The following is a 57671-nucleotide window of genomic DNA, read 5'->3' as shown; positions in this document are numbered from 1 at the left end:
CATTGTAGAAAACTGCGTACGCCGTCTGGCTCATGCGCAAGCGCATCATCAACGCACATTGACTCGCGCGGAACGTTTTCATGAGGTATTTGCTGCGGCAAAAGAGGCACGTCGCCCATTGTTGTTCGGTCAGCTCATCATCATGATCGTCTATATTCCTATCTTCGCCCTGACCGGTGTGGAAGGAAAAATGTTCCATCCAATGGCATTTACCGTTGTCGCGGCACTTGTCGGCGCGATGATTCTGTCGCTCACTTTCATCCCGGCCGCTATCGCACTGTTTATCGGCAAGAATGTTGCTGAAAAAGAAAATCGCGTAATGGAGTTCGCCAAGCGCTTATACACGCCTTTGCTGGCCAAGGCGTTGCTCAATAAAGCTATCGTGGTAACCTCTGCAGTCGTGCTTATCGTACTGTCGGGTGCTGTCGCAAGTCGGATGGGGAGCGAGTTCATTCCCAATCTGAACGAAGGCGATTTTGCGATTCAGTCGTTGCGCATCCCCGGGACTAGCCTGACCCAGTCGATCGAAATGCAGAAACAGCTCGAAGCTGGTCTGAAGGCCAAGTTTCCGGAAATTGAGCGGGTCTTCGCGCGTACAGGTACTGCGGAAATTGCTTCTGACCCGATGCCGCCGAATATTTCAGACGGCTATGTGATGCTTAAGCCTGAAAAAGACTGGCCGAGTCCGAAAAAAACCCGCGCGCAAGTACTAGCGGCCGTACAAGCGGAGGCAGCCACTTACGCCGGCAACAGTTATGAGTTCTCACAGCCCATTCAGTTGCGCTTCAATGAACTCATTTCTGGGGTGCGTAGCGATGTCGCCGTCAAGATATTTGGCGACGATATGGACGTTCTGAATGCGACAGCGGCGCAGATCGCTGGTGTACTTTCTCGCATCCCCGGCGCGGCGGAGGTCAAGACCGAACAGACTTCAGGCCTGCCAATGCTCACTGTCAATATCGATCGGGAGAAGACTGCTCGCTATGGCCTCAATGTCGGCGCGGTTCAAGAAGCGTTGGCGATTGCTACAGGCGGAAGAAATGCCGGCACCGTGTTTGAGGGTGACCGCCGTTTCGACATCATCGTGCGGCTTCCGGAAGATCTGAGAACTGACTTGGAGGCACTCAAGCGCCTGCCTATTCCTTTGGCACGTTCTTCGGGAACGAACGGTGCGGCCGGGGAAGTTAGTTTCATACCTCTCTCCGAAGTAGCCACCCTCGATTTTGCACCAGGTCCTAATCAGATCAGCCGGGAGGATGGCAAGCGACGCATCGTGGTGAGCGCGAATGTGCGTGGGCGCGATATTGGTACCTTCGTTCCCGAAGCGGAAAAACTGATTCAGAAGGAAGTCAAAATACCACCTGGTTACTGGATGATCTGGGGCGGGACTTTTGAACAACTGCAGTCAGCAACCCAGCGACTGCAACTGGTCGTGCCACTCGCATTATTCCTCGTGTTTACCTTGCTATTCGTGATGTTCAATAACGCCAAGGACGGCTTGATTGTGTTCACAGGCATTCCGTTTGCGCTGACAGGCGGCATTCTGGCGCTTTGGCTGCGCGATATTCCGCTCTCGATTTCCGCTGCAGTCGGTTTTATCGCCTTGTCTGGTGTGGCCGTGCTGAACGGTTTAGTGATGATCTCCTTTATCCGGACACTTCGCGATGAGGGCATGTCCTTAGATCAGGCAATCACGACGGGTGCGCTGACTCGTTTGCGACCAGTCTTGATGACTGCATTAGTGGCATCGCTGGGATTTATTCCGATGGCGATTGCGACCGGCACAGGTGCGGAAGTACAACAGCCACTTGCGACAGTCGTTATCGGGGGAATTATTTCATCGACGCTGCTAACGCTACTGGTCCTTCCGCTGCTTTATCGCTTAGCACATGGCAAGGATGAGGATGCTGAATCCGGTACTGCCCAGGAAAAAGATCAACTTCCTGCTTGATCCTCATATTGATTAACGACAACTGATAACAAACCGCCCAAGCATGGCATCGCTTGGGCGGAAAAAGAGCGACATAGACGTGGTCAGAAATCACAACACCGCCATAGGCACAGTAGAAAAGTATGATTTCGATAATACTTAATGTAATTATTATTTATTTTATTAAAAATGAAAATTTTTAATTAACATTTTTAGAATTTCTTCTTGGTTCGCGCGATCAGAAGGTTGTCAGTAATTGAATTTTTTCAAAAAATATTACGATTTAATTATGCATTGATATGATGTATAGGGAAAGAGTTGGTGTACCAATGGAAAATGAAAGAGAATTTATAAAATATATCGGTGAAAAATTGTTGATATTGGCACTCGTTTTATTGTTGATTTTTGTTTTTTTTGATTCTGTGTCCTATTGGTTGCCGGATTTAAATTGGTTAATCACAAATATTTTATAGAAATAAAATATTTCACAATCAAATAAAATAATTTTTTGGTAAAGATGGGGGGAGTCATGCGTATATTATTGCTGGGAAGTGATATCTCATTTGCCGACAAGGTATTTGATAGCGCCTTGAAAAATGGCTGGAATATCAATCATGTAAAAGACCTTATCGCAGCAAGATTGGCCTTGCTTGAGACGAGTTACTCTATTGTCCTAATCGATAATGATCTATCTTCGAAATTCGGGTTGAACCTCCTTCGAAATATGCGTGCACAATATGATGTGACACCAGTACTCATAACAGCCGAATCCTGTAAGGTGAGTGAGCGTATAACCTGGATTGATGCTGGTGCAGACGATTATTTGCTGAAACCATTTGAATTTGATGAGCTGTGGGCGCGTGTACGCGCAGTAACCCGAAGAAGTGAGGGCCGTATGGTGCCTTTAATAACTTGGGGCGATATTGAAATTGACGTCGTAAAGCGTAGTGTAACGCGTGCTGGTAAGCCAGTCCGGCTTAGCGATCACGAATACCGGATCCTGCTGACCCTTATGCAGGGAAAGGGACATGTTGTTGGACATGAGCATCTGGAAGCAATGATGTATGACGGAGCGGCTACGATTGAAAGCAATACGCTAGCCGTGCATATTTGTCAGGTCCGACGCAAACTGGGTGCGGGCATTATTACTACCGCCTATGGCCAAGGATATTTAATGGCTAATCCGTGCTGAAAATTCATTTGGCGTTGACTGCGTTCTAAATACAAAATATAAAAATTAAAAAGCCATATTAATTTTAATATACATCTCACATATTAATTGAGATTTGAAATGAATGATGCGATTAAAAATTCTCCGATAGTAGAAAACAAACCACTTGAAAGCGTGGGAGCCCGCAATCTGACAGAGATGCCTGATTTTCATCTGGACGTCACTTGGACAGTTTTGGGTACATCCGTTCTGACATTCTTGCTGCTCATGGGATTCGTGTTATGGATGCGGCTGTCGAGTCGTAGAAGAAAGTTGGTAAAGAAAGAAATTCTTCTACCGATTCGACATCCACGCAAGCGAAAACGGCGACGCCATTAAAACCATTGTGAATTCCCAAATTTTAATAAATTAGAGGAAGGTTATATTTTGATGCTTCGCTTTCAAGCAATGAGCTGGATTGAAGTCGCTTCTCACATTATTGATATGTTGATCGCCTATGCTTTGGCATTGCCAATTGGCTGGGACAGAGAGTCAGCAACAAATGGTGGCGCAGGTTTGCGGACATTTCCTATAGTTGCAATGGCCAGCTGCGGTTTTATTTTAATTGGAATCGGTGCGTTCGGTGAAAATTCACCACAGTTAGCGCAGGTTCTATACGGTTTGATCGTGGGGATCGGATTTATTGGTACCGGTACTATCTTCAAGAGTAGCAGCGAGATGCGCGGAAATACCACGGCATCGACAGTGTGGGTGACTGGCGCAATTGGCGCTGCAGTGGGATTTGCTTTGTACGATATCGCCGTGGTATTGAGTTTTGTAACTTTTTTGACACTACGTCTCAGAAAATTAAATACATGAATGATCATGAATGCCCATCATTACGAATATTTCTTTTGAAGTTTTATGTATAATTATTTGTTAAAATTAATGAAATTTAAAATTATTATCAATAGGAAGATATTTTAAAATATATTTCGGAGTAAACTATGTTGGAACACATCAAAGCAAGTTTGACCGATGCTAAGCAGGCCCTCGATACATTTCTAGCCGACGAAGCTGGGCTGCAGCGGGTAGAGCGTGCAGCAAATGTCTTGCTGGCTGCCTTTAATGGTGAAGGAAGGATATTCACATGTGGTAACGGAGGGTCCATGTGCGACGCGATGCATTTTGCAGAAGAGTTTACTGGGCGTTTCCGTAATGATCGATCTGGTCTGCCAGCAACAGCGATCAGTGACCCAAGCCATATGTCGTGTGTTGCAAACGATTTCGGATATGACCAGGTATTTTCTCGCTATCTGGAAGCGCATGGTCGTAAAGGCGATGTGTTGTTAGCCATTAGTACGAGCGGGAAAAGTCCGTCGATCATTATGGCTGTTACCAGCGCGCGCAATCTCGGAATGAAGGTAATTGGATTGACAGGCAAGGCGGGTTCGGAATTTGAGCCACTATGCGATGTTTGTATTTGTGCACCAGCTGGCCAATATGCAGACCGCGTGCAAGAGATGCATATTAAAATTATTCACATACTGATCGAATTGGTAGAGCGTTCGCGCTTTCCTGAAAACTACTAGTACATTTATGTGAAAATCCGGTCTCACTGGAATGCAGAGAATTTTTACCTGATGAGATAAAACTTGTCTTTGGTTTGTACTGTTTTTTTACTTCCCATCGTTAGGGATGGTTCTTAAAGACACTGTTCCAATAGCTGCGCGAAAGATGCGGTATCGGAAAATGTTAAGTACGACCGACGTTCCACAGCGCAAGCTCCATTATTCCTTTGACATGAAAGAATTAATCCATGAATGCAACTAAACATCCCGTTGAAGGCGGACCGGAAGATAAACAGCCTGACAAGGCTGCGCAAGCCCACGACCATCCTGGGCAGGTGGCATCTGATCACCGCCCTAAGGATGAACATGCTGGCCACGACCATGCGCATGGTGGTGCTTTGGGTGAAAATGCGGAACTCATTTTTGCCGGTTTATCTGGCGTCTTGCTGCTGGCAGGATGGGGGATCGAAAAATTCTCGTTCGGCCCAAGCTGGTTGCCTACTGCATCATTTGTTGCAGCGTATTTTTTCGGCGGATTTTTTACCGCCAAGGAAGCGATCGAGAATATCCGTGCGCGTCGTTTCGAAATTGACACTCTGATGCTGGTCGCTGCCGTGGGTGCTGCGGCATTGGGAAAATGGGCGGAAGGGGCTCTATTACTGTTTTTGTTTAGCCTTGGGCATTCGCTGGAGCATTATGCAATGGGGCGTGCCCGTCGTGCGATCGAGGCATTGGCCAAGCTTGCTCCCGAAACGGCCAACGTACGCAGGAATGGGACCATGATTGAGCTTCCAGTGTCACAACTGCAGCTCGGCGATATCGTGATTGTCCGACCGAACGAACGCCTTCCTGCTGACGGTGTGGTGACCCTGGGTACCAGCAGTGTGAACCAGGCGCCAGTAACCGGCGAAAGCGTTCCCGTCGACAAGCAACCCGCTTCTAATCCTGCAGAGGCGGTGAAGGCTTTCGACAAGGTCGCAGCTGTAAACCGCGTGTTCGCAGGCACCATCAATGGTAGTGGCGTCATCGAGGTCATGGTGGCCCGGCGTGCGGATCAGTCGACGATGGCGCGCGTAGTCAAGATGGTTGCCGATGCAGAAACGCAGCGCTCACCGACGCAGAATTTTACCGAAAAGTTTGAGCGTATTTTCGTGCCGGCGGTTCTTGTTCTAGTAACCATTCTGCTGTTTGCCGGAGTTGTGGTGGATGAACCTTTCTCGGACAGCTTTTACCGCGCCATGGCTGTCCTGGTTGCCGCAAGCCCATGTGCGTTGGCCATCTCCGTACCAAGTGCTGTATTGAGCGGTGTTGCAAGGGCGGCGCGGGGTGGTGTGCTGGTAAAAGGAGGAGCGCCGCTGGAAAATCTCGGCACGCTTACTTCAATTGCTTTTGATAAAACCGGCACTCTCACTGAAGGCAAGCCTAAGCTGACTGATGCTGTTGCGGCTAACGGGGCGAGCGAACAGGAACTGTTATCAGTAGCTATGGCAATCGAGGAGCATAGTGACCATCCGCTGGCGTCTGCCGTGGTGGTCGGTGCAAAGGAACGACTAGGGAACTCCGTGATACCAGTGCAGGCGTCCGATATCAAGAGCATTACGGGTCGCGGAGTACAGGCGCTGGTTGGTGAAGAACTCGTGTACATTGCCAAGCCGGTCTTTTTTTCGGAAACAGCCGGCAATGTCCTGCCGGTAGACGTGCTCAACGCTGATCTGAAACTAGTGGAAGCTGGGCGTACGACCATGATTGTTCTTAAAGGGAAACGCTTTCTGGGAGTACTGGGCGTCATGGATACGCCTCGTCCTGTGGCAGGAGAGGTCATGGCGGCGCTGCGTGGTTTGGGTATCGATCGCCTGATCATGATTTCAGGCGATAATCAGCAAGTTGCCAATGCGGTTGCCAAAAGCGTAGGCTTAACTGAGGCGCGTGGCGACCTGATGCCAGAGCAAAAGGTCGAAGCGATCAAGGAACTTCGTGATAAGCACGGCAAAGTCGCCATGGTTGGCGATGGCGTCAACGATGCACCAGCTATGGCAAATGCAACAGTGGGAATCGCCATGGGCGCTGCGGGTTCGGACGTTGCGCTAGAAACGGCAGATGTTGCACTGATGGCAGACGACCTTGCACAATTACCCTTCGCCGTAGGACTGTCCAGGAGCACCAGTCGTATCATCAAGCAAAACTTGTGGGTCAGTTTGGGCGTCGTCGCGGTATTGATACCAGCCACCATAATGGGTTTGAACATTGGGACCGCGGTCATATTCCATGAAGGATCGACGTTGCTGGTTGTCATCAATGCATTACGTTTGCTGGTTTATGGTGATGTTAAATCTGCAAAAACCATCGCGTAAAAAGAAAGGGCGCGCTCCAGAGCTGAACGGTAGCGCGCCGAAATTTATTTTCTTAAATCCTCCCTCGTTGGCTCTATGCAGAGCCAAAATAAAGAGCAAGGATTAGCGCCGCGGCGAACCAGATCGACCATAACGTATGGCTCAGAAAATGGGCCCCGCGTAATTGCTGTGATATACCCATGGTTAACCCCACCGCAAGACCTGCTACGCCCGCAAGAATAGCCTTTTTTGGCTCGGCCGGTAGCCAAAAAACACATAACGAAATCAGCCATAAGCCGCCTGAAGCGTGTCCGGCAGGAAAACAATTTCCGGCTATAACGAAATCCGGCATAAATTCCAGAAGACGGTAATAAGGCACGGTGCCGCCAAATTGATCAATATCCCAAGGGCAGTGCGACCGGCTACGCCTCTTCAATAGACTGATAGTCGCAGGAACCAGTATCTACGATAGAATGACTAGTCGGATGCGGCGGTCGAATTTGGGTTTCCAAAACTTTCCCGGATACTTCCAGCCGATCATGGTTAGAATAGCAAAGCCAATAGCCAGTAAAATCAGTGAATTTTTAAGATATTTGTGTAACAGGCGTTCGGTCACCCATGGATTTCGCAACGGAAAAACCTGCTGTTGGGCGTCAAAGCTCAGTCCTGCTAGCCACATGTCGATATTAGCGGCCTGCCCCATCCATAATAGCAAGCCGGCGCTAACAGCTAAGAGGAGCAATGCCTTGGAGTATGCCTTACTCTGCATTGGTGCATCCGTTTAAGATATCAAGCTCTGGCTTGTAAACTGAGGTGCTTACGCCGAGCAATCCCAGTATCGAATGGAATACATTATCGTGCGAGTAAGGCAAGGCGCGTCGCGCGTCCAGACAAGAACGTTTGAGTCGCAGTCTGTCTTGAAAGCGATCTGACATCCATATAAGCATCGGTACGTGGCGCTGTTCTATGGGGGATATAACAAAAGGCGTTCCAAAAAAACAACTTAAATGATATGTAAGAGAATGAATCAGTGGATAATAGTTAATTCGATGGCGGATGCCTGTATTCGATCAACCTTTTCTCAGCATCGCATAGAAAAATATCCGCGAAGTATACATCGTATATTCTTATCTCGAATTTTAGATAGGAGGGGCACAAATTTCTGGATATTGCAGAAAAAATGAATTGGCTGTGCAAAGCCATTGCTTCTGGAATAGCAAGTAATGTATAAGTCTGGCACGTAGATGTATGCTGCAAACTACGGTTCGCGTAGCGGTTTGGCAGGCTGTTTGGCAGGCTTTAGCTACGCGAGTAACAAGCTACACTGTCGGGCTACATGCCACGTGCAAGGAAATGACATGTGCCGGTTAAACAGTTATCAGCTAGTTGGCATAAAGAGGATTTGATCCCACATATACGCGAACACCATGCGTTTTCATTTCGGCTGGGGCAATGGAGGATAGGTCAAAATCATCTGTAGGGCGAAGAGTATCGAATAGCCAGGTAAACTGTTTTCCATCAGAGGTGAATGTAACGACATCTCCCTGCCTGACATTTACATATTTTGTAGATGGCAAAATTGTGACGCTACGTGTTACTGCTTGGGTTTGGACCGTGCTGCCAAGGTTGGTTTTAGCCATGACTTTACTCTGAGACTGAGCAGTGGCAATTAGCGGGCTGAGGGATGCAATCACAAACGCGGTGATGATTTTGGTTTTGATTAAGTTCATTTGATCTCCTGCCTCATGGTTGTGGTGAAAGAATCTTCGAATTCGGTGAGTTCATTTTATAGAAGTGATCGCACACCGGAATGGCCGAATCATTACATTTGCATTACAACAGTAAGCGTCAGCTACCCAATCTTTACCGCTCTCTCCGCGTCGAGTAATGAGGTACCCTGACTTTTTCGGACACTCTAGTTTGGTAAACTTCACCAACTGGAGAACTTATGACACGCTCACAAACCTACACACCGGAGCTTCGGGAAGAAGCGGTAAAACTGGTCCTGACACAAGGCCTGACGCTGGAAGATGCTGCGTTGCGCCTGACCATTCCAAAGGGCACGCTGGCAACTGGGTGAGTGCGGCAAGGCGCGGCACGTCGCCCAAAGTGGCCCCCGGCAGCCGCTCCGTACCGGAGCTTGAGGCCGAGGTAACCAAGCTGCGCAAAGAGCTCGCGGAGGCCCGCATGGAGCGCGATATCGTAAAAAAAGCGGCAGCGTACTTCGCACGGGAGTCGCTTCCAAGTACGCGGTCATGAAGACATTGCGACTCGAATTTCCCGTCACCGTCATGTGCCGCGTCTTTGATGTGTCGTGCAGTGGTTTTTATGCCTGGGCGAACGGCAAGCCGTCGCAGCGGGCACAGGACGACGCGCGCCTGAAGGTCGCCATCGAGGCCGTGCACGCGCAGAGTCGGCAGACCTACGGCCCGCTGCGCATGCAGCCGGAATTGACGGCGCAGGGCTTTCCGGCGGGGCGTGACCGCATCGTCCGCCTGCGTCGAGAACTCGCCTTACGCTGCAAGCAGAAGCGCAAGTTCAAGGCCACCACGAACTCGAATCATGACCTGCCGGTGGCCGACAACCTGCTCAATCAGACCTTTGCACCGACCCGTCCGAACGAAGCCTGAGTGACCGACATCACTTATGTGGCCACCGGCGAGGGGTGGCTTTACCTGGACGGCATCAAGGACGTGTTCACCTGCTAGCTGGTGGGCTACGCGATGGACGAGCGCATGACGCAAACGCTGACGGCAACGGCGCTGTGGAAGGCCGTGCGCAACAAACGCCCGGCGCCGGGTCTGATTCACCACTCCGACCTTTGCAGCCAGTACTGCGCCCATGACTATCAAAAACTGGTGACGCAGTTCGGCATGAAGCCGTCCATGTCGCGCCGGGGAACTGCTATGACAACGCGCCCATGGAAAGCTTCTGGGGCAGCTTGAAAAACGAACTGATCCACCATCAACGTTACGCCACCCGGGCCGACGCGAAAGCCGCAATACAGGAATATATCGAAAGCTTTTACAACCGCCAGCGACGCCATTCGCGCGTTGGCAATGTTCCACCCGCGTTGTTCGCTGAAAAATTCAGCAAACAGCCATGGGCGGCTTGAAACAAGAGTGTCCGCTATTGACGGTACACCTCATAAAGCCGAGGGAAAGGCAACAGCGCGTTGATTTGGCTGTTGTGGCACATCGGGAGGCGTTCAAGGACATTCGCCAGCCAGCATACGGATAAAGCCAATTGAGTTGGCAGTAGCTGTAATGACCTGCATTTGAAACGGCCCCGACCAGCATTCCAGCCTGTTCTCGGCCAGGAATAACTGCAACTGACAGTCCCTTCAAACCAGCATTAGCTGCAAGTGAACCTGCATTTATCCGCGCCGACCTGCATTCCATCCCCGCAAACCAACATTATCTGCATCTGACACGACGCTGCGAACGGTGGCGGCATCGGGAAAGCTGGTCTGTATTCGGGGCCGATTGTGTAGCGCGCCAACCCACGCGTATAGCCTTTGGCTACATCGTGTCGGTACTGCGAGGTTTTCCTTGCAGCGAAGCTATCAGCGGACAGGAAACGTTCCCTTGCCGATGGCAGGCGCATACCAGGTCAGACAGGACGGTTTCCATGCGCACTAAATCAGCAATCTTCTCGCGCACGTCCTGAAGCTTGTGCTCAGCCAAGCTGCTGGCTTCCTCGCAGTGAGTCCCGTCATCCAGCCGCAGAAGCTCTGCAATCTCGCCCAGGCTGAAACCAAGCCGCTGGGCCGATTTCACGAACTGAACCCGCGTCACATCTGCCGCACCATAGCGGCGAATGCTGCCATACGGCTTGTCTGGCTCAGGCAGCAATCCCTTGCGCTGATAGAACCGGATCGTCTCCACATTGACCCCAGCCGCCTTGGCGAAAACGCCGATGGTCACGTTGTCCAACATATTTTCCATTTCGCTTGACTCCGTACATAACTACGGAAGTAAGGTTACTCTATCCAGTATGAATTCGAAAGGAAAAGCACATGTCTGAACCGCAAAACGGGCGCGGCGCGCTCTTTGCCGGCGGCTTGGCAGCCATCCTTGCCTCGACGTGCTGCCTGGGGCCGCTGGTTTTAGTCGCCTTGGGCTTCAGCGGGGCGTGGATCGGAAACTTGACTGCGCTCGAACCGTTTCGGCCGATCTTCATCGCCGCAGCGCTCGTGGCAATGTTCTTTGCGTGGCGTCGTATATACCGGCAGGCGCCTGCCTGCAAGCCCGGTGAAGTCTGCGCAATTCCGCAGGTGCGGACCACATACAAGCTCATTTTCTGGTTTGTAGCCGTGCTTGTTTTGGTTGCGCTCGGTTTCCCCTACGTCATGCCATTTTTTTATTAATTACAGGAGTACATCATGAAGAAATTTTTTGCCTCACTCATCCTCGCTGCAATTGTCGCCCCAGTATTGGCCGCCACCCAAACCGTCATCCTGGGGGTACCGGGCATGACCTGCTCTACTTGCCCGATCACCGTCAAAAAGGCGATATCCAAAGTCGAAGGCGTCAGTAAAGTGGACGTGACCTTCGAAAAACGCGAAGCGGTCGTCACCTTTGACGACGCCAAGACCAGCGTGCAAAAGCTGACAAAAGCGACCGAAGACGTCGGCTACCCGTCCAGCGTCAAATAGTAATTCGTTGAATCAGAATCTATGACCACGCTCAAAATCACCGGAATGACCTGCGACTCGTGCGCAGTACACGTCAAGGAAGCCCTGGAAAAAGTGTCTGGCGTACAGTCGGCGGATGTCTCCTATGCCAAGGGCAGCGCCAAGCTAAACGTCGAGGCAGGCACGTCGCCCGCCGCGTTGACCGCTGCCGTGGCCAGGCTCGGTTATCGCGCGGCGCTTATCGACGCCTCGACCACGCAGGGGGAAAGCGGTGACGGCGACAAGGCCAGCTCCCACATCGGTGGGCTGCATATCGCCGTCATTGGCAGCGGCGCGGCCGCGATGGCGGCGGCGCTGAAAGGGGTCGAGCAAGGCGCACACGTCACCCTGATTGAGCGCGGCACCATTGGCGGCACCTGCGTCAATGTCGGCTGCGTACCATCCAAAATTATGATTCGCGCCGCCCACATCGCCCATCTTCGCCGCGAAAGCCCGTTCGATGGCGGCATGCCGCCTGCATCGCCGACGATCTTGCGTGATCGACTGCTGGCCCAGCAACAAGCTCGCGTCGATGAACTACGGCACGCCAAATACGAAGGCATCCTGAACGACAATCCCGCCATCACCGTCCTGCAAGGCGAAGCTCGCTTTAATGACGGCCGCACTCTGAACGTGCAACTTAATGCCGGCGGTGAGCGTGTGGTGACGTTCGACCGCTGCCTGATCGCCACCGGCGCAAGCCCAGCCGTTCCGCCAATCCCGGGCTTGAAGGACACCCCCTACTGGACGTCCACCGAAGCCCTGGCCAGCGACAAGATTCCCGAGCGGCTGGCGGTGATCGGTTCATCGGTGGTGGCACTGGAACTAGCGCAAGCCTTCGCTCGGCTGGGCAGCAAGGTGACCATTCTGGCGCGCAGCACGCTGTTCTTTCGTGAGGACCCGGCCATCGGCGAGGCGGTGACGGCCGCGTTCCGAGCTGAAGGTATCGAGGTGTACGAACATACGCAGGCCAGCCTGGTCGTCCATACGGACGGCAAATTCGTGCTCACCACGGCGCACGGCGAACTGCGTGCGGACCAGCTGCTGATTGCTACCGGGCGCACGCCTAACACGCGCGGCCTAGCGCTCGACGCAGCAGGTATCACGGTCACTCCGCAGGGCGCCATCGTCATTGACTCAGGCATGCGTACCAGTGCGCCATATATCTATGCGGCCGGCGATTGCACTGACCAGCCGCAGTTTGTGTATGTGGCTGCAGCGGCGGGGACCCGTGCGGCGATCAATATGACAGGCGGTGACGCGGCGTTGGATTTGACCGCGATGCCGGCCGTGGTGTTCACCGACCCGCAAGTGGCCACCGTAGGTTATAGCGAAGCGGAAGCGCACCACGACGGCATTGAGACCGACAGCCGCACGCTGACGCTGGACAACGTGCCGAGGGCACTTGCTAACTTCGACACACGCGGCTTTATCAAGCTAGTGGCCGATGCCGGCAGTGGGCGGTTGATTGGCGTGCAGGCGGTCACTCCGGAAGCAGGCGAGCTGATCCAGACGGCAGCGCTGGCGATCCACCACCAGATGACTGTACAGGAACTGGCAAACCAGCTATTCCCGTACTTGACGATGGTCGAGGGTCTGAAGCTCGCTGCACAGACCTTCAACAAAGATGTTAAACAGCTTTCTTGCTGCGCTGGCTGAGAAAAGGGTCCACATTCCTTAAAATTCCGCAGGAACGCCTTATCTTGCTTGTGAGTGAGTCGTATGTGCGGTGCAGTGTCTCAGCGCCCTGGCCGGCCATCATTCTGGCACCAGATGGGCGAACAGAATCTTGGCGTCGGCTGCGGCTTCTGCGGGGGCGGTCACGGTCAACTCCATGGCGGTGCCCGAACGGCGCAGATCAAAATGCAGGAAGCTGCAGCACGCTTGTTCCTGACGCACCATTTTCTCAACATCGTCGGCTGCATCGAGTCGGTACGACAAGTGCACGCTGAGGCCAGCGAACCGATGGCTGAGCAGGGAGCGTGCCTTCAACTCGTTCAACCAGAGTGCGCGCTCCTTGAAATCGTTGGTCGACAGTGTGCAGGCGATCGGGGCTGGGATGCTCGGGGCGACGATGGCTTCTTCCACCACCTTCTGCGGCGCCGTGCAGCCTGCCTGGCACGCCGATGTCGCGCCTGATTTGACGCCCTGGCACTGCGAACGCCGACGCCGGCGCATCAGCATCACGCTCACGATGGCGGCTGCAGCGAGCGCTGCCGCCAGTAGGCCATATGGCCCCATGAGCGCCAGTCCCGCAACACCCAGCCAGGCCAGCACAGGTGCCATAAGCGGAAGGCAGCATGCCATGCAGGCGATCAACAAAGCCCCAGCGACCCCGGTGGCGCCACTCCAGAATTTGACGCGCTTTCTTGACAGTTCCATCTGATCCCTCTCCAAGTGATTTTCTGATAAAGTCCACTCTAATACCTAAAGTAACTTTAGGTACAAGGACTTTAAGGAATCTCATGGCTGCACTGAAACTGACGATTGGCGCTTTGTCGACAAAGACGCACTGCACAGTACCGACGATCCGTTATTACGAGCAAATCGGCCTGTTGCCGCGTCCGGAGCGCGCTTCCAATGGCCATCGCTACTATCGCGACGATGACCTCAAGCGGCTGACCTTCATCAAGCGCTGCCGCGACTTTGGATTTCCGATAGAACAGGTGCGCGATCTCGCCGGGCTGTTTGAGGATGGCGACCGCGCATGCGTGGAAGTGCGCGACCTGGCTCAAGTGCACCTGGACCAGGTACGCGCCAAACTGGAAGAGATGCGCCAACTGGAGGCAAGCCTGGAAGCATTCGTCTGCAACTGTAATGCTGCTTGCAACGGCGGGCTGACCAGGGATTGCATAATTATCGAGGACATGGCGTCGCCTGACGTCGGCGCATCAAGCTGTGCCGCGACAGCGTCCTACGGCACGAAATCCCTGCGAGTGGCCGCAGCCGCGCCGTTTGTCGCCACTGAATTGAAACGGAAATGAGCTTGGACGGAATGCTTATCCGCACCTTAGGCCTGTTCGCCGCAACCGCAGTGGCCGAACTGCTGGGCTGCTATCTGGGGCGAATAGGGAAAACGGAAAAAATCGGGCGCTAGGCAAATCAGACCGGTTTGAGCCGCGTGCGCAACAGACTGCCGGCCGCGTTCTCCTCGAAGCGGCTTGCCTCCTCGATGTAGCCTTGCACCGTCCCATCATGGCGCCAGCCGCCTTGCTTCTTGATGTCGCGGAAGTCGGCGCCGGCGCGGTGCGCGCTGGTGGCCATGCCGCGCCGCAGGCTGTGACTCGACAGGTCTAGCACATAGTCGAGTTTGACCAGTGTCGCGCAATCCTCCAGGATCGTATTCACGCTGCCCACGCCTAGCGCGGCGCTGGCCACCGTCCCCCACTTGCTGATAGACCGAAACACCGGTCCGGCCACGATGTCGGCGGCGTCGAGCCAGGCGCGCAACGCCGTCGCCGGGCAGCAAGGGCCGTCGCTGTACGGGATCGCCTTGATGATCCCTTCGCCCAGTTGGTCAGTCTTCGAGCGCGGCAGCATGATCTCGATGCCCTCGGGTGTCCAGCCAACATGTCCGACCTCGATGGCGACTAGCTCGCTGCGCCGCAATCCGCCGAAAAAACCGATCTGCAAAAGCGCGTTGTCGCGCGTCGCCTTCAACGTGCGGGCGCTGACCAGCTGCGCCACGATGCGTTCCAGGTCCTCGATCGGCAGCGCCTTGGCCCTCTTCTTCGGGCGGCCGTGCGTGCGCGCGATCCCCGTCAGTGTCTTGCGCACGGTCGGCGTCGACGCCGGATCGGGGAAGCCCTGGTGGACGTGCCACTGCGACAGTGCCGTCAGGCGCAACGCCAAGGTGCGGGGATTGAGGGTCGGCGCGTAGGTGAGCAGGTAGCGGATGATCGCCGCCTCGTCGGCCGGCAACACGCCGCCCCACGCTAGGTGGTGGTTCACGGCGGACCGGTAGGCCCGGCGCGTGTTGTCGGCCGTGGCGGCGGCCAGGACGGCGCGGTGCTGGGCCGCGAGCGCGGCGTCCACAGCTGTAACGGCAGAATGCAGCGCCGACGTTGGGTGCGCATCGTGGATTTCGGCGCCGTTGTCGGCGGGTTCGGGGGTGGCCATGGCTGTGTCGCTCGCGGTCGGGCTTGTAACGGGGGTTACGGCAAGATAGCACGCTGCGGCCGGGCATGGCTGGCGATAAGCTCGATTATCGGCACTAAATGTGCATCCTTCATTGATCAGCTTTAACTGTAATTTAAGATACTATTACGTATTACATAGCACGTTATCTTATTTAAGGATCGATCATGGCCAGAGCCGGTGTCCTGTACTCTCATGTCGCGAAGGCGGCCGCCCAGCTGGCAGCCGCGGGCAAGAACCCCACCGTCGACACCGTGCGTGAGGCCATAGGCGGCACCGGCAGCAAAAGCACCATCGCGCCCATGCTCAAGCAATGGAAGGCGCAACATGGGGGCGAGGTCGCAGCTGCCGGCGCCGGCCTGCCGGCCGATCTGCTGGAGGCCGTCCAGGGGGTGTACGAGCGCGTGCAGGAGGGTGCGAAAGCCCAGGTCGAGCAACTGCGCGCCGAGCATCAGCAGGCGGCGCAAGAGGCCGCGCGCGTGTTAGAGGCGCTGTACGCCGAAGGGCGGAAACTTGGCGCCGAGCGCGAAGCGCTTGCGGACGAACTGGCAAACGTGAAGGCAATGCTCGCGCGCGAGCAGGTGGCACGGCAAAAAGACGCCGTGGCAATCGTCGCCCTCGAATCCGAAAAAGACGGGCAGGCCCAACGCTTGGCCGATCGCGCGGCGGAGATCAGATCGCTGGCGGACCAGCTGGCTCAGGCCCGGCGGCAGTTCGAGCACTTCCAGGATGCGAGCGCGACCCAGCGCCAGGAAGACAAGAGCGCGTATGAGGCGCGCATTGCCCGTACCGAGCAGGAGGCGGGCACGCTGCGCACCTACCTCCAGGACAGCCGCGAGGCGCTGGCCGTGCTGCGCAGCGAGAAGGTCCATCTTGAGCATACCTTGGCCGAACAGCTAGATGCAGCCAGAGAGCAGGCCCGGAAGCTGTACGAAGGGACGGAGGCAGTGAATGCCGCGCGCGAAATGGCAAGTAGCAGGCAGTTCGAGATGGAAATGGCCGAGGAGCGCCTGGACCACTCCCAGCAAGCAAATGCGCGGCTGGAGGCGCGCCTGGCTGAGCTGGAGGGCGAGAATGTGCTGTTGAAAGCGAAGGCGATGGTATCTGTACCCAAGGCCCGCGGGCGTAAAACGTAAGGCTACTTACCGATAAAAACAGCAATCTGGATGCAGCGAAATAGCATCAACTATTCCACTCAACAACGCCCTCTCGCATCTGTAGCGCGTCGATGCCTTGGTCGCGGAGCAGCCTGACTGCATCGGACGACATCAAGCAGAACGGACCGCGACAATATGCGATCACGGGCCTGTCCTTTGGCAATTCGGCCAGACGGTTCTTCAACTCGGCCAGTGGCATCGAACGTGCAAACGGCACGTGGCCAACCGCGTATTCCTCTCCCGGACGTACGTCGATCACGATCACTTCCCCGGATTTCGCCTTGTTCAGCAGTTCTTCGCGACTATTGCCGACCCACTCATGGGTGGCAGCAGAGAGCTGGCGCAGAGCGTCCTGCAATTCGAACAGCCGGTCCTCGGCCAGAACCCGGAGTGTCACCCATAGCTGGCCCACCTCTGCGCTGGCCAGCCGGTAAATGATGTACTTCCCCTGGCGTTCAGCCTCGACAAGGCGCGCGGACTTCAATTCTTTCAAGTGCGCGCTGACCAGCTTCGCACTAATGCCCGCTTCCAGCGCCAAGGCCTCAACGGTCTTGGGGGACTGCCCCAGCAATTCAATCAGCTCCAGCCGCTTCGGGCTGGCCGATGCCTTGGCGATACGTGCTACTTGCTCGTACAGGGCGTCCTTGATGGTTCTATTCGTTGTCATAGGAGGAGTGTCAGCATTTCGTAGTCTCAGGTCAAGGCCACCGGCAATTTAGTCTTGCAGGAAAAACAAAGATCCATTATATTCCAATGATCGTTAGATTGTTGGTTCTTTTACTTTAAGAGGCAAATTCCCATGCAGGCACTGTTCATTCTGAACGCCGCGCCATACGGCAGCGAGCTGACCCACAACGGCTTACGGCTGGCCGCAGCACTGGCCAAGCGTGAACACAATACGGTGCGCATCTATCTGATGGGCGACGCGGTTGGCACCGCAAAAAGCGGTCAGAAGGTGACGGAAGGGCAGCCCAATCTGCAAACAATACTGGGGCGGATTAGCGCCACCAACCAAGACAACATCGGCGTATGCGGTGGCTGCATGGATTCACGCGCGCTACAGGACAGTGACCTGATCGAAGGGACATATCGCGGCACGCTTGAGCAACTGGCGGACTGGTCCGAATGGGCGGACAAGGTTTTCGTATTTTAGGAGGCTGCAATGTTTTTCAAGCAAAGAACAAATGACGATGCATCGATCTCGTACTTCTTCGGTTGCGGCGGGCAAGGCAAGGGAATCGCACTCGACGTGCTGGCCGGCGACGAAGCCTGGTATATGGACCAGGCACGCATGCTGGGTGTTGAGATTTCCTATGTGTTTGATTCACATATCCATGCCGACCACCTGTCCGGCGGCCGAACGCTTGCCGAACTTAGCGGCGCGGCTTACTCGCTACACGAAAGCAATATCGGCAAGGCCGCCTTCCCGTTCACCCCGGTGACCGACAAGCAGACCATAGATGCCGGCAATACTCGCATTCAGGTCATACATACGCCGGGTCACACAGAAGATAGCATTTGCCTGCTGGTCTCGGACCGCCGGCGCGCAGAAGCGCCATGGTTCATTCTGACTGGTGACACATTGTTCGTCGGTTCGGTCGGCCGACCGGACCTCGCGGGACGCGAACAAGAAATGGCGGCCCAGCTGTGGGACAGCCTGCAAGGCCGGCTGCTGAACTTGCCGGATGAGCTGGAAGTTTTTCCAGGGCACCAAGCTGGAAGCGCATGCGGCGCGGATATCTCTGGAAAGCCGTCGTCGACGATCGGTTTCGAAAAGCGCTGGAATTCTTTGCTATCCCTGGAGAAGGCGGCATTTATAACGGCCCTCACGACCACGATCCTACCGCGCCCCGCTGAGATGGAAAGGCTTGTCGCCGCCAATCTCGGCCAAGTTGAGGTTGCATGAGCAAGGAACGGGCTATGCCACCGGCGGCACATTCCCCGGCCACCCCCACTGGCCTACAACTTGGACTGCGCGCGAACTGGCGCCAATTTAGCTTGCTTGTTGTCGTCAATGCATTTGTTGGCGCCATGGTCGGGATGGAGCGCAGCATCTTGCCCGCCATTGCCGAACAGGAATTCAAGCTGGTCGCCCACACGGCGATTCTGGCTTTCATTGTTGTCTTCGGTGTTGCCAAGGCCATCACTAATTATTTTGCCGGCCGCTTTTCCGACGCCTACGGACGCAAGGTAGTGCTAGTGATTGGCTGGCTGATCGCCACGCCGGTCCCCTTTTTGCTGATGTGGGCGCCGTCATGGAACTGGATTTTGCTGGCCAACGTTTTTCTGGGCGTGAGCCAAGGGCTGACCTGGTCGACCACGGTAATCATGAAGATCGATCTTGCCGGTCCCAAAAATCGGGGCACGGCGATGGGCATCAATGAATTCGCGGGCTATTTCGCCGTCGGCGCAGCGGCGCTGGCGACCGGCTGGATTGCAACCAATTATGGCTTGCGACCGCAGCCGTTCTACCTTGGCGTGGCGTTTGCAGTGATCGGCTTGCTGCTATCGGTTTTGGTTGTGCGCGAGACGCGCGGCCACGCGCAAATGGAAGCCGCAATGACCGCCACGCGCGGCGCGGCCATCGTGCCGCCGCAGCGCGCGATTTTCTGGCAGACCAGCGTACGTGACCCCAACTTGTCGTCGATTAGTCAGGCCGGACTTGTGAATAATCTCAACGATGGCATGGCATGGGGGTTGTTCCCCTTTGTGTTCGCCGGCGCCGGCATGACCCTCACCCAAATCGGCACGCTTGCCGCGATCTACCCGACCGTATGGGGAGTATGCCAACTCTTCACCGGCGCGCTGTCGGATCGTATTGGTCGTAAGGGATTGATCGTGGCGGGGATGTGGGTTCAGGCAGCCGGCATTGCCATAATCGCCTTCCGGTCCTCGTTCGGATGGTATGCGACAGGCGCGATTCTCCTGGGAATCGGGACTGCCATGGTCTATCCGACGCTACTGGCGGCCATCGGCGACGTAGTCAACCCGGCCTGGCGCGCTTCGACCGTCGGCGTCTACCGTTTCTGGCGCGATCTAGGCTATGCCATCGGGGCCTTGCTGGCGGGCGTTGTGGCCGACCTGTACGGCGTGGTCAGCGCGGTATGGTTAGTCGCAGCAATCACGTTCCTCTCGGGTATGGTCGTTATAGTCCGTATGCGATATTAACGCTTCAGTCGCAGAAAAAAGCCGAACAACGAGCAATAAATGACTTGGCAAGCGGGACACTGAATCGAATGCCACGCCTCTAATTACCTTCTGGAACCCAACGTGCCGGTTTGCTGCTACCGCGCCAAACTCAGGAGAATCTGATTATCAACGGCTGGAGCAATTTCTGGACGAACGATTTGATGACGGGCGTCTCCTTCACAACAGTAATTTCCTCCATGCGAGCGAAGCCGAAATCAGGATCAAACCCGGCCCATTGACATCAAAATTTCATCAAGTTGTCACGCCTGAGTAACAAACCCTAGCTACGATGGCCTCATATTTGATTTGCGAATCAATATTCCATATTGATTACCTTATTGATCGGAGAGGCCATGATCCAACTTCACAAAGTATCGGTACAGTACGGCAGCTTCACAGCCTTGCATTCGACAACACTGGCGTTCGTACCTGGGCAATTCACGGTATTGCTTGGCGCTTCTGGTGCCGGCAAATCCACCCTGTTGCGCAGCCTGAACTTGCTCGCACGTCCCAGCGCAGGCCACATTACGGTTGATGGCGTGGGAGAGTTGGACCATGCCGGGCGTGTCCATGAACATCGCAAGCGCACAGGCATGATCTTTCAGCAGCACCAATTGATCGCACGCCAGAGCGTGCTGGCCAACGTACTGCTGGGCCGCATCGGTTACCACCCGGCCTGGCGCACAATGTTTCCGTTGCCGTACGGGGAACGCCGTATTGCGCTCGAATGTCTAGAGCGCGTCGGTCTATTGCACAAGGCGCTCGAACGCGTCGATTGCCTAAGCGGCGGCCAGCAGCAGCGCGTCGGAATCGCCCGGGCGCTCGCGCAACAACCCCGTCTGATGTTGGCGGACGAACCGGTAGCGAGCCTCGACCCGGCTTCGTCGCGTCAGGTGCTGGCCCAACTCAAACGTTTTTGCCACGAGGATGGAATCACCATCGTCGTCAGTCTGCACCAGGTAGATCTGGCCTGCGAATACGCTGACCGCATCATCGGCCTGTCGCATGGACATGTCGTCTTCGATTCCACACCGGATGCCTTGACGCCAGTCCAGGCTGCCGCGCTGTACGAGCAAAAGACAGCGCCGTCCGAAGCACCGGACCATCAAGCTAAGCCCATTGAACCCAAAGCCACTTTCGTACAACTTGCCACTGCAAAGGAACCAGCATGAAAAAACTGTTCGCCGTCATAGGCATCGCCGCCTTGACCCTGTTTGGCAATGTCGCCCTCGCTGCCGATCCGGATCCTGACACCCTTAAGGTCGCACTGCTGCCCGACGAGAATGCCTCCGAACTCATCAAGCGCAACAAGCCGCTCAAGGAGTACCTCGAAAAAGCGCTCGGCAAGAAGATCGAGCTGGTCGTGACCACAGACTATTCGTCGATGATTGAAGCGATGCGATTCGGTCGCCTGGACATGGCGTATTTCGGTCCGCTGTCCTACGTTCTAGCCAAGAGCAAGAGCGACATTGAGCCGTTCGCAGCAATGGTCAAAGGTGGCAAAGCGACGTATCGTTCAGTTTTGATCGCCAATGTCAATTCCGGCGTCAATTCGTACAAGGACATCAAGGGCAAGAAAGTGGCCTTCGGTGATCGCGTTTCCACGTCGAGCCATCTGATCCCGAAGACAGTGCTGGCCGACGCGGGTGCGAGGGTTGACCGCGACTATTCCGCCCACTTCGTCGGCACCCATGACGCGGTCGCCATAAACGTCGCCAACGGCAACGCCGATGTCGGGGGCCTGTCGGAAGACATCTGGGGCTACATGAATGACCGGAAGCTGATCGACGCGTCCAAGGTCAAGGTGCTGGGTTACAGCAAGGGCTACCCGCAATTTCCGTGGACCATGCGCTCCAATCTCAAGCCCGAGCTCAAGCAAAAGATCCGGCAAGCTTTCGTCGACCTGAAGGATCCGGAAGTGCTGAAGAATTTCAAGGCTGAAGGCTTCACTTCCGTGACCGACAAGGATTACGACGTCATTCGCGACATGGGTAAAATCTTGAAGCTAGACTTTTCAAAGATGTGATCGATTGCGCGACAGGGAATCATGATGACGACATCGAATGTGATGAATGGTGCCACCGGTGCCGAATACGACAAGATGCTTGAAGCTGACCGGCGCCAATGGTGGCGGGGCGCCTTGCAGTTGACCGCTGTCCTTGCCATTGCTCTGATTGCCGCAAGCTACGTAGGGCTGCTTGACTATCGCAAGCTGGCTGACGGCTTGCCGGCGATTGCGACGCTCATGGGTGAAACAATGCCGCCGAACTTCACTGAATGGCGAAACTGGATCAAGCCATTGGTGGACACACTGGCCATGAGCATTGCCGGGACTGCGCTAGCCGTCGCGTTTTCGCTGCCCTTGGCGATCCTGGCCGCACGCAATACCAGCCCTCACCCATTGGTGTACCAAGCGGCCCGCATCGTACTCAATGCATTGCGTTCGGTGCCGGAACTGATCATGGGCATTCTATTCGTTGCCGCCGTCGGTTTCGGCGCCTTGCCTGGGGTGCTGGCACTCGGCTTGCACTCGATCGGCATGGTCGGCAAGTTCTTCGCCGAAGCGATTGAACATGCCGACGAAGGGCCGATTGAAGCCGCGCGCGCGGCCGGCGGTAGCCGACTGCAAGTCATTCTGCACGGCGTGCTTCCACAGGTGTTGCCGCAGATGGCTGATACCGCGATCTACCGGTGGGAGTATAACTTCCGTGCTTCGACCGTGATGGGTATGGTGGGCGCTGGCGGAATTGGCTTCGAGCTGATGGGCTCGCTGCGCATCATGCTATACCAGGAAGTGTCGGCAATCCTGCTGGTGATTCTCGCGATGGTGACATTGGTTGATGCACTCAGCTCGCGCTTGCGTCACAAATTCAAATAAGGAAGGACCTGCAACAATCATGAAACCACAAGTAGTCGTCACCCACTGGGTACATCCGGAAATCCTCGAATTACTGGAAAGCGTTGCGGAAGTCATTCCCAACAATACGCGCGACACCTTGTCGCGCGAGGAAGTGCTGAGCCGAGCAAAAAACGCCGCCGCCATCATGGTGTTCATGCCAGATAGCATCGATGAGGATTTTTTGAATGCTTGCCCGAAGCTAAGGATGGTTGGGGCAGCCCTGAAGGGTTACGACAACTTCGATGTGGAAGCCTGCACGAGGCGCGGCATCTGGTTTTCCATCGTGCCGGATCTGTTGACGATTCCAACGGCTGAATTGACCATCGGATTGCTGCTGGGTCTAACGCGCCACATGCTTGAAGGCGATCGCCGCATTCGCACTGGGCAATTTCAAGGCTGGCGCCCGGAATTGTACGGCGCAGGATTGACTGGCCAAACGCTTGGCATTATTGGAATGGGCGCGGTCGGAACAGCAATCGCCAAGCGCTTGGCTGGTTTTGATATGCGACTGGTGTATTGCGACAGCGTTGCGCTCGATTCTGCACGGGAGCAAGCCTGGGGATTGGAGCGAGTCAGTCTGGATGCGCTTCTGCAGGAAAGCGATTTCGTGGTTCCCATGCTGCCGATGACGCCGGAGACCTTTCATTTGATCAATGACGATTCGATCGCCAGGATGAAACGCGGCGCTTACCTGATCAATGCATGCCGCGGCTCCGTGGTCGATGAACAAGCCGTGAGTACCGCATTAAAAGCCGGCCATTTATCAGGCTACGCCGCCGATGTATATGAAATGGAAGAATGGCGCCGCGCCGACCGGCCAGCAGGCATCCCGCAATCGCTGCTCGTTAATCAAGCGCAGACTTTATTTACACCCCATTTAGGCTCGGCGGTAAAGGAAGTACGCCTGGAGATCGAGCGACAAGCGGCGCTGAATATTGTTCAGGCACTCTCCGGGCAGAGACCTGTTGGCGCCATCAACAATCCGGTTGAGCCTACTTTGGTGACTGCAGGATGCTAGACCTGGGATGTGTCGCGACGTTTCTTGCGGTTGCATCGTGTAGTGGATTTCGGGAAGCCGCTAAGAAAACCGGGCTTTCCCAACCGGCTGTAACGCAACATATCAAGCGCTTGGAACAGTCGCTGAACGCCAGCCTGATTGAGCGAAAGAATGACGGTTGCATTCTGACCTTACAAGGAAGGGAGTTTCTGCCTTTTGCAGAACATTTGATTCAACTTAGCGAGCGTGCCCAGGCCTTGTTCCGCAAGAACGCCATTGTGATCGGCGCAAGTTCCAATGCCGGGATCTATCTGCTTCAACCGCATTTAAAGATGTATCAGGAATCAAGCTCTCGCGAGATGAAAATCGTAATCGGCAAGAACCCTGACATCGCCGACAAGCTGGAGCGTCTTGAAATAGACGTGGCGGTCATGGAGTGGTGGGACAACCGCCCTGGCTATGTCGCGCAATTTTGGCGCCATGAGGAGCTGGTATTAATCGTGCCGAACGATCACCGCTGGGCCGACAGGCAGAGTATTCCACGCGAATGGTTGATCGGCGAACGACTGTTGGGCGGGGAATCAGGCACCGGTACCAACAGAGTTCTGCAACAGTATTTTGGCAACAATGCTCAGTCCATTGGCGTGTCGATTCAATTAGGTAGCACCGAAGCGGTTAAGCGTGCCGTACAAGCAGGGCTAGGCATTTCTCTGGTCATGGCGTCGGCTGTGGAACTGGAAAGTCGCGAGGGCAGATTGAAAGCAATCGCGCTCGAAAATGATCCGCCGAAGAAAGAAATTTTCATTATTCGAAGGCAGACCGAGCCACATCACGTCCCGCCCGCTGCGGAATTCGCCAGTTTTCTGCTTAAACAGGAATGCCAAATCTGACAGCAAGCTCCAGTCAAAACGACACCGTCAGTTTGACCCACTTCCAGGAGGGCGAAAGCGACGGCGCACAAGGGCCAAAAAATAATCTGCCATTCCACTGAATTGAATGCCACGCCGCTCACTACTTTCTGAAACCGAACGCGCCAGTTTACTGATTCTGCCTCGAAGTCAGGATGACCTGATTCAGCAATACAGTTTTACGGACGCCGACTTGGCGTTGATCCGGCAACGCCGTGGTGCTGCCAACCGCCTCGGCTTCGCGGTGCAGATGTGTTTGCTGCGCTACCCTGGCTATGCGCTGGCAAGCGACACCGCGCTGCCCGACCCGGTGCTCCACTGGATCGCCAAGCAGGTGCGCAGCGACGCCGAGGCCTGGCCTGAATACGCAGAGCGGGAAAAGACGCGCAATGAACACCTGCACGAGCTGCGCGCCTACCTGGGCCTGTCGGTGTTCGGGCTGCCGGACTACCGCAAGCTAGTGCACAGCCTGGCCGACCTCGCGGTGCAGACGGACAAGGCAATGGTGCTCGGCGCTCACTCCCTTGAAACGCTGCGCCAAAAGCGGATTATCCGTAAGCGGCCAACCATCCCATCTATGAATTCCTGATTGGCCTCGCCAAACTATCCTCTCGATCACTACGGGAGGTAAAGATGTCAAACGAGGACCGGCAGAAGGTGTGGGAGGAGCGGGTGGCGCAGTGGCGGGCCAGCGGACTGTCGCAGAGGGCATACGCCATCGAGCATGGCTTTCCGATTCGCCAAGTTGGCTATTGGGTACGGCGGTTGGCCAAGGTGTCGTCCGTGCCCAGCTTGTTGCCGGTGCGGGTGGCGCCGGCGGCACCTTTGGTGGCTACGATCAGCCTGCGCAACGAGCGCGGCTGGACGTTGAGCTTGCCGAGCGAGGTGCCGGCCAGCTGGCTGGCCGAACTGATGCGCGCGCTGTGATGGAACTATCGGCCGATGCAATCTGGCTGGCGACAGCGGCGGTGGACATGCGCACCGGCATCGACGGCTTGTCATTGCATGTGCAGCAGGCGCTGGGGCGCCCGCCGTGCGACGGCACGGCCTACGTGTTCGCCAACCGCCGTCGCAGCCGCCTCAAGCTGGTGTGCTGGGACGGCACCGGCGTGTGGATGTGCGTGCGCCGGCTGCATCGTGGCCAGTTCACCTGGCCGCAGGCCGACGAAGCGAGCTGGCAGATCAGCGCCGAGCAGTGGCAATGGCTGGTGGCCGGAGTGGACTGGCAGCGTCTGTCGGCGCCCGCGCCGACCCAGTGGCGCCTGTGACGACGTCAACTGTTTTACTTGTAAACGTCACGCCCGCCCGGTAAACTACCGTGCATGGACCTGCTCAACGAACTTGCCCGCACCGACATCGATCCGGCTCTGCTGGCGCAGGTGCAGGCGCTGTTCGCGCAGCAGCAGGCCAAGCTGGCCGAGAAGGACTTCAAGATCACCGCGCTGACGCACGAGCTGGCCTACTACCGGCGCATACGCTTCGGCAAGGCCAGTGAAGCACTCGCCGGCGAGCAACGCCTGCTGTTCGAGGAAACGGTCGACATGGACCTGGCCGCGATCGAAGAGGAACTCGAAGGCCAGGCGCCGGCCAAGCCGCGTCGCAAGCGCGCCGGCCGCCAGCCGCTGCCGCCAGAATTGCCGCGCATCGAGCACCGCCATGAACCCGAGTCGTGCCAATGCGGCCAGTGCGGCGCCGACCTGGTCAAGATCGGCGAGGACGTCAGCGAGCAGCTGGACGTGGAGCCGGCGCGCTTCTTCGTGCACCGCCATATCCGTCCGCAATACGCGTGCCGTCCTTGCCAGTCGGTGACGGCCGCGACTATCCCGCCGGCCGTCATTGATGGCGGCATGGCCGCCGTCGGCCTGCTGGCGTGGATCGCGGCCTGCAAATATCTGGACCACCTGCCGCTGTACCGGATCGAGCAGATCGCCGCCCGCCAGGGCGTGCCGCTGGCCCGCTCGACGCTGGCCGAGTGGATCGGCCGCATCGGCGTGGCGCTGCAACCGCTGGCCGACCGGCTGGCCGAACTGCTGCGGCAACATGATTGCCTGCACGCCGACGAAACCCCGGTGCGCCAACTCGACCCGGGCAGCGGCAAGGCCCGCCACGCCTACCTGTGGGCCTACCGCTCCGGCGCGCATGACGACGGCCCGCCCATCGTCGTGTTCGACTACCAGACCAGCCGCGCCGGCGCCCATGCGCGTGCCTTCCTGCAGGGCTGGCGCGGCCACCTGATGGTGGATGACTATGTGGGCTACAAGGCTCTGTTTACGGACGGCCCCACCGAACTGGCTTGTCTGGCCCATATCCGGCGCAAATTCTTCGACGTGCACGCCGCCAGCGGCAGCCCCGTCGCCGAGGAGGCCCTACGCCGCATCGCGGCGCTGTACGCGATCGAGCAGCAAGGCGCCGGACTCGATCCGCCGCTGCGGCTGGCGTTGCGCCAGAAACTGGCCATGCCGGCGCTGGCCGAGCTGCACGCCTGGCTGCTGGCGACCCAACGGACCGTCGCCGTCGGCAGCGGCACGGCCAAGGCCGTCGACCACGCGCTCAAGCGCTGGCCGGCGCTGGAACGCTATGCGGCCTCGGGCACACTGCCGATCGACAACAATCCGGTCGAGAACGCCATTCGTCCTATCGCCATCGGCAAGAAGAACTGGCTGTTCACCGGCTCGGAACGGGCCGGCCGCCGTGCCGCAGCGATCCAGAGCCTGTTCGCCACCGCCAAGCTCAACGGGCTTGATCCGGCGCGCTGGCTGGCCACCGTATTGGAACGTCTCCCGACGTGCCCCAACAGCCAGATCGACTCGCTGTTGCCATTCCCGGACTTTACCCAACGCTGAACACGCTGTACAGGTGGGGCGGCTGGCAGCTTACGATTATCCTACCTGCGTTGACCGTCATCGAGCGGGCCTGTGCCGAGGCCGTGACGCGGGCCAACCGGCGTATCTATCGCGCGTTGCTCGACCCCCTGGAGCGGCACCACAAGCGCTCCCTGGACAACCTGCTCAACGTCGCGCCCGACATGAGCATTACTTGGCTGGTATGGTTGCGCCAGTCGCCGCTCAAGCCGAATTCCCGCTACATGCGCGAACATATCGAACGGCTCAAGGTATTTCAGTCGCTGGCACTACCTGAGGGGCTTGGCCGCGAGATCCACCAGAATCGGCTACTGAAAATGGCGCGCGAGGGTGCGCAGATGACGCCGCGTGACCTGGCGAAATTCGAGGATGAGCGCCGCTATGCGACATTGGCTGCACTGGCTATCGAGGGCATGGCCACCGTGACGGACGAACTGGTCGACCTCCACGACCGAATTATGATCAGGCTGTTCAGCGCGGCCAAGAACAAGCATCAGCAGGACTTCCAGAAGCAGGGCAAGGCCATCAACGACAAGGTTCGCCTGTACAGTCGAATCGGCCGCGCGCTTGTCGAGGCAAAGGAATCCGGGATGGACCCGTATGCCGCGATCGAGGCCGTGCTGCCGTGGACCGACTTCACCCAAAGCGTGACCGAGGCCGCGGAGCTGGCCCAGCCCGAGACCTTTGACCACCTGCATTTGGTGGGAGAGCAGTACAGCACCCTGAGGCGTTATACGCCCGAGTTTCTGGACGTGATCAGGCTGAAAGCCGCGCCGGCCGCGCAAGCGGTGCTCGATGCGATCGACGTCCTGCGCGAGATGAACATGACCGGGGCGAGCAAGGTACCGGACGACGCGCCAATCGCGTTCGTGAAGGCACGCTGGAAACCGCTTGTCATCACCGACGACGGGCTTGACCGTCGCTTCTACGAGATTTGCGTCTTGTCGGAACTGAAGAATTCGCTTCGATCAGGCGACATCTGGGTGCAGGGCTCGCGCCAGTTCCGCGACTTTGAGGAATACCTGCTGCCTACGGAAAGATTCGGAGCCATGAAATCGGCTCGCGAGTTGCCGATCGCCGTCAACCAGGACTGCGACCAGTACTTACAAGACCGCTTGCTGCTGCTCGAACAGCAGTTGGCCACCGTCAACCGGCTTGCACTGACGAACGAACTGCCCGATGCGATTATTACTGAGACTGGACTGAGGATCAGCCCGCAGGATGCCGTGGTGCCGGACGAGGCCCAAGCGTTGATCGACTTCGCCAGCGGCATGCTTCCCCGGATCAAGATCACCGAACTGCTGATGGACGTGGACGATTGGACCGGATTCACGCGCCACTTCGTTCACCTCAAGAGCGGGGAGCAGGCCAACGACAGGACGTTCCTCATGTCCGCGATTCTGGCCGACGCCATCAACCTCGGCCTGACCAAAATGGCGGAATCGAGTCCTGGCGCCACTTATGCGAAACTCTCCTGGTTGCAGGCTTGGCACATCCGGGACGAAACTTATTCGGCCGGCCTGGCTGAACTGGTCAACGCCCAGTTCAAGCACGCCTTCGCCGTGCACTGGGGGGATGGCACAACGTCGTCGTCGGACGGCCAACGCTTCCGCGCGGGCGGCCGGGCCGAGAGCACGGGCCACATCAACCCCAAGTACGGCGCCGAACCCGGCAAGCTGTTCTACACCCACATTTCCGACCAGTACGCGCCGTTCAGCACCAGGGTTGTCAACGTCGGCGTGCGCGACTCGACCTATGTGCTCGACGGTCTGCTGTACCATGAATCAGACCTGCGCATTGAGGAGCACTATACGGATACCGCCGGTTTCACCGACCATGTGTTCGCACTGATGCACCTCCTGGGCTTCCGCTTCGCGCCGCGAATCCGCGATCTAGGTGACACCAAGCTGTACGTGCCGGGCAAGGTGGGCGATCACCCGGCCTTGCGCTCAATGATTGGCGGTAGTCTAAACATCAAGCATCTACGCGCACACTGGGACGACGTGCTCCGCCTGGCCGCCTCGATCAAGCACGGCACAGTCACCGCATCGCTCATGCTGCGCAAGCTGGGCAGCTACCCTCGCCAGAACGGCCTGGCGATCGCGCTACGCGAGCTGGGGCGGATCGAGCGCACGCTGTTCATCTTGGACTGGCTCCAGAACGTCGAGCTACGCCGGCGCGTGCATGCAGGCCTGAACAAGGGAGAGGCGCGCAACGCACTGGCCAGGGCGGTCTTCATTCATCGGTTGGGTGAGATCCGCGACCGGACATTCGAGCAGCAGCGGTACCGCGCCAGCGGCCTGAATCTCGTGACCGCCGCAATCGTGCTGTGGAATACGGTGTACCTGGAGCGGGCAACCGAAGCGCTGCGCGAGTCCGGCAAACTGGCCGATGACGGCATGCTGCAATTCCTCTCGCCGTTAGGCTGGGAGCACATCAATCTGACAGGAGATTACGTCTGGCGCCAGAGCAGGAAGGTCGACGAGGGAAAATATCGGCCGCTGCGGGACTTCAAGAATCGGTAACAGGGCTTAGCGCCCGATTTTTTCCGTTTTCCCTATTCGCCCCGAGTAGCATGGAGCGATGTAGTTGCTTGATCCAGCGAAAAAGCGCCGACGGCGCATAGGCGGTCGCCGCGCCGCTCGCCGGATCGACGCGGACCACGCTGGCGCCGGCGACCGTGCTGTAGTAAACGATCAATGTTCCGGAAGGCGTGCGCTGGATCTGTTCGACGCCTGGGTATTGGCGTACGACGCGACTGGCCATCTCGGCCACGCTGACGCCGCTCGGCACGGTGGTGCCAAGCCGGTCCAGCGCCGGATAGAGCGACAACAGTGCGCCGGTCAACCCCAGCAATATAGCCAGAACACCGCAGAACAGGCCAAGCATGGAGTGTAGCCGACGCAACATGCAGTGCCTTACATGTCGTAACTGAAGGCTTTGATATAGCCGCGCCCCTGGACAGGTTTGCCAGCACCTGCCTTGGTCAGCGGCGCGCGCACATCGGCAGAATGATCGCGGCCGTCTTCCACCGCGCTGTCAACGCGGATTTCATAGCCCGCATCAATCAGCGCATCGGCCAGTTCAACCGTGACCTTCAGCGATTTACCGTTACCGACGCTCGCGCCGCTAATGCCATCGTATGTACGCGCGTCAAGCCCGCTGCCCCGCGCCCAGGCACTCAAGTGCTTATAATATTTCGACTTCTTACCGGCAACCCATAAGGTTTTTTTGTAAATGCCTGCGGCGTCTGTGATATAGAATGCCAAATAGGCACCGCTGCCGTTGTAATTTTGCAGTTGGGTGGTTAGCACGACTGGACGCGCCTGTGCCATTGAGGGGAGCGCCAATGTGCCAGCCAGCCAGGCCCCGGTAAGAATTTTTTTCATTGCTTATTTCCTTGAGTATGCGGGCTGGGCTCCCTGATTTGTTCAGCGGATGGTCGCGCCGGGGACAGGTAGTCGGAGGCATCGCCGTGTTCGCCGAATTCGATCTCAAGGCTGCGGATGCGCAACGTCGCTGGTCCATACTTCGCCTTCACTTTATTGCCTAGCCGATCGGTACCTCGCACCTCATAACAACCGTCGTCAACCTTGATGCGTTGAACAGTCCAACCGCGCAACTCGACCTGATGGCGCAACACTTCACGTGGTTTCCAATCTGCGATGGGATCGGTGCAATCGTTATCCGCCAGCGCCGTGCAACTGGCGCCAAGGGCAGCAAGCGCAGCGAGCATGTGAAACATTGTCATCGCTGGCTCCTTGGTTGAGATCGGCCTTATATCATCAGGACAGGCTTTGATGTAAGTGAACTAGGTCGATTGTAGAACCGCGATTCGCAAAAAAATTTGATACATATCAAATTTCCCCAAGTGCTTTGTTGCTATATGAGCGGCAAATAAGTGGCGAGGCCGTACGCCTACCTGCGCAAGCGCTATTCGTCCCGCTTTGCTAACACAGGAAAGCTGACGGTAACGCCAAGCCCACTATGATCTATTCCTGTGCCGAGTCGTATCTCGGCCCCGTGCATGTCGATGATCCTGCGCACAATGGACAGGCCCAGCCCGCTGCCCGGCACTTTCGCCCCGGCGAGGCGGAAGAACCGTTCGAAGACCCGGCCTTGCATCTGTGGAGCTATGCCTGGCCCCGAGTCCGCCACCCGCAGGTAACTGCGTCCTTCCGATTGACCGCAACTGACCACAATGCGGCCAGGCACGGGGGTGTAGCGTACAGCGTTGTCCACCAGGTTGCGCAACAACATACGCAGGCTTTCACGTTCGATCCGGCATGGGGCATGCGCAATGTCCACACGCAAGTGATGGCCGACCGCCAGGCTCTGCCAATATGATTGCTCCTCGGTCAACAACGTTGCCAGGTCGGCTTCCTCCAACGCCACTCCATGGCAGCCTTGCGGATCGAGCTGTGCCAGCGTCAGCAATTGATCGACCAGCCGGCCGGCGCGGTCGACGCTGGCGTTCAGGCCAGCGATGAACTCTTCTCGTTCTTCAACGCTGCGCGCCCGCTGCATGACCTGCAGGTTGGTCTTGATGGCGGCCAGCGGCGTACGTAGTTCGTGTGCGGCGTCCCCTGTGAAGCGCTGTTCGTATTCCATGCTTTGCCTGACTCGGCCAAAGAGTCGATTAATCGCCAGCAGCAGTGGAAACACCTCGCTCGGCGCCCCCCGCAACGGGACGTCCGCCAGGTCATTGGGGGTGCGCGCGCCGACTTCGTTGGCTGACACCTGCAACACCCGAAACACCCGGTCGATGCACCACCAGATCGCCAACCCGGCCAGCATCGCCAGCACAACGCCAAATCCAGTGACCTTGTAGAAGAATCTGCTGCTGATCTCCTCGCGATGGCTGCTCGGCTCGGCGACCTGGATTTGTAGCGTGCGGTCGGCGTTCCAGCTGGAATAAAGGCGGCTGCGATGCTCTTCGATTTGCACCCAGGAAAACCCATCCGGGGCGCGCTGCGAAAACGCTCTGGAGGGCGCGCCGCCGTTTTTGTACAGCAGGCGTTGCTGTGCATCGCGGATCTGAAACAGCAGGTAACGATGATAGTCCGGGCGCTCCGTTATCCTGAGGTTGGTCGCCAGCGCGGTGCCATGCTCCGTCGCCTCGTTTTCGGCCAGAGACAACAGCAGGTGAGCCGTTTCTGCCAGCGACTGGTCGAATAGTTCCTGGCTCTCCCGCTGCGCCTCGATGTAGACAATGAACGCGCTGCCGCCCCACAATGCCAGTGTCAACGCCAGCAGCACACCGAGCAGCAATCGCCGTAACGACCAGCGCGGTACGGTTTCAGTACTCATATGTCCACCCCATGTGTCGGCTTGTCGATGCAGTAGCCAACCGCGTGGACCGTGCGTATCAGCCCGCGACCCAGCTTCTTGCGCAGGTGGTGGATATGGACCTGTACCGCATTGCTTTCCACCTCCTCGCCCCAGCTATAGAGGTTATGCTCCAGCTGTTCACGGCTCAGTACCCTGCCGCAGTTCTCCAGCATCATCTGCAGGATGCGGAATTCCCGGCTGGTCAACGCGACATTCTTTCCCGCTTGGGTCGCCTGGCGTGCGGCGATGTCGAGCACCAGATCGCCGTGGACCAGCTCTTCACGCAGCCGACCGGCGGCCCGCCGCGACGCGCTGCGGATCCGGGCTGCCAGCTCATCCAGGTCAAACGGCTTGACGACGAAATCATCCGCGCCGCCATCCAGGCCGGCAATGCGCTCGGGAATCTTGTCGCGGGCGGTCACGATCAGGATGGCACCGCCATAACCGGCGTTGCGCAAGGCGCTCAACGCTTGCATGCCGTCCTGTCCCGGCAAACCCAGGTCCAGCAGGATGCAGCCATAGTCATGCAGCCGCACTGCCGTGTGCGCATGTTCGGCCGACTGGACCCAGTCGACGGCGTAGCCTGCCTGTTCCAACCCGATCTGGGTGGCACGCCCCAGTTGAGGGTCATCTTCAGTGAGCAATATGCGCATGGGTCGGATTCGTCGTTTATCTGCGCCTCATGGTAGGCGGCAGTTGTTAAGAACTTCTTAATATCTGATCACCACCATCATACCCACCGATCCCCTCCGAGGAAATTATTTCATGATGTTCCAGCCACACACCACCCTGGTGCCCCTGCTCCGCACTCTGCTCTTGCCTTTCCTGCTCATCGGACCAGCGAGCACTTTCGGCGCCGACGGCATTGAACAGTTGCCCATGAATGCAAAGCAGATCAGCCGGGCCGGCATAGTGACAGCGCCGGCCGTAGCCGCGCCGGCCACCGCCGCCACGGCCGTGGGCAATGCCGTCGTCCTATCGGGAACGGTGGTCACGCCAGCCGATTCGCTCATCCTCGCCGCCGCTGCCGCCAACGGGGTGGTGCAGCAGGTGCATACTAGTTCGCTGCAGCGTGTGCAGACAGGAACGGCACTGGTCACATTGTTCAGTCCCGCATGGATGGAGACGCAACGCGAATACGTTCAGCTGTCGACGCAGTCCCACTTGGCGGCCGATAAGTTGTTGCGTGATGAAAGCCTGTTTGCGGATGGGATCATCTCCCGTGCGCGGGTGGAGGAAAGCCGTGCCGCAGCGCATCTGGTCAGACTCGCGTGCGATCAGCGCGCCCAGACGCTGCATGCAGGCGGTTTGAATGCGTCAGCCATCAAGGCCTTATCAACTGGCGGTCAACCGACCCCGCTGCTCATCGTGCGCGCGCATAGCGCGGGGACATTGCTTGAGCTGCCGGTCACCATCGGGCAGCAGCTGGAGGCTGGCATGGCGGTGGCAAAGATAAGCCGCGATGGCCCGCTGTGGGTGGAATTGCAGGCGTCAGCCAAGCAGCTGCCGATGCTGGCGGTGGGGGCGTTGCTCGACGTCGCCCAGTGCGGGCAGCTACGGGTGATTGCGATCTCGCCGCAAATAAACGGCGCCAATCAGACAGCGCAGGTACGCGCACGCCAGGTCGAACCGAAGGCCTGTCTTAAGACAAATGCATTCGTGGAGGCGCGGTTGCTAACGCCACCGCGAGGAAGCGACGCTCTGCTCGTGCCAGCCGTAGCGATGGTGCGTCGCGGATCGGCCAACTATGTGTTTGTACGTAACGCCAGCGGCTTCCAGGCCGTTCCGGTGATCAGTGGAGCGGTTGCCGGTGATCAGCTTTGGGTAAGCGGAGCGATCGCCTCAGGAGCGCAAGTGGCCGTGCGCGGATTGGTGGCACTCAAGGGCGCATGGGCAGGGTTCGGTGAGCCCACCGGCGCACCTGCGGCTAAAGGGAGTCAGTGATGCTGGGCCGATTAATCGCGCTATCCCTGGCACAGCGCCTTCTGGTGCTGGTGTTGGCGGTGTTGATGATAGCGGCCGGCATCAAGGCCGCGGGCGAGCTATCCATCGACGCCTTCCCGGATGTCTCCAGCACGCAGGTCAAGTTGATACTCAAGGCGCCGGGCATGACGCCGGAAGAAGTCGAAGCCCGCATCGTCGCGCCGATTGAGCAGGAATTGTTAGGCATACCGCGCCAGGCCATTCTTCGCTCGCAATCCAAATATGCGATCGCCGACATTACGTTGGACTTCGACGATGGCACCGACGTCTATTGGGCGCGACAGCAGGTTAGCGAACGCCTCGCCTCGGCACTCAAGGACTTGCCGCCGTCGGTAAGCGGTGGGCTGGCGCCGATCACCACCCCTTTAGGGGAAATCTTCATGTTCACCATCGAAGGGCCGTTGTCGTTGATGGAAAAGCGCACGTTGCTGGAATGGACGATCCGTCCCCAGTTGCGCAACATCGCCGGCGTCGCCGATGTGAATTCGCTAGGTGGTCAGGTCAAGAGCTTTGAAGTAGTGCCCGATCTGGCTGCGCTGGCGGCACGGCGCATTTCGCTGGCGCAGTTACAGCAAGCGCTAGAGGCCAATAACCGGAGTGATGGCGCAGGTCGGCTCGGCAGCAACGAAGAATCTCTGCTCATCCGCAGCGACTCGAGTATCCGAACGCTTGCCGATGTCGGCGCCATCGCGATCGTCAAGCGCGGCGACGTCGCCATTACGGTGGGCCAGGTCGCAACCGTGCGAATCGGCCAACTGACAAGCTATGGCGCCGTCACGCAGAACGGAAAAGGCGAAGCGGTCGAAGCGCTGGTGCTAGCGGTACGCGGCGCCAACGCCCAAACCGTCGTTGATCAGGTAAGGGCCAGACTCGTCGAGATTGGCCGCTCGCTTCCGGCCGGCACCACTATCAGCACCTTTTACGATCGGGGCAATCTGGTCGAGCGGGCAGTCAAGACAGTCACCAAAGCTTTGCTGGAAGCGACCTTGCTGGTGGTGCTGTTGCTGTATATCTTTCTCGGCAACCTACGCGCGGCCCTCGTGGTGGCCTGCATTTTGCCGTTGTCGGCACTTGGCACCTTCCTGCTGATGCGCCAGTACGGACTCAGCGCAAACCTGATGTCGCTCGGCGGCTTGGCCATCGCCATCGGCATGCTGGTCGACGCAGCGGTGGTGGTGGTGGAAAACATTGAGGCTCACAGCAGCAAAGCCCAGCCAGGCATGTCGCGTCTGCATGTGATCTACCGCGCGGTGCGGGAAGTTGCGGTGCCAGTGACGGCGGGTATGGTGGTGATCATGATCGTCTTCCTGCCCCTTCTGACGCTGCAAGGGCTGGAGGGAAAATTATTCGCGCCAGTCGCGCTGACCATCATCTTCGCTTTGGCGGCATCGCTGCTGCTGTCGTTGACGGTGATTCCGGTGCTGTCCTCGCTGGTGCTCAAGGCACACCATGGTCCACCACCGCGTTTGGTGCAGCGCATGGAGGCGGGCTACCAGGCCTTGCTGAGTCGAGCGCTGCGGCACGAGCGCCTGGTGACCGGCGGCGCCGTCGCTGCCTTGCTCATCGCAATCGGCCTATTCACGGTTGTCGGGAAATCGTTCATGCCGGTGCTCGACGAGGGCGACATTATTATGCAAATCGAAAAGCTGCCATCCGTGAATCTGATCGAATCCGCACGTCTCGACATGGCGATACAACGCAGCATCCTTGCGCAAGTACCGGAGGTGCGACGCATCGTTGCGAGGCTCGGATCGGATGAGCTCGGCCTGGACCCAATGGGCTTGAACGAGACCGACACGTTCCTGGTGCTCAAGCCGCGCCCGGAGTGGCGAAGTCAGTACAAGGAAGACTTGATCAACGCCTTGCGCAAGGCGACGGCAGACTTCCCTGGTGTCAACATCAGCTTCACTCAGCCCATTGAAATGCGCACCTCGGAAATGCTTTCGGGCGTACGCGGCGATCTCGCGATCAAAGTGTATGGACCCGATGCCAAGGCGCTTGGCACGCTGGCTGCGCAAATTGTCAACGTGGTGCAGGCGATACCAGGCAGTGAGGATGTACTGACCGTGAAGAATGAAGGCGTGCAGTATCTACAGGTCGACATCGACCGGGTTGCCGCCGGCCGGCTGGCTCTGAGTTCCGAGCAGGTGCAGGCGGATCTGCGCACGCTCATCGAAGGACGCGTGGCCGGCGTCGTGATCGAGGGCGGCAAGCGCCTGCCCTTGCTGATACGCGGAAGTGAGCAACTTCAACTGTCATCCGAATTATTCGGGCAATTGCGCCTGCCGCTCGCAGACGGCGAGTCGGTACCGCTGAGCCAGCTGGCGACGCTGCGCCACGTGGACGGTCCCGTCAAAGTCGAGCGTGAGAATAGCAGTCGCCTGGCCGTCGTGCGCGCAAATGTCCGAGGCCGAGATCTGGTGGGATTTGTCGACGAAGCGAAGCGCGCCGTCGCCAGCAAAATCAAACTTCCCGGCGGATATCGCCTGAGCTGGGGCGGGCAGTTTGAAAATCAGCAGCGCGCCGCAGCAAGATTGGCGTTGGTCGTGCCGGTGGCGCTGGCGTTGATTTTCCTGCTGCTGTTTAGCACGCTGCACAGCATACGGCAGGCGCTGCTGGTATTCGTCAATATTCCGTTTGCATTGATAGGCGGCGTGGTAGCGCTCGCGATCACTGGCGAGTATCTGTCGGTGCCCGCGTCGGTCGGCTTTATCGCCTTGATGGGCATCGCTGTCCTCAATGGTCTGGTGATGATTACCTGCTTCAACCAACTGGTGGCGCGCGGCATGGCTCTGCCGGAGGTGGTAAGCCAGGGCGCGCTGCGGCGCTTCCGACCGGTGATGATGACCGCCTGCATTACCGGCCTGGGCCTCGTCCCTCTGCTGCTGGCCACCGGCCCCGGCTCCGAAATTCAGAAGCCGTTGGCGATCGTGGTGATCGGGGGGCTGCTCAGCGCGACCCTGTTGACATTAATACTTTTGCCCATGCTCTTCCGGCGCTTCGGTGTCAAGCGGGTGGCAATTTTTCAAGCAGACCAATCATGCTAAAAAATATCTCCAACGACAGCTTGCTCACGCTGGCCATTCCAGTCGGTCTGGAAGAGGATGTACTCGACTTTCTATTGTTGCACCCGCTCTGGGCTACGGGATTTTCCGTGCTCGCGGCGCAGGGAATGGGGCAAGGCGCCGTGCTGCAGTCGCCGATGGAATTGGTGCAGGGGCGCAGCGGCCGAAAGCTGGTTCTGGTCGCAGGTGTTGGCGATCATCTTTTGCTGTTGCTCGAGGCCTTGGCTTGCGAGATTCCGAGCCCCGAGGTGACGTATTGGCTCGGTCCATTAACCGCATGTGGGAGGCTCGCATGAAATTCCACCTTGCCAGACTGGCACTGGCCTTGGCGGCGCTAGTAAGTGCCGATGCCTGGGCTAGCGGCCCGGCCTTGCCGCTCGCCAGCGAGCAGTTATTTGGATTGCCTCCGGAGCAAACCGTCAGGCGCTTGCTGTCCCAATTACCGCAACTGCGTATCGGCGCCCTCAACAATGAGCTGGCTGGCGCCGAGCAAACAAAACTGGCCGCCGGTCCAGGGGAGTGGACGGTACGGGGTGGCATAAGCCAGCGCAGCGTGCTCGAAGGGGACCGCTATCGTGAGCAGGAACTGATGCTCGAAAGGAGCATACGCTGGTTTGGCAAAGCCGGGCAGGATCGAGCGCTAGGCGAAAAAGGGCTGGCGCTGGCACTGGCACAGCGGGCCGACGCCTGGCATGAAGCCGGCCGGTCGCTGATGCAGGAATGGTTCGATGCGCTGAAGGTGCAGGCCACGCTCGACCAACTAAAGGAACAGCACACGTTGATCAAGCAGCTCAGATCGATCGCCGAACTACGCGTGAAGGCCGGGGACGGAGCTCGTCTTGAATTGATGCAAGCCGATACCGAATTAAGACGGGCCGCTGCGTTGATTGAGCAGGCAGAGCAACAGGTCTACCAAGCGCTCACCTCGTTGTCCACCACCTATCCCGGTATTCCGACTCCGCAATTGGCCCAGGTCCCCGATCCGCGCCCCATGCAGTTACGGCGGCCAGATCAGCTCACTCGAATCCTGGATGACAACCATGAGCTTGAATTGGCACAGGTGGAGGCCCAATGGTACGGATTGAAAGCAAAACGTGCCGCTAGCGAGCGTATGCCAGACCCGACGATTGCGCTGCGTGCTGGCCGCGAACGCGCAGGTCAAGAACGCACCATCGGCATCAGCGTGTCAATTGCCTTGCCGGGCGGCGCACGCAACGCCGAGAGCTCTGCTGCGTACATTAGGGCACAGATGGCGAACGAAAGGGTGGCCCAAGTCAAGACCAAGGTAGCGCTTGCCGCGCAACGGGCAGTGACCGAACAAGAATACAACTATCAGGTCTGGACCAGCCTGCGCGCAGTCGAGCAGCAGAGCGCCAATCAGGCGCACTTGATGGAACTGGGCTATAGGGCGAACGAATATACTTTGGCCGAAGCCTTGCTTAGCCGCCGCTTGGCTCTTGAGGCATCATTGGCTTCCCAGTTGGCACGGATCGCGGCCGTCGCCGCCAGCGCAAGGGTGCAGCTTGACGCGCATGCTATGTGGGCGATCGATTGAGGCGCATAGTGATAATGGCCGTCAATGGTTCCCGCACGACTACCACGCAATTTCAAAATAGTGCGAATAAGCTCTCTCGGTGCTGTACCCTTGCATGGACGATGTTTTGCTGAAAAATAAACTGTAGGCTCGCAAAAAAGGATGTGCATTATGTCGGAACCTCCGGGTGCCGCAGTCTTAAACGAAAACCCGATTAGACAGAACTCAGTACACCCGTAACCGTCCAAAAAATGGAATTGTGAGCTCCGGATCCTCGTTCAAAGCGATCGCCCAAATCACTCAGGCGGTCGTATCAATTATTGTTCCAACGGGACCTGACGAAGCTTTTGGCTTTTCAATTTCAGCAACTTTACTTCCATCGTTGTCACCGTCACTGTCCTTGCCGCGAACTATCGCCGGTTGCGCACTAGCCTGGACCGGGGGGGGTGTAGGCTGCCTTTGTCGAACTACCAATTGCTGAGGTCATTTTGCTCTCCGATGAGAATTAGCTTTCAAGAACTGCTTCTCCTTTAACGGCAATCTTCAAAAAAACTTGACTTGCAATTGCATGCTGGTTCCGCGATACGCTATATGGAGTAAGGAGAAGCTACCGCATGTTCTCAATCGCTTGGTTCCCGGAAACGCGAATCATTGCGACTATGATTCGGAGCACCCACGCTCGCTTAGTATCACGTTGTCACTTAAGATAGTGATATTCGCTAGCTAATGCGCTCCCCCTTTGCCTGCCCATATGAATCCACTTGAATTCCAAGACGAGAACGAAATTTCCTCACATTCGTCAGTTGAACGAGCCGCCGCCGCATCGCGCAGCACCTGGGTCAGCGTAAGCGTGAACATTTGCTTGAGTGTCGCCCAAATCGGTATCGGTCTGTTGGCTAAATCACAGGGCTTGGTGGCAGACGGCATACACTCCTTATCCGATCTAGTTGCTGATTTCGTAGTACTTTTTGCCAGTCACCACAGCAAGAAGGACGCGGATGACGATCATCCATATGGACATCAACGATTCGAAAATGCGGCGTCGTTGGTCCTGGGGTTATTGCTGCTTGTGGTTGGTATTGGCATGGTCTGGACCGCAGTTCTGAAACTTGAGGCACCGGAGACCATTGCGAAGGTACAAAGTATTGCGTTGTGGATGGCGGTGATTGCGCTTTGCGCCAAAGAGCTGCTTTTTCGTTACATGCTTGGGATCGCCAAGCGCATCAAATCAAGCATGCTCATTGCCAATGCATGGCACGCGCGTTCAGATGCTGCGTCTTCGTTTGTCGTCGGCGTCGGCATCATCGGCAACTTGGCAGGATTTCCAATACTTGACCCCATTGCGGCGCTAATCGTTGGCATCATGATACTGAGGATGGGCTGGGGATTTGCTTGGGATGCCCTTCACGACTTGATGGATCGCGCGATTGACGAGATGGAGATTAGCGCAATTCGAGCAACATTACTGGAGACGCCTGGAGTCAGTGGCGTGCATGATTTGCGCACCCGGAAGATGGGCGACATGATCATCGCTGACGCGCATCTGGAAGTCGAGGCGACGCTGACGGTGGAAGCCGGCCACGATATTGCCGTCGATGCCAGGCGCCGCGTGCTGGAGCGCCACCGTGTACTCAATCTAATGACGCACGTTGATCCGTGGAAGCGGCCGGACTTGGACCATGAAAATCTAGTGCGACAAACCGCGCTTGGATAGGATGGATACCATGTCGACGCCAGAAAAGAGTGAGGGTCTGACAGCAGCCGAAGCTACAGAAAAACTGCGTACAAATGGTCCCAATGAGCTTTCCACTTCTCGTCCTTTGAGTGCAGGGCGTTTGCTGCTGGATGTGATTTCAGAGCCGATGTTCCTGCTGCTCGTAGCGTGCGGCGCCATCTATCTGGTACTCGGCGACCGGAACGAAGCGCTCATGCTCCTTGGTTTTGTTTGCATCGTCATCGGCATCACTTTTTTTCAGCAACGACGCACGGAGCGCTCACTGAACGCTTTGCGTGACCTATCGTGCCCACGTGCATTGATTATCCGGGACGGTCAGCAGAAGCGCGTCCCCGGTAGGGAACTGGTGGTTGGCGATCTGGTTCTGCTCGCCGAGGGCGATCGCGTACCCGCCGATATTGACCTGCTCAACGCATCGAATTTGACCGTGGATGAATCCATGCTCACTGGAGAGTCTGTTCCGGTAATGAAGCATGGCAAAGCCGATATTACTGTTGAAAAAGACAACCAGGTATATTCAGGGACTCTTATTACGCAAGGAACAGCGAGCGGCTTAGTGATCGCCACAGGGCCGAACAGCGCGCTGGGTCGCATTGGTGCCTCGCTTGCTGCTTTAGGTGGAGAGCTGACGCCGATTCAACTGGAGACGCGGGGTGTGGTCAAGACGGTAGCCATAGGGGGATTGGGCCTCGCTGCTGGCCTTGGTCTGATCTATTGGTGGCTGCGCGGAGATTGGTTGCATGGGTTACTTGCCGGAATCACGCTGGCTATGGCTATCTTGCCTGAAGAGTTGCCTGTTATTCTAACGTTGTTCTTAGCGCTGGGCGCATGGCGCCTGGGACGAGAAAAAATTCTGGCGCGCAGCATACCCGCTATTGAATTGCTCGGGGCAACCACCGTGCTGTGTGTTGACAAGACCGGCACCCTCACCGCCAATTGCATGGAAGTTGTCCAGCTTTGGTCGGAGAAGTCTTTCTACGACGGCAAAGCCCCGGCCGCTCCCGCTTTACAAGACGAACTGCACAGTTTGCTCGAATATGCGGTACTGGCAAGTCATCGACAAGCGTTCGATCCGATGGAGTCGGCTATAGGGAAGGCAGGCGTCCATCTGCTTGCCAGCACTGAACATCTACATTCCGATTGGGTTTTGATTGATGACTATCCGCTCTCGCGGAAAATGCTGGCCATGTCTCGGGTTTGGCAATCAACGGACCGGTCTGAATATCTGGTTGCGGCCAAGGGTGCGCCTGAGGCTATTGTAGATCTTTGCCACATTGAACCGGGCCGGGCTGCCACGATATTCGCACAAGTGACAGCGATGGCGAATAAGGGATTACGCGTGATCGGCGTCGCCCGCGCAACCTTTCCAGCAATGCCTCTGCCTGACAACCAGCATGTCTTTGAATTTGTGTTCTTGGGCCTCGTCGCACTGCAAGACCCGGTTCGGCCGGAGGTTCCAGAGGCTGTGGCGCAATGCCAAGCGGCAGGTATACGCGTTGTGATGATCACAGGTGATCATCCAGCAACGGCGTTGGCAATCGCGGAGCAGGCGGGGATCGGCAAACCACCGGTGGGCATATTATCCGGTATTGACCTAGCGTCACTGGACGATACGGCGCTGCTGAATCGTCTTCAAGACACAGATGTCTTTTGTCGGATTGCGCCTGAGCAGAAGCTACGCCTTGTGCAAGCCTTTCGTAGCCGTGGCGATATTGTTGCGATGACCGGCGACGGCGTCAATGACGCGCCCGCGCTGAAGGCGGCTAGCATTGGCGTCGCAATGGGCGCGCGAGGCACCGACGTCGCGCGGGAAGCCGCTGCCTTGGTTCTGCTCAAGGACGACTTCTCTTCGCTATTATCAGCTGTCAAGCACGGCCGCCGCCTGTTTGCCAATCTGCGCAAGGCAATCGTATTTATCGTCGCAGTGCACGTCCCCATCGTTGGCTTATCGATACTGCCGGTGCTGTTTGGCTGGCCCATGCTGTTGATGCCGGTGCACATCCTCTTTTTGCAACTAGTGATAGACCCAGCCTGCTCAGTCGTGTTCGAGGCGGAACCATTAGAAGCGGACGCCATGAAGCGCAAACCACGCAAACCTGATATGCATTTGTTTGACCGCGAGATATTGATACGCGGTCTACTGCAGGGCGGTGGCTTATTGGCCATGTTGGTCTGTTTTTATCTGCAGGTCAAATGGTCCGGTAAATCCGACGACATCGCACGCACTACGACATTCTTCACACTCGTGATGTCAAACCTGGGGCTCATATATACAAATCGCAGCTGGTCGCTGCCGTCCTGGATACGGAAGGAAACTCTGAATAGTCCGTTTTCCTGGATCAGCCTATGCACTGTACTTCTGTTGTTTTTGGTGCTGAGTCTGGGCGTGATACGAGATCTGTTCGCATTTTCGCTTCCTGGTCCTGTGCTGCTGTTCAAATGTTTGCTTGTTGCTGCGTTGAGCATCGCATGGTTCGAGTTGGTTAAGTTCGGGCAATCGAAATGGAGGCCAGCGGCCAATACGGCGGTGACAGCCTGAGCGACATAGATATTTGTAAGTAATAAAGTCAACCAAGGAAACGACATGGAGAAACACACTAACTATGGCCCAGTATCCGATCACGGCTGGAAATATCGACAACCAGCGATTTGGTTACATTGGATTTCTGCATTTCTGATCATCGGACTGCTATGCGTAGGCTGGTACATGATGTCAATCGAAGATGATCCCGGTAGCGGCTGGTATTTTGATCAACACAAATCCTTTGGTCTGTTGCTCCTGATACTGGTTCTATTTCGCCTCATTTGGCGACTCTCACACAAGCCTGAGCCGCTACCGGACACAGTTCCAGTGTGGCAGAGGAAAGTGGCGAGCTTTACGCAGTGGTTGCTTTATGGCTGCATGCTGGCAATGCCCGCTATCGGATTGATAGGGGCGTCTTATACCAAGCGAGGTGTCGCCCTCTTTGGAATAAAACTCCCCTCATGGACGGCTCCCAGTCATGATATTGCGGAACAGTTTTTTGCCGTGCATTCAATCTTGGCCTTTATCCTAATAGGCCTGATCGTCCTGCATGTGCTTGCTGGGTTCAAGCACATGCTCATGGACAAGGATCGAGTTTTTTATCGCATCTGGTTCTGAACTCGGTGAAACCACGACCTTGGCCCAAGCGCAGGTCGATCTTCTTCGAAAGTCATCATCGAACATAGGGTTCTGATAGCACGATAAAAGTCTGCGAATGACTGTGGCGTCAGGCATGATTCCAACACAAGCTGAATAGCTGGCTGAAGTTGCGCTCAGCCAGCACACTGTAGTATGGCGAGTTGAGCAATTTTGGATGCAATGATGAAAACTATACGCCAACAACTACTGCTAGGACTCTTAGGGACGGCTCTGATATGTATTCTAGCGTCAGCATATTTTCTTTATCAATCGCTACTTCATGAAGTCAATGAACTAGCTGATCTCCAACTACGCCAACTGGCGCTGGCGCTGCCCGATGAATTTTTGCCAGGCACCGGATCACGCGCTCCTGAGGATCCTGAAGAAGAGTACACACTACAGGCGTGGGATCAAGCCGGACAACCATTACGGCTTTCAGTTAGCCAGCAGCTAATGCCTCGCTACGTGCTCGATGGGTTTTTGACAGTAAGCCTGCGCGGCCAGGAATGGCGTATCTATGGGAAAACCCGGAATGCTCGTTACGTGCAAGTAGCACAAGCGGTCGCTGTGCGAGACCTGCTAGCCGTGCGCATGGCGCTGCGTGCCGGCGCACCGCTTCTAGTTCTGGCGTTCGTTCTGGCTGTAATGATCCTAGTCGTAGTAGAACACGCCCTGAAGCCCTTAGAGCGGCTCGCTCAGACCATGGCAGGTAAGTCTGCAGATGCACTTGTCCCTGTTGTGGAAGAGGATATGCCACCTGATCTGCGTCCAGTTGTAAAAGCAATTAATGGTCTGATGTATCGGTTTGACAATGCGCTGATTGCGCAACGCGCCTTTATTGCCGATGCCGCACACGAACTGCGCTCGCCGCTTACGGCAATGACGCTGCAGTTGCAGTTGGTCGAACGTGCGATTGGTGATCGGGCGAAGGCAATTGCGTTGTCCAAGCTGAGTGAACGATTGAACCGTACCACGCACCTAGTACGTCAACTATTGAGCCTCGCCCGCCATGAGGGCTCAGCACATCAAATTCGCATGCAAAAGGTTGATCTGGGCTCGTTGCTACAAAACGCGGTTGCTGATCACTCGGCGTTTGCCGAAAGTCGCGAAATTGACCTTGGAGTCGATTCCTCCGGGGCTGTGGTGGTGCAGGCCGATCCCGACGGCTGAGGTGTACTGTCAATAGCGGACACTCTTGTTTCAAGCCACCCGCGGCTGTTTGCTGAATTTTTCAGCGAACAACGCGGGCGGAACATTGCCAAGGCGCGAATGGCGTCGCTGGCGGTTGTAAAAGCTTTCGATATATTCCTGTATTGCGGCTTTCGCGTCGGCCCGGGTCGCGTAACGTTGATGGTGCACCAGCTCGTTTTTCAGGCTGCCCCAGAAGCTTTCCATGGGCGCGTTGTCATAGCAGTTTCCTCGGCGCGACATGGACGGCTTCATGCCGAACTGCGTCACCAGTTTCTGATAGTCGTGGGCGCAATACTGACTGCCACGGTCGGAGTGGTGAATCAAGCCCGGCGCGGGGCGTTTGTTGCGCACGGCCTTCCACAGTGCTGTTGCCGTCAGCGTTTGCGTCATGCGCTCGTCCATCGCGTAGCCCACCAGCTCGCAGGTGAACACGTCCTTGATACCGGCCAGGTAAAGCCAGCCCTCGCCGGTCGCCACATAGGTGATGTCGGTCACCCAGGCTTCGTTCGGCCGGGTCGGCGCGAAAGTCTGATTGAGCAGGTTGTCGGCCACCGGCAGGTCATGATTCGAGTTCGTGGTGGCCTTGAACTTGCGCTTTTGCTTGCAGCGCAGGGCGAGCTCGCGACGCAGACGGACGATACGATCACGGCCGGCCGGAAAGCCTTGCGCCGTCAGTTCCGGCTGCATGCGCAACGGGCCATAAGTCTGCCGGCTCTGCGCGTGCACGGCCTCGATGGCGACCTTCAGGCGTGCGTCGTCCTGCGCCCGCTGCGACGGTTTGCCGTTCGACCAAGCGTAGAAACCGCTGCGCGAGACGCCAAAGACGCGGCACATGATGGTGACAGGAAATTCGAGTCGCAAGGTCTTCATGACCGCGTACTTGGCAGCGACTCCCGCGCAAAGTACGCTGCCGCTTTTTTTACGATATCGCGCTCCATGCGTGCCTCGGCAAGCTCTTTGCGCAGCTTGGTTACCTCAGCCTCAAGCTCCGGCACGGAGCGGCTACCAGGGGCTACTTTGGGCGACGTGCCGCGCCTTGCCGCACTGACCCAGTTCGCTAGCGTGCCCTTGGGAATGGTGAGACGCAACGCGGCGTCTTCCAGCGTCAGGCCTTGTGTCAGGACCAGTTTTACCGCTTCTTCCCGAAGCTCCGGTGTGTATGTTGTTGAGCGTGTCATAAGTTCTCCAGTTGGTGAAGTTTACCAAACTAGAGTGTCCGAAAAAGTCAGGGTACCTCAGGCTTGCAGGTACTGCTAAACAACCTTGTTGATAATGCGTTACGTTATACCCACAAGGGCGGAAGAGTCGATCTTCAATCTACCTACGAGCAGGGGCATCCAGTCTTACGGGTAAGTGACAACGGGCCTGGTGTGGAAGAGCAGTATCGAGGGCGACTGTTTGATCGTTTTTTCCGTCCGGACGGCCAACAAGCTTGGGGGAGTGGTCTCGGGTTATCTATTGTTCGTAGTATCGCTGATAGACACAACGCCGAAATTAAACTTGGTGCGACAGAGGTGGGTTGCGGTCTCACTGTCACAGTTTTGTTCCCGAATGCGACGTTGGAAGGTGAGCTAAACAGAGGAAATGTTGAGTAGTAGCCAAATTGCTTCGCAAAGAAGACGTATGGCCCGTATTTTAGTTGGATCGAATTCTCTTTTTAAATCAATAGCTTAACTTAACTTTGGCGTAAAAAACACGAATCCCGGCCGTGCCTCTTCCTGGCCGAGAATCGGCTGGAATGCTGGTCGGGTCCGTTTCAAATGCAGGTCACTACACCTAGCCGGGGCGCTCGGCTTCTACGGCTCGCACCTGTTGTATGGAAAACAGATAGACGACCAAGCGGCCTTTGGCCGTGCCGTAGGCACGGTGTGGGACAGTTTGGACGCCAAGACAAAAGAGCGGATTCAGGCCGCAAGGAATCGCCAATGAAACCCGCACTTGCCCTAACCCTGCTGCTGCTGGCCGCCTCGGCCTTCATGCTGGCCGCAACCTGTTCACCACGATCAAGGGCAAGACGCCCGCAACGTGGGTAACGTGGTTCTGGCTCGGCGTGTGGGCTGTGGCCGTCGTGGTGGTTTCGGTGGTCTGCCAAACCCGGATTTGGGCGCACATGGTGGCCCGCGCCAATTACATGCCCCACGGTCAAGAAACGGTCATCAGGGGCACGGAAGTGGTCGGCGGCTCTAACCTGCAAGCCCGCATGTATGGCGACAAGGCAGCACCCGCCGACGTGGATATTGAGATTGGCGGGGTGGTCGTTCCGCGCATGTTGGAAGCGCAGCACATGCTTTTCAGCGGCACCACGGGCGCGGGCAAGACGCAGGCGATTAACCGGGTTTTGCGGGCTGTACGGGCGCGCAATGAGCGGGCCTTGATCGCTGACCCGGCCGGGGGGGTCTTCTCTCGCTTCGGTCGTCCTGGTGATGTGCTGTTTAACCCGTTTGATAGGCGCTCGGTCGATTGGTCGCCCTTCGCTGAAATTCGGGCTGACTACGATTGCCAGCGCATTGCAAAAGCCGCTGTTCCTGACGGTACGTGGGAAGGCGCAGAGTGGCACCACTACGCACAAACGCTGCTCGGTGAAACGCTCTTGACCCTGCACCTGCGCGGGGAACGGTCGGTAAAGCGGCTGCTGCACTATGTCAGTTCGGCCGACATAAAGGAGCTGGGCGAACTGCTGGCCGGCACGCCTGCCGCCATCCTGTGTGCCAAGGGCAACGACAAGATGCTGAACAACACGCGGGGCATCATTGCCACTTATCTTGGTGTGTGGCGCTACCTGCCAGACGCCGGCACCTTCTCCGTGCGTGAATGGATGCAGGATGAAACGCGCACGGGCTGTCTGCCGTTGCAAAAAAACGTCACATTGCTGTCAAACAGCGTGCAAAACTTTCCAGATTCGGGGTGGAAACAGCGTCCAATAGTTTCCACCCCAGTATGTAACCATCCGGTATTTCGCCGGAGGTATCTGGAGTGTTTCACATGGACATCATTTACGAAATCCGCCGGCGCCATCTGGTCCAGAAGCAGACGATTTCCGCCATCGCCAGGGAGATGGGAATCTCGCGGCCAACGGTACGCCGGCATCTGAAGACGGTAGAGGAACCTCGCTATGCACGGGTGCAACCGGTCTCGCCCAAGCTGGGGCAATTCGAGGCACAGCTGACGCAGTGGCTGGAACTGGAGGCAAAGTTGCCGAGGCCGCGCCGCCGTTCTGCCCATCGTCTCTACGAGGGCTTGCAGGAGCTGGGCTACGGCGGTGCTTACGATAGCGTTCAACGGTTTGTAAAACGCTGGAAGGCCAGCCACCATGGCCCCAAACTGACGGAAGCATTTATCCCGCTGGAGTTCGCGCGTGGTGATGCCTGCCAATTCGACTGGAGCCACGAGCAGGTCGAGTTGGCTGGCGTGCTGCAAACGATCAAGGTGGCCCATTTCCGGTTGACCTACAGCCGCCAGATGTTCGTCGTCGCGTACCCGCGCGAAACCCAGGAGATGGTGCTGGAGGCGCACAACCGGGCTTTCGCCTTCTTTGGCGGTGTGCCGGCCCGACTCATCTACGACAACCTCAAGACCGTCGTCGACGCCATCTTCAGCGGCAAGGAGCGCAAATTTAATCGCCGCTTCCTGTGCCTGGCCAATCACTACCTGTTTGAGCCGGTCGCCTGCACGCCGGCCTCGGGCTGGGAGAAAGGTCAGGTCGAGAATCAGGTCGGCAATGTGCGCGAGTGGCTGTTCACGCCGCTGGCCCGCTTCGCATCCTTCGCCGAACTCAATGACTGGCTGGCACAGCGCTGCCGGGAGTTGGCGCAACGTCTGCACCCAACGCAAAGCGAGCGCACCATTGCCGCCTGCTTTGCCGACGAACAGCCGCTGCTGCGGCCAGTCACGGCCACGTTCGATGGCTACGTCGAGGATATGATGCGCGTCTCGTCGACCTGCCTGGTGCGGGTCGACCGCAACCGCTACAGCGTTCCCGCCAGCGCCGCCGGCCAGGCCGTATCGGTGCGCAGAACGGCCGATCACGTCCACGTCGTCGCCGACGGCGAGCTGATCGCCGCGCACCCCCGTCGCTATGGCCGCGACCAGTTGATCTGTGATCCCTGGCACTACCTGCCGGTGCTTGAAAAGAAACCGGGCGCGCTGCGCAATGGCGCCCCCTTCATCGCATGGGAGTTGCCCAAGCCGATACAACTGGTGCGCGACCGGATTCTCAAGCAGCCCAAGGGCGACCGCGCTTTCGTCGAATTGCTGATGCTCGCTGGCGAGGCTGGCCTTGATGCCCTGACGGTGGCCTGCGAACTGGCATTGGAGTGCGGCATCGTCAGCGCCCCCGTCGTGATGAACGAATTGCGCCGGCTCATCGCGCCCCATCTGCCGGCAGCGGCCATCGCCGTGCCCGATGGTATCGCACTGACGATGGAGCCACTGGCCAATTGCCAGCGGTATGACTACCTGCTGGGATCGACCAATGTCCATTGACCTATTGAATCAACTGAAGGCCCTGCATCTCTATGGCATGGCCACCGCCTGGAATGAACTGCAGGCCGAAAAGCCCAAACAAGCCCACCGGCCGGAACTCTGGCTCGAACGCATGCTCGCCGCCGAGCAAACCGACCGGCAACTCAAGAGCCTGCGCTACCAGCTCAAATCGGCCCGCTTCCCCATCCACCGCGACTTGCTCGGCATCGACTGGAACGAGACGCCGCTCGCGCAAGCGCTGCTGGAACAACTGGCTACGGCGGCATTTATGGAAACGGCGCACAACCTGATTCTGGTCGGCGGCACCGGCACGGGGAAAACGCACTTGGCCACGGCAATCGGTGTGGCCGCCATCCATCAATCCAAGCGCGTGCGCTTCTTCAATGCCGTCGATCTGGTGAATCTGCTAGAGCGAGAGAAGGCGCTCGGCAAGGTCGGCAACCTGGCCAAGCAGCTGTGCTTGGTGGACGCCGTCATTCTCGATGAATTGGGCTATTTGCCGTTTCCGCCATCGAGTGGCGCCCTGTTGTTTCACTTGGTCAGCCAGTTGTACGAGAAGACGTCCCTGATCATCACCACCAATCTGTCGTTTGGCGAGTGGGTACAGGTCTTTGGCGACGCCAAGATGACAACGGCCTTGCTCGACCGCGTCACGCATCATTGCGACATCCTGGAGACCGGCAACGACTCCTACCGATTCAAACAGCGTAAAGGCCGCGCTCAGCGGCCCTCAAAAGTGGAAAATATTGGACGCTGAAAGGTGGAAAGTTTTCGACGCTGATTGACATCCAATAACATTCAACTCGCCTTTCGAAGCTACGAAGCCAGCAAATGGCATTATCATTTCTGATGGAATAGGCGGGAATATGTTCTCAAGCGCCATTAGCAAGAAGACGCCGATATATCCTGTGCTCGAGAGGAACTCAACGATAAAGTCAACCATGTTGTCCTTTTGTTAGATTTGCTTGATTCACTGCGGGTTGACGTTCCGGCCATCTATCCAGTGCCAATACAATAATCGTCAATGTCACAAGGGATATCCACATTGACCACAATGTGTGGGTCATGAAGTGAGCTCCACGCAGCTGCTGCATCCAGCCGACAACTAACCCAAGCGTCATAAAGATGACCAGACTACTAACTGCCGATTTGACGCGATAGGGCACGAAGAAAATAGAGAGCGAGATTAACCATAGTGCGCTCGAGGCATGACCCGCCGGCATGCACTGACCAGCTGATACTTCAGCGGGTAGGCTCTCAAAAAGCCGTACATACGGTTCTGTTCCTCCATAACGCTGGAGGTCCCACGGGCAATGCGAGTCACTTTGCAGCTTAATGAGGCTGATTGCCGCAGGGATGGAAATGGCGGACAATGCAACGACTCGAAATTGAAACCTGCGAATCCATGACCACTTTCGCGGCGAGATGAAGTCCCAAATCACCAGTAGCAAAAATCCAACCGCGGCTACGGTAAGTACTCGCTTCAAAATGACGTGGTTGAATTCTTCTGTAAGCCAAGCGTGACGCAGAGGAAAGGTATTAGTCGTGAAGTTAAATGCACTGTCAGCAAGTTGCAGGTCCCAGTCGGTCACCAATGCGATTAGACTCAGCAAAAACGGGGTAATTAACAACGTTAAAGCGATGCCAGTACACGTTTGACGCCATTGTTCCTGGGCAGCTAGGGATAAGCCTGCCTTCGAGGACAACTTAGACGACCATCTGTGCTTACTGCTCATGTTTGCACGCATTGAAAATATCCAACTTCGGGTTGTACACAGCAGTATTTATGGCTAGCATCCCCAACGCCGAATGAAATACGTTGTCATGCGAAAATTCTTGGTCTCTACGTGCAGCAAGGCAGCGTGTATCGATACGGAATCTGGTTTGGAAACTGTCAGAGAGCCACAACATGAGAGGAACATGTCGTTGTTCGTCCGGCGATATAACGTACGGCGCACCATGCAGATACATATTTTTTTCGCCAAGTGACTCTCCGTGGTCCGAAAAATACATGAGCGCCGTGTCTACACCATCCTCGGTATTACTTTTCTCGAGAATGGAAATCGCCTTACTAATGATGAAGTCGGTGTAGAGGATGGTGTTGTCATATGCCGCTACAATTGATTCGGTAGAGCATTTGGCGAGCTCGCTGGTTTCGCACACGGGCGCGAATTTCGCAAATTCTTTCGGATACCGCTTCGAGTAAGCCGGCCCATGGCTACCCTTCTGATGGAGCACAATGACCAAGTCTTTAGTGGCGCTCCGTATAAGTTCCGGCAAATCTCTCAATAGCTTTTCGTCATAGCACTCCTCAGTGTTACAGAGAGGGTCTCCTAGAGAAGGCTTGGAAAGGTCCTCGAACTGAATACGGTCACATACGCCCTTGCATCCGGAGTTGTTGTCGCGCCACCGAACATCGAAGCCGGCATGTTTGAACACATCAAGTAAGCCTTCCTGGCCTTGGGCTTTCGCACTAGAGTACTGATGACGTCCCAATGCGGAAAAGACACAAGGGACCGATACGGCGGTTGCAGTTCCGCAGGACTGCACTTGGGTAAAGTTGAGCAACCCTTGCTGATTTGCGAGCAGTGGATTGGTTTGGCGAGAATATCCGTTGAGTGAGAAATTCATCGAACGGGCGGTTTCGCCAACGATGATGACGGTTACTGTTCTCCGGGAGCTCTTAGCCCATAGAACTCCTTTACTAGCATCGGTTCCTAATGGGGAGACAACAACTGGAGACGCCCACTTGCGTTTGAAATATCCATTAACCGCTTGTATATAATTTGTTGGCGTAAGGAGAAATCGCAGTTCGCGATGCTCGCGCAACGGCGAGGCCAGTCCTTTGTATAGCAGGAAGAGGAGTACTCCCGCTAGAACGAGGGAAGCGAGGACGCTACCGAGAATTTGGGCTAGATGACCTTTAATAGGCGGATACTGGACCTTGCTGTAACCCAAAACAACTGAGGGTAGAATCCCAAGTAAGGTAACCGTGAATGTCATTTTCCATGTAAGGAGCTCCATCCCTTCACGCGCATCTGTTTCTGCGACGTTTTGGACCATTGACCAGTCAATGGCAGTGCCATACTGGTTCATGAAGTAACTCGCAGCCGAGGTGGCAACGAACAGGAATATTAGGACGGTCTTGAATACGTACTTGAAGTTGACGAGAGCTAGGCAGGCCGTAAAGACAAATGCGATAAGAAAAAACATTCCTATCTGCAGCGGGAGCTGCGACCACCCCAGGCCTCCGGTGGCACGAACGAACGAATTCCAAAACGCGGAATTGTAGGCGATTAGGAGGAAAGACGCCGCTAAGGGCGGTAATATGACGCTCGGGAGGTTACGGCTTAAACTTAACTTCACTTTTTAGTCCGAAAGTAGTCCTGTGCAGGAGCTCTGCACTGCTGCTACAGGATGTGCAGCAAGCTAAGACTACGTTTCGGTCAGTGAAGACTGTGTTACTGAGATGTTAGGATTTTGTGAGGGCCGTGCTCTGGGCAGTTGAGCAGTCGATTTCGATGACCGAGCCCTGGTCTGACTTTGATACAACGCGGAGTGTCGACCCTATGTATTCGCAAATGCGTTTGACTAGTGCAAGCCCTAATCCTGTACCTTCAGAGCCCACATAGCTTCCAGTTTGTTCGTCTAGCAGCATTGCCATAACGGCATCTGGCAGACCAGCGCCTGTGTCGTGGACTTGAATTTTATATCCGGTGATTTCGACAGCTACGGTGCCGCGGTCGGTGTACAAGCATGCGTTTCGGATGAGGTTGCCCAAGGCCGACTCGAGGAGCTTAGCCGGGACTTTGAGTCTAAAGTCACCTCCGGCGAATGTCAGTTTGACCGGTTTGTCACGCACCAAAAATTGGTACTGTTCAACTTGAGCTTGGGCTAGAGCACCGACAGAAATCTCAGATGATTCGATGAGATTCGGCGCGCGCGCAAGCATCAGCAAAACGTTGACGCTCTGCGACGCGTCTTCAATTGCTCTATTGATTCTTTCGACTGGCGCCTGCATTGCCGGGTGTTTTATCGTTTCTAAAGAAAGAATTTCTACAGCGCCGCGAATAATCGTAAGCGGTGTTCGGAGTTCATGGCTGACATCGCCAGTAAAGAATCGCTCGCGGTCGAGGTAGTGCTTCATCTCCTTGGCATAAGCATCGAAAGCTCTCGCGAGCGCGCCGAGCTCGTTATTTTCTTGTAAAAGGGGAAGATGAGGTTGCTTTTCGGCAACTGCCAGAGACAGGCTAGTAATTGGCGAAACAAATCGGCGTGCCATATAGCGGCCTAATAGCAACGAAAATCCAAGGAAGCCGATGAAGGAGGTCAGGATTAATGAGTAGACGGCTTTCTCGACATTTTCGTAGTCTGATGCATGGTCGATTACGACGAATGGTCCCGCCGACGTGTGCCCCCCAAATACGTGCAGCTCAATGCCGTCGACAATAGCTTCTTGAACGCCCTCTGGAAGAGCTCGCAGTGAAGTGGGGATGCCTTCGCCATGATGGAAGCTTAATCCCGACGGCATTTCGACTGGCAAGCCACCAACATACCTAGGGGCAGCCCATGCGGCGACTTCTTTCAAACGGTCGTCAACAAGCCTGACTTCAATGCCTTCGATGACAAATGCTCCAATAGTAATGAAAAGCAAACAACAGGCTGCAGTAAAGAGAAGGTACGCGCCGATAATTTGCCGGCCAATAGACTTAAAGGGTTTCATTATTTACTATTAGTTTAAAGCCGATACCAGATACCGTCTGCAACATCGGTGCTGTTTCCGATTTATCGAGAGTCTGCCGCAATGCGTGAATATGGGTGCGTAACGCGTCACTCTGCGGCCGGTTGTCGCCCCAGATTGCGTACTCAAGCTCCTCTCGAGATACAACTGCTGGCGAAGCGCGCATCAAACACCCTAGTATGATGAATCCTGTCTTTGTCAGGTTAAGTGGTCTACCTGCCCTGGTGGCATGAAAACTCTTACAATCAAAACGAAGGTCTCCGACTACCAAGGTCGACGTTTCGCTAAGCCCCTTGGCGCGCCGCACAAGGGCTTGAAGGCGTACCTCTAGTTCTACGAGGGAGAACGGCTTCACCAAATAATCATCGGCGCCGCTTGTGAAACCGTTGACCTTGTCTTCAAGCGTATCACGTGCTGTCAACATCAGCACAGGCGTCGCGTTGTTCATTTCGGTTCGCAGTCGACGACATAGGTCGACGCCGTTTAGCCCAGGCAGCATGACGTCCAGAACGATGGCGTCGTACGTACCCTCTGCTGCGAATGACAGGCCAGCAAAGCCATTAGTTGCGCAGTCGAGCGTGTGGCCTCGAGGCTCGAGGAACCCGAACAGGTTTGCAAGAATGTCCGGGTTGTCTTCAATGATGAGGATTCTCATGCTTTCCTTGGATTTTCTAAAGTCTACAGCAACGTTCTAAGGTCACATGTAAATGCGCGAGTCGAACGGCTCAGCTGTTTGATATTCGACGAAGGCACAGCAAATGCACGTCATTCTACTGTTTGAGCTATTCCCTAGAGGGAAACCGGGTGCCGCAGCTCAGTGCAGCAGCCCCGGCTGTGGTGCGATTACTGTGCAGTCACCTCAGTAGTCAGTGTCGTTTTGTCAGCAAAAGTGACTTGCACTTGGGCGCGATTTCCCTTTGCGAGTTTCTTCAATCCATCTGACGTCATTGTATTGTTTGAGGCAGGGACAAGCGGATATGACGCTTTGCTCTTCGTACCCAACAACGTTAGGGTGCCTGAGGCGCCCGCTGTCGACACGGGTTCGGTCCCTTTAGTGAAGTGGACCTTCGTATTTTTCCCGCTGCCAGAGACTCCAGCCTTCACTTCAGCGTGCTGGACCTTTGGAGTAGGTTCGTCGTGCTCAGGATGAGCCATCGACAATCCATGCACAGCTGCGGACGAAGCAATTGCCAACGAAATGACTAACTTGTTAAATTTCTTCACAATTTACCTTTGAAATTTGGATGCCAGTTAGCGGGCCTGGCGTCCGGTGCCCGGTTGCTGCTATTTCTTGTAGATGTCAGAGTAAAACCCGCTTGCGCGAAGTACCACTGTCACAGGCGCTGCACTCTTGTTTTTCCAGTACCAACCATGCACTCCAGTGAACGGTGCGATGAGCGTGCCACGTGACTCACTAACCGCTTTCTCAAGGATGAAGCTTTCGAATTCGTTTTCCTTGGCGTTGACGGGCTCCCCGTGGAAGTCGTGATTCACCTTCTCCGAATTCTTCGTTTTCCACGTGTAGATTAGGGTGCTTCCCTTCGCCAAGTGCGTCTTCACCTCGACACCTTTGCCTGGAGCAAGCGTAACCTCCATGTCGTCGGCGCGATACGGTAGGGAAGGGCTAGACGAAATCGTCAGCGCGCGCTCCTCTCCAGGAGCGGAAACTGTTGAGCCTGGCACTGCCGCAATCGTTGCTGCTGAAACGCCCTGGCTTGTAGTCTGGACAACCGGCGCCTCTGGAGCTGCATGCAATTTCGTGAGGCCCATGGCCTTACCCAAGCCTGTTACGTCAATGCCGTACTCGGCCGGCAGCACGGCAACTGTGAGAAGAACTGCAGCGACTACGGCGGCGATGAGCGTTGCCCGCAGTAGTTCTCGTTTTGGCACCACGTGGGTGTCGGTCAAAGCTGAATGCATCATGAGAAATGTCCTTACGTACGAAGAAAACCTGTGAATTGAAATCCTGCCAGCATGAAGCCAGCGGTCATGAGGACGAAATTGCTCAGTGACGCGTGGCGAGCGAAGCTGACGGTTGAGCGCCAGTAGCGCATACCAATCAAAATTAGACTCAGCGCTAGCAGCTGCCCTATCTCGACGCCGATATTGAATGCAACCATATTCGGAATCAGTCCATCGGGTGACAGTGCGAAGTCCTGTAGCTTGGTTGCGAGGCCGAGGCCATGGAAAAATCCGAAAATTAGGACCGCCGCTTTTTTGTTAGGTTGAACTCCAAAAACCGTCTGGAACCCTCCGAGGTTGTCAAATGCTCGATATACGATTGAGAGTCCGATTATCGCGTCGACGAAGTAAGCATTGATATGCCATCCGTTCAAGACGCCCATCAGCAATGTGGTGCTGTGCCCAACGGCGAACAAGGTCACATACAAGCCGATATCCTTCATCCTGTACAGGAAGAAAATAACCCCACAAAGGAACAAAAGATGGTCGTACCCGGTCACCATGTGCTTAGCGCCCAAGTACATGAACGGCAGGAATTGGACACCGGTGCTCCCTTGCAGGAAGCTCTTATCCGACTCCGATACCCCGTGAGCGAAAGCGCTCGCACTCAGCAGCATCATCAAGGTGCCTACTACCCACCACCGACTGTTGCCATATAAATGTCTGCGAATGAATGTCAT

53 protein-coding genes and 3 pseudogenes (1 of these 56 running past the window's edge) are annotated in these 57671 nt (G+C 56.5%); 36 read left to right on the top strand and 20 right to left on the bottom strand.

The features are described 5' to 3' along the window. The 5 genes from Q8L25_RS30870 to Q8L25_RS30850 form a co-directional block, all read left to right on the top strand. Window positions 1–1951, top strand: the 3' portion of a protein-coding gene (locus tag Q8L25_RS30870) for a CusA/CzcA family heavy metal efflux RND transporter (RefSeq protein ID WP_100429650.1). 1235 nt of this gene lie to the left of the window's left edge; 1951 of the gene's 3186 nt are visible here — the last part of the coding sequence; its start codon lies beyond the left edge, outside the window; its stop codon occupies window positions 1949–1951. A 508-nt stretch (window positions 1952–2459) separates the two neighbouring features. Then, on the top strand, window positions 2460–3122 hold the full coding sequence (locus Q8L25_RS30865; protein ID WP_100429714.1) for a response regulator transcription factor: 663 nt from the start codon (window positions 2460–2462) through the stop codon (window positions 3120–3122). 408 nt (window positions 3123–3530) lie between these two features. Then, a complete protein-coding gene (locus tag Q8L25_RS30860) occupies window positions 3531–3959 on the top strand; it encodes an MgtC/SapB family protein (RefSeq protein ID WP_100429649.1) in 429 nt (142 codons plus the stop codon). A 128-nt stretch (window positions 3960–4087) separates the two neighbouring features. Next, entirely contained in the window at window positions 4088–4672 is a 585-nt protein-coding gene (locus Q8L25_RS30855; RefSeq protein ID WP_100429648.1) for an SIS domain-containing protein, read from the top strand. Between the two features lie 227 nt (window positions 4673–4899). Further along, a complete protein-coding gene (locus tag Q8L25_RS30850) occupies window positions 4900–7002 on the top strand; it encodes a heavy metal translocating P-type ATPase (protein ID WP_100429647.1) in 2103 nt (700 codons plus the stop codon). A 73-nt stretch (window positions 7003–7075) separates the two neighbouring features. Here Q8L25_RS30850 and Q8L25_RS31790 read toward each other — a convergent pair whose 3' ends face one another. The 4 genes from Q8L25_RS31790 to Q8L25_RS30840 form a co-directional block, all read right to left on the bottom strand. Further along, a complete protein-coding gene (locus Q8L25_RS31790; RefSeq protein ID WP_374694341.1) occupies window positions 7076–7426 on the bottom strand; it encodes a phosphatase PAP2 family protein in 351 nt (116 codons plus the stop codon). Window positions 7427–7444: 18 nt separating this feature from the next. Further along, the gene (locus Q8L25_RS30845) at window positions 7445–7750 is read right to left on the bottom strand and encodes a hypothetical protein (protein WP_100429645.1); all 306 of its coding nucleotides are present in this window, start codon (window positions 7748–7750) and stop codon (window positions 7445–7447) included. Further along, window positions 7740–7958: a sulfatase-like hydrolase/transferase gene (locus Q8L25_RS31785; RefSeq protein ID WP_374694340.1), complete on the bottom strand. Its 219-nt coding sequence runs from the start codon at window positions 7956–7958 to the stop codon at window positions 7740–7742. The genes Q8L25_RS30845 and Q8L25_RS31785 overlap by 11 nt, the downstream gene beginning before the upstream one ends. Window positions 7959–8363: 405 nt before the next feature. After that, entirely contained in the window at window positions 8364–8711 is a 348-nt protein-coding gene (locus Q8L25_RS30840; RefSeq protein ID WP_071650240.1) for a CzcE family metal-binding protein, read from the bottom strand. Window positions 8712–8929: 218 nt separating this feature from the next. Here Q8L25_RS30840 and Q8L25_RS30835 point away from each other — a divergent pair. After that, window positions 8930–10096: pseudogene (locus tag Q8L25_RS30835) on the top strand (IS3 family transposase). Window positions 10097–10502: 406 nt separating this feature from the next. Here the strand turns inward: Q8L25_RS30835 and merR are convergent. Further along, complete coding sequence (gene merR, locus Q8L25_RS30830) at window positions 10503–10928, bottom strand: Hg(II)-responsive transcriptional regulator (RefSeq protein ID WP_131687621.1); 426 nt, start codon at window positions 10926–10928, stop codon at window positions 10503–10505. Window positions 10929–10999: 71 nt separating this feature from the next. On the opposite strand from merR, the gene merT reads away from it, so the two are divergent. The 3 genes from merT to merA are packed head-to-tail and all read left to right on the top strand — an operon-like array spanning window position 11000 to window position 13315. Next, a complete protein-coding gene (gene merT / locus Q8L25_RS30825; protein WP_308925928.1) occupies window positions 11000–11350 on the top strand; it encodes a mercuric ion transporter MerT in 351 nt (116 codons plus the stop codon). 15 nt (window positions 11351–11365) lie between these two features. Next, the gene (merP, locus tag Q8L25_RS30820) at window positions 11366–11638 is read left to right on the top strand and encodes a mercury resistance system periplasmic binding protein MerP (protein ID WP_308925927.1); all 273 of its coding nucleotides are present in this window, start codon (window positions 11366–11368) and stop codon (window positions 11636–11638) included. 21 nt (window positions 11639–11659) lie between these two features. Further along, window positions 11660–13315, top strand: a complete 1656-nt coding sequence (gene merA / locus Q8L25_RS30815; RefSeq protein WP_308925926.1) for a mercury(II) reductase — start codon at window positions 11660–11662, stop codon at window positions 13313–13315. A 99-nt stretch (window positions 13316–13414) separates the two neighbouring features. Here the strand turns inward: merA and Q8L25_RS30810 are convergent, their stop codons facing one another. Beyond that, window positions 13415–14038, bottom strand: coding sequence for a hypothetical protein (locus Q8L25_RS30810; RefSeq protein WP_308925925.1), 624 nt, complete (start codon window positions 14036–14038; stop codon window positions 13415–13417). Window positions 14039–14121: 83 nt separating this feature from the next. Here Q8L25_RS30810 and Q8L25_RS30805 point away from each other — a divergent pair, with 83 nt between their 5' ends. Beyond that, a complete protein-coding gene (locus Q8L25_RS30805; protein ID WP_308925924.1) occupies window positions 14122–14640 on the top strand; it encodes a helix-turn-helix domain-containing protein in 519 nt (172 codons plus the stop codon). A gap of 118 nt (window positions 14641–14758) precedes the next feature. Here Q8L25_RS30805 and Q8L25_RS30800 read toward each other — a convergent pair whose 3' ends face one another. Next, window positions 14759–15775 (bottom strand): tyrosine-type recombinase/integrase, encoded by a 1017-nt coding sequence (locus tag Q8L25_RS30800; protein WP_308925923.1) that lies wholly within the window; start codon window positions 15773–15775, stop codon window positions 14759–14761. A gap of 185 nt (window positions 15776–15960) precedes the next feature. Between Q8L25_RS30800 and Q8L25_RS30795 the strand changes: the two genes are divergently transcribed. Further along, window positions 15961–16929: a DNA-binding protein gene (locus tag Q8L25_RS30795; protein WP_262838825.1), complete on the top strand. Its 969-nt coding sequence runs from the start codon at window positions 15961–15963 to the stop codon at window positions 16927–16929. Window positions 16930–16975: 46 nt separating this feature from the next. On the opposite strand, the gene Q8L25_RS30790 is transcribed toward Q8L25_RS30795, so the two are convergent. After that, a complete protein-coding gene (locus Q8L25_RS30790) occupies window positions 16976–17617 on the bottom strand; it encodes a metalloregulator ArsR/SmtB family transcription factor (RefSeq protein ID WP_262838826.1) in 642 nt (213 codons plus the stop codon). A gap of 132 nt (window positions 17618–17749) precedes the next feature. On the opposite strand from Q8L25_RS30790, the gene Q8L25_RS30785 reads away from it, so the two are divergent. The 13 genes and pseudogenes from Q8L25_RS30785 to Q8L25_RS30725 form a co-directional block, all read left to right on the top strand. Then, window positions 17750–18103, top strand: a complete 354-nt coding sequence (locus Q8L25_RS30785; protein WP_262838827.1) for a DsrE/DsrF/TusD sulfur relay family protein — start codon at window positions 17750–17752, stop codon at window positions 18101–18103. A 9-nt stretch (window positions 18104–18112) separates the two neighbouring features. After that, window positions 18113–18856 (top strand): MBL fold metallo-hydrolase, encoded by a 744-nt coding sequence (locus tag Q8L25_RS30780; RefSeq protein ID WP_262838828.1) that lies wholly within the window; start codon window positions 18113–18115, stop codon window positions 18854–18856. After that, complete coding sequence (locus tag Q8L25_RS30775; RefSeq protein ID WP_262838829.1) at window positions 18853–20118, top strand: MFS transporter; 1266 nt, start codon at window positions 18853–18855, stop codon at window positions 20116–20118. The genes Q8L25_RS30780 and Q8L25_RS30775 overlap by 4 nt, the downstream gene beginning before the upstream one ends. A gap of 374 nt (window positions 20119–20492) precedes the next feature. Then, window positions 20493–21311, top strand: a complete 819-nt coding sequence (gene phnC / locus Q8L25_RS30770) for a phosphonate ABC transporter ATP-binding protein (RefSeq protein ID WP_186886026.1) — start codon at window positions 20493–20495, stop codon at window positions 21309–21311. Beyond that, a complete protein-coding gene (gene phnD, locus Q8L25_RS30765; RefSeq protein ID WP_186886027.1) occupies window positions 21308–22165 on the top strand; it encodes a phosphate/phosphite/phosphonate ABC transporter substrate-binding protein in 858 nt (285 codons plus the stop codon). Before phnC ends, phnD begins: the two co-directional genes overlap by 4 nt. A gap of 42 nt (window positions 22166–22207) precedes the next feature. Then, window positions 22208–23017: a phosphonate ABC transporter, permease protein PhnE gene (gene phnE / locus Q8L25_RS30760; RefSeq protein WP_222610905.1), complete on the top strand. Its 810-nt coding sequence runs from the start codon at window positions 22208–22210 to the stop codon at window positions 23015–23017. A 19-nt stretch (window positions 23018–23036) separates the two neighbouring features. Continuing rightward, on the top strand, window positions 23037–24056 hold the full coding sequence (locus Q8L25_RS30755; protein ID WP_262838832.1) for a phosphonate dehydrogenase: 1020 nt from the start codon (window positions 23037–23039) through the stop codon (window positions 24054–24056). Next, window positions 24050–24925 (top strand): LysR family transcriptional regulator, encoded by an 876-nt coding sequence (locus Q8L25_RS30750; protein ID WP_186886029.1) that lies wholly within the window; start codon window positions 24050–24052, stop codon window positions 24923–24925. Before Q8L25_RS30755 ends, Q8L25_RS30750 begins: the two co-directional genes overlap by 7 nt. 106 nt (window positions 24926–25031) lie before the next feature. Then, window positions 25032–25496, top strand: a pseudogene (locus tag Q8L25_RS30745) (DUF4158 domain-containing protein); the annotation flags it as partial. Between the two features lie 80 nt (window positions 25497–25576). Further along, window positions 25577–25870 (top strand): hypothetical protein, encoded by a 294-nt coding sequence (locus tag Q8L25_RS30740; protein ID WP_308925881.1) that lies wholly within the window; start codon window positions 25577–25579, stop codon window positions 25868–25870. Next, entirely contained in the window at window positions 25870–26211 is a 342-nt protein-coding gene (gene tnpB, locus Q8L25_RS30735; protein ID WP_308925882.1) for an IS66 family insertion sequence element accessory protein TnpB, read from the top strand. Before Q8L25_RS30740 ends, tnpB begins: the two co-directional genes overlap by 1 nt. A gap of 54 nt (window positions 26212–26265) precedes the next feature. Continuing rightward, window positions 26266–27786 (top strand): IS66 family transposase, encoded by a 1521-nt coding sequence (locus Q8L25_RS30730; RefSeq protein ID WP_308925883.1) that lies wholly within the window; start codon window positions 26266–26268, stop codon window positions 27784–27786. A gap of 35 nt (window positions 27787–27821) precedes the next feature. Next, window positions 27822–30329, top strand: a pseudogene (locus Q8L25_RS30725) (Tn3 family transposase); the annotation flags it as partial. Here Q8L25_RS30725 and Q8L25_RS30720 read toward each other — a convergent pair. From Q8L25_RS30720 to Q8L25_RS30700, 5 genes are all read right to left on the bottom strand, one after another. Next, window positions 30316–30714: a PepSY-associated TM helix domain-containing protein gene (locus Q8L25_RS30720; protein ID WP_308925922.1), complete on the bottom strand. Its 399-nt coding sequence runs from the start codon at window positions 30712–30714 to the stop codon at window positions 30316–30318. The pseudogene Q8L25_RS30725 and the gene Q8L25_RS30720 sit on opposite strands and share 14 nt — an antisense overlap. Window positions 30715–30722: 8 nt before the next feature. After that, complete coding sequence (locus tag Q8L25_RS30715; protein ID WP_262838835.1) at window positions 30723–31193, bottom strand: DUF2271 domain-containing protein; 471 nt, start codon at window positions 31191–31193, stop codon at window positions 30723–30725. Continuing rightward, window positions 31190–31555 (bottom strand): PepSY domain-containing protein, encoded by a 366-nt coding sequence (locus Q8L25_RS30710; protein WP_262838836.1) that lies wholly within the window; start codon window positions 31553–31555, stop codon window positions 31190–31192. Before Q8L25_RS30710 ends, Q8L25_RS30715 begins: the two co-directional genes overlap by 4 nt. A gap of 182 nt (window positions 31556–31737) precedes the next feature. After that, window positions 31738–33114 (bottom strand): ATP-binding protein, encoded by a 1377-nt coding sequence (locus tag Q8L25_RS30705; RefSeq protein WP_262838837.1) that lies wholly within the window; start codon window positions 33112–33114, stop codon window positions 31738–31740. Next, entirely contained in the window at window positions 33111–33788 is a 678-nt protein-coding gene (locus Q8L25_RS30700; RefSeq protein ID WP_262838838.1) for a response regulator transcription factor, read from the bottom strand. Before Q8L25_RS30700 ends, Q8L25_RS30705 begins: the two co-directional genes overlap by 4 nt. A 112-nt stretch (window positions 33789–33900) precedes the next feature. Here Q8L25_RS30700 and Q8L25_RS30695 point away from each other — a divergent pair, with 112 nt between their 5' ends. The 8 genes from Q8L25_RS30695 (at window position 33901) to Q8L25_RS30660 (ending at window position 45785) form a co-directional block, all read left to right on the top strand. After that, complete coding sequence (locus tag Q8L25_RS30695) at window positions 33901–35079, top strand: efflux RND transporter periplasmic adaptor subunit (protein WP_262838840.1); 1179 nt, start codon at window positions 33901–33903, stop codon at window positions 35077–35079. Next, a complete protein-coding gene (locus Q8L25_RS30690; RefSeq protein WP_262838841.1) occupies window positions 35079–38165 on the top strand; it encodes an efflux RND transporter permease subunit in 3087 nt (1028 codons plus the stop codon). The genes Q8L25_RS30695 and Q8L25_RS30690 overlap by 1 nt, the downstream gene beginning before the upstream one ends. After that, window positions 38159–38479 carry a DUF3240 family protein gene (locus tag Q8L25_RS30685; protein ID WP_262838843.1) on the top strand — a complete coding sequence of 107 codons (321 nt, stop codon included), beginning with the start codon at window positions 38159–38161 and terminating at the stop codon, window positions 38477–38479. The genes Q8L25_RS30690 and Q8L25_RS30685 overlap by 7 nt, the downstream gene beginning before the upstream one ends. Then, window positions 38476–39738, top strand: a complete 1263-nt coding sequence (locus tag Q8L25_RS30680; RefSeq protein WP_262838844.1) for a TolC family protein — start codon at window positions 38476–38478, stop codon at window positions 39736–39738. The genes Q8L25_RS30685 and Q8L25_RS30680 overlap by 4 nt, the downstream gene beginning before the upstream one ends. A gap of 730 nt (window positions 39739–40468) precedes the next feature. Then, the gene (locus Q8L25_RS30675) at window positions 40469–41431 is read left to right on the top strand and encodes a cation diffusion facilitator family transporter (RefSeq protein WP_262838846.1); all 963 of its coding nucleotides are present in this window, start codon (window positions 40469–40471) and stop codon (window positions 41429–41431) included. Between the two features lies 1 nt (window position 41432). After that, complete coding sequence (locus Q8L25_RS30670) at window positions 41433–43991, top strand: cation-translocating P-type ATPase (protein ID WP_374694339.1); 2559 nt, start codon at window positions 41433–41435, stop codon at window positions 43989–43991. Window positions 43992–44036: 45 nt separating this feature from the next. Beyond that, entirely contained in the window at window positions 44037–44594 is a 558-nt protein-coding gene (locus Q8L25_RS30665; RefSeq protein WP_262838848.1) for a cytochrome b, read from the top strand. A gap of 201 nt (window positions 44595–44795) precedes the next feature. Beyond that, the gene (locus Q8L25_RS30660) at window positions 44796–45785 is read left to right on the top strand and encodes a histidine kinase dimerization/phospho-acceptor domain-containing protein (RefSeq protein ID WP_308925921.1); all 990 of its coding nucleotides are present in this window, start codon (window positions 44796–44798) and stop codon (window positions 45783–45785) included. Between the two features lie 30 nt (window positions 45786–45815). Here Q8L25_RS30660 and Q8L25_RS30655 read toward each other — a convergent pair. Continuing rightward, window positions 45816–46984 (bottom strand): IS3 family transposase gene (locus Q8L25_RS30655; protein ID WP_308921162.1). Its coding sequence is split into 2 segments (ribosomal slippage): window positions 45816–46720 and window positions 46720–46984, totalling 1170 coding nucleotides; the frame shifts between segments, so codons are not numbered across the junction. A gap of 63 nt (window positions 46985–47047) precedes the next feature. On the opposite strand from Q8L25_RS30655, the gene Q8L25_RS31780 reads away from it, so the two are divergent. The 4 genes from Q8L25_RS31780 to istB all read left to right on the top strand — a co-directional run bounded on the left by Q8L25_RS31780 (window position 47048) and on the right by istB (window position 51045). After that, window positions 47048–47401 carry a sensor histidine kinase gene (locus Q8L25_RS31780; RefSeq protein ID WP_374694338.1) on the top strand — a complete coding sequence of 118 codons (354 nt, stop codon included), beginning with the start codon at window positions 47048–47050 and terminating at the stop codon, window positions 47399–47401. 515 nt (window positions 47402–47916) lie between these two features. Continuing rightward, complete coding sequence (locus Q8L25_RS30650; RefSeq protein WP_308925920.1) at window positions 47917–48897, top strand: type IV secretion system DNA-binding domain-containing protein; 981 nt, start codon at window positions 47917–47919, stop codon at window positions 48895–48897. Beyond that, window positions 48789–50288 carry an IS21 family transposase gene (istA, locus tag Q8L25_RS30645; protein WP_308925919.1) on the top strand — a complete coding sequence of 500 codons (1500 nt, stop codon included), beginning with the start codon at window positions 48789–48791 and terminating at the stop codon, window positions 50286–50288. Before Q8L25_RS30650 ends, istA begins: the two co-directional genes overlap by 109 nt. Further along, a complete protein-coding gene (gene istB / locus Q8L25_RS30640; RefSeq protein WP_308925918.1) occupies window positions 50278–51045 on the top strand; it encodes an IS21-like element helper ATPase IstB in 768 nt (255 codons plus the stop codon). The genes istA and istB overlap by 11 nt, the downstream gene beginning before the upstream one ends. A 178-nt stretch (window positions 51046–51223) precedes the next feature. Here the strand turns inward: istB and Q8L25_RS30635 are convergent, their stop codons facing one another. From Q8L25_RS30635 to Q8L25_RS30610, 6 genes are all read right to left on the bottom strand, one after another. Next, entirely contained in the window at window positions 51224–52024 is an 801-nt protein-coding gene (locus Q8L25_RS30635; RefSeq protein ID WP_177207793.1) for a phosphatase PAP2 family protein, read from the bottom strand. Continuing rightward, a complete protein-coding gene (locus tag Q8L25_RS30630) occupies window positions 52014–53654 on the bottom strand; it encodes a phosphoethanolamine--lipid A transferase (protein WP_308925917.1) in 1641 nt (546 codons plus the stop codon). Before Q8L25_RS30630 ends, Q8L25_RS30635 begins: the two co-directional genes overlap by 11 nt. A gap of 106 nt (window positions 53655–53760) precedes the next feature. Continuing rightward, window positions 53761–55011 (bottom strand): HAMP domain-containing sensor histidine kinase, encoded by a 1251-nt coding sequence (locus Q8L25_RS30625; RefSeq protein ID WP_308925916.1) that lies wholly within the window; start codon window positions 55009–55011, stop codon window positions 53761–53763. Further along, window positions 54998–55684 carry a response regulator transcription factor gene (locus Q8L25_RS30620; RefSeq protein ID WP_308925915.1) on the bottom strand — a complete coding sequence of 229 codons (687 nt, stop codon included), beginning with the start codon at window positions 55682–55684 and terminating at the stop codon, window positions 54998–55000. The genes Q8L25_RS30625 and Q8L25_RS30620 overlap by 14 nt, the downstream gene beginning before the upstream one ends. A 629-nt stretch (window positions 55685–56313) precedes the next feature. After that, window positions 56314–56952: a hypothetical protein gene (locus tag Q8L25_RS30615; protein ID WP_091875723.1), complete on the bottom strand. Its 639-nt coding sequence runs from the start codon at window positions 56950–56952 to the stop codon at window positions 56314–56316. Window positions 56953–56963: 11 nt separating this feature from the next. Then, entirely contained in the window at window positions 56964–57611 is a 648-nt protein-coding gene (locus tag Q8L25_RS30610; RefSeq protein WP_229408960.1) for a HupE/UreJ family protein, read from the bottom strand. Between the last annotated feature and the right edge of the window lie 60 nt (window positions 57612–57671).

This window comes from Janthinobacterium sp. J1-1 (assembly GCF_030944405.1).
Lineage (GTDB): Bacteria > Pseudomonadota > Gammaproteobacteria > Burkholderiales > Burkholderiaceae_D > Janthinobacterium.
The sequence above is the reverse complement of the archived record's forward strand: the minus strand, read 5'-3'. Positions and strand labels throughout refer to the sequence as shown.

Bases quoted from the DNA above. Each gene is read 5' to 3' on its own strand.
- Q8L25_RS30865 (WP_100429714.1), top strand. From the start codon at position 2,460: ATGCGTATATTATTGCTGGGAAGTGATATCTCATTTGCCGACAAGGTA.
- Q8L25_RS30860 (WP_100429649.1), top strand. From the start codon at position 3,531: ATGCTTCGCTTTCAAGCAATGAGCTGGATTGAAGTCGCTTCTCACATT.
- Q8L25_RS30855 (WP_100429648.1), top strand. From the start codon at position 4,088: ATGTTGGAACACATCAAAGCAAGTTTGACCGATGCTAAGCAGGCCCTC.
- Q8L25_RS30850 (WP_100429647.1), top strand. From the start codon at position 4,900: ATGAATGCAACTAAACATCCCGTTGAAGGCGGACCGGAAGATAAACAG.
- Q8L25_RS30845 (WP_100429645.1), bottom strand. From the start codon at position 7,750: ATGCAGAGTAAGGCATACTCCAAGGCATTGCTCCTCTTAGCTGTTAGC.
- Q8L25_RS30840 (WP_071650240.1), bottom strand. From the start codon at position 8,711: ATGAACTTAATCAAAACCAAAATCATCACCGCGTTTGTGATTGCATCC.
- merR (WP_131687621.1), bottom strand. From the start codon at position 10,928: ATGGAAAATATGTTGGACAACGTGACCATCGGCGTTTTCGCCAAGGCG.
- merT (WP_308925928.1), top strand. From the start codon at position 11,000: ATGTCTGAACCGCAAAACGGGCGCGGCGCGCTCTTTGCCGGCGGCTTG.
- merP (WP_308925927.1), top strand. From the start codon at position 11,366: ATGAAGAAATTTTTTGCCTCACTCATCCTCGCTGCAATTGTCGCCCCA.
- merA (WP_308925926.1), top strand. From the start codon at position 11,660: ATGACCACGCTCAAAATCACCGGAATGACCTGCGACTCGTGCGCAGTA.
- Q8L25_RS30810 (WP_308925925.1), bottom strand. From the start codon at position 14,038: ATGGAACTGTCAAGAAAGCGCGTCAAATTCTGGAGTGGCGCCACCGGG.
- Q8L25_RS30805 (WP_308925924.1), top strand. From the start codon at position 14,122: ATGGCTGCACTGAAACTGACGATTGGCGCTTTGTCGACAAAGACGCAC.
- Q8L25_RS30800 (WP_308925923.1), bottom strand. From the start codon at position 15,775: ATGGCCACCCCCGAACCCGCCGACAACGGCGCCGAAATCCACGATGCG.
- Q8L25_RS30795 (WP_262838825.1), top strand. From the start codon at position 15,961: ATGGCCAGAGCCGGTGTCCTGTACTCTCATGTCGCGAAGGCGGCCGCC.
- Q8L25_RS30790 (WP_262838826.1), bottom strand. From the start codon at position 17,617: ATGACAACGAATAGAACCATCAAGGACGCCCTGTACGAGCAAGTAGCA.
- Q8L25_RS30785 (WP_262838827.1), top strand. From the start codon at position 17,750: ATGCAGGCACTGTTCATTCTGAACGCCGCGCCATACGGCAGCGAGCTG.
- Q8L25_RS30780 (WP_262838828.1), top strand. From the start codon at position 18,113: ATGTTTTTCAAGCAAAGAACAAATGACGATGCATCGATCTCGTACTTC.
- Q8L25_RS30775 (WP_262838829.1), top strand. From the start codon at position 18,853: ATGAGCAAGGAACGGGCTATGCCACCGGCGGCACATTCCCCGGCCACC.
- phnC (WP_186886026.1), top strand. From the start codon at position 20,493: ATGATCCAACTTCACAAAGTATCGGTACAGTACGGCAGCTTCACAGCC.
- phnD (WP_186886027.1), top strand. From the start codon at position 21,308: ATGAAAAAACTGTTCGCCGTCATAGGCATCGCCGCCTTGACCCTGTTT.
- phnE (WP_222610905.1), top strand. From the start codon at position 22,208: ATGAATGGTGCCACCGGTGCCGAATACGACAAGATGCTTGAAGCTGAC.
- Q8L25_RS30755 (WP_262838832.1), top strand. From the start codon at position 23,037: ATGAAACCACAAGTAGTCGTCACCCACTGGGTACATCCGGAAATCCTC.
- Q8L25_RS30750 (WP_186886029.1), top strand. From the start codon at position 24,050: ATGCTAGACCTGGGATGTGTCGCGACGTTTCTTGCGGTTGCATCGTGT.
- Q8L25_RS30740 (WP_308925881.1), top strand. From the start codon at position 25,577: ATGTCAAACGAGGACCGGCAGAAGGTGTGGGAGGAGCGGGTGGCGCAG.
- tnpB (WP_308925882.1), top strand. From the start codon at position 25,870: ATGGAACTATCGGCCGATGCAATCTGGCTGGCGACAGCGGCGGTGGAC.
- Q8L25_RS30730 (WP_308925883.1), top strand. From the start codon at position 26,266: ATGGACCTGCTCAACGAACTTGCCCGCACCGACATCGATCCGGCTCTG.
- Q8L25_RS30720 (WP_308925922.1), bottom strand. From the start codon at position 30,714: ATGTTGCGTCGGCTACACTCCATGCTTGGCCTGTTCTGCGGTGTTCTG.
- Q8L25_RS30715 (WP_262838835.1), bottom strand. From the start codon at position 31,193: ATGAAAAAAATTCTTACCGGGGCCTGGCTGGCTGGCACATTGGCGCTC.
- Q8L25_RS30710 (WP_262838836.1), bottom strand. From the start codon at position 31,555: ATGACAATGTTTCACATGCTCGCTGCGCTTGCTGCCCTTGGCGCCAGT.
- Q8L25_RS30705 (WP_262838837.1), bottom strand. From the start codon at position 33,114: ATGAGTACTGAAACCGTACCGCGCTGGTCGTTACGGCGATTGCTGCTC.
- Q8L25_RS30700 (WP_262838838.1), bottom strand. From the start codon at position 33,788: ATGCGCATATTGCTCACTGAAGATGACCCTCAACTGGGGCGTGCCACC.
- Q8L25_RS30695 (WP_262838840.1), top strand. From the start codon at position 33,901: ATGATGTTCCAGCCACACACCACCCTGGTGCCCCTGCTCCGCACTCTG.
- Q8L25_RS30690 (WP_262838841.1), top strand. From the start codon at position 35,079: ATGCTGGGCCGATTAATCGCGCTATCCCTGGCACAGCGCCTTCTGGTG.
- Q8L25_RS30685 (WP_262838843.1), top strand. From the start codon at position 38,159: ATGCTAAAAAATATCTCCAACGACAGCTTGCTCACGCTGGCCATTCCA.
- Q8L25_RS30680 (WP_262838844.1), top strand. From the start codon at position 38,476: ATGAAATTCCACCTTGCCAGACTGGCACTGGCCTTGGCGGCGCTAGTA.
- Q8L25_RS30675 (WP_262838846.1), top strand. From the start codon at position 40,469: ATGAATCCACTTGAATTCCAAGACGAGAACGAAATTTCCTCACATTCG.
- Q8L25_RS30670 (WP_374694339.1), top strand. From the start codon at position 41,433: ATGGATACCATGTCGACGCCAGAAAAGAGTGAGGGTCTGACAGCAGCC.
- Q8L25_RS30665 (WP_262838848.1), top strand. From the start codon at position 44,037: ATGGAGAAACACACTAACTATGGCCCAGTATCCGATCACGGCTGGAAA.
- Q8L25_RS30660 (WP_308925921.1), top strand. From the start codon at position 44,796: ATGATGAAAACTATACGCCAACAACTACTGCTAGGACTCTTAGGGACG.
- Q8L25_RS30650 (WP_308925920.1), top strand. From the start codon at position 47,917: ATGGTGGCCCGCGCCAATTACATGCCCCACGGTCAAGAAACGGTCATC.
- istA (WP_308925919.1), top strand. From the start codon at position 48,789: ATGGACATCATTTACGAAATCCGCCGGCGCCATCTGGTCCAGAAGCAG.
- istB (WP_308925918.1), top strand. From the start codon at position 50,278: ATGTCCATTGACCTATTGAATCAACTGAAGGCCCTGCATCTCTATGGC.
- Q8L25_RS30635 (WP_177207793.1), bottom strand. From the start codon at position 52,024: ATGAGCAGTAAGCACAGATGGTCGTCTAAGTTGTCCTCGAAGGCAGGC.
- Q8L25_RS30625 (WP_308925916.1), bottom strand. From the start codon at position 55,011: ATGAAACCCTTTAAGTCTATTGGCCGGCAAATTATCGGCGCGTACCTT.
- Q8L25_RS30620 (WP_308925915.1), bottom strand. From the start codon at position 55,684: ATGAGAATCCTCATCATTGAAGACAACCCGGACATTCTTGCAAACCTG.
- Q8L25_RS30615 (WP_091875723.1), bottom strand. From the start codon at position 56,952: ATGATGCATTCAGCTTTGACCGACACCCACGTGGTGCCAAAACGAGAA.
- Q8L25_RS30610 (WP_229408960.1), bottom strand. From the start codon at position 57,611: ATGATGCTGCTGAGTGCGAGCGCTTTCGCTCACGGGGTATCGGAGTCG.